The sequence below is a fragment of the Paenibacillus agaridevorans genome, from assembly GCF_018604145.1.
GTDB classification, from domain to species: Bacteria; Bacillota; Bacilli; order Paenibacillales; family Paenibacillaceae; genus Pristimantibacillus; species Pristimantibacillus agaridevorans.
In genome coordinates, this window is the sequence record NZ_CP075889.1 from 5808842 (window position 1) to 5866512 (window position 57671).

The window sequence follows — 57671 nt, forward strand, 5'->3', positions numbered from 1 at the left end:
ATGATATCTCCAACGACCTTTTTAATTGTCATTATTTCGATATCCAGTGCGTTCCAAGCTTTCGATCAGCATTTTACAATGGTGTTCAATCGCTATAACAAATATTCGGATACGCATCTGATGGTATATCTCTATGAAAAAGCATTTCGTTTTATGGATATGGGCTATGCATCGCTGATCGCATGGGTTTCGTTCTTGTGCATGATTATCGTAACTCTTATCGTCCTGTTTTTACAGAAACGATGGGTTCATTACGAAGAATAGGAGGCAGAACAATTGGCTAGTATCGCCGCAAACAAAAGAAATAGAACAAAGATCGGTGTAAGTACGATCATCTTTACGATCATTTTACTGCTTGGGGCAATAAGCATGCTATTGCCGTTTGTGTGGATGATTCTAGCATCCTTAAAAACAAATGGGGAGTTTTTGAATGCATTCAAATGGCTGCCCGCTGCTCCGCAATGGGAAAATTACACGAGGCTGCTGTTCCCTGAAAAAGGGCATCCGTTTATGCTGTACTTTTTCAATAGCGTGAAGGTGACAGGGCTAGCCATGATCGGCACCGTATTATCTTGTAGCCTGGTAGCATTTGCTCTCGCAAGAATTTCATTCCCAGGGAAAAATATCGTTTTTGGCTTTGCCGTTATCTCTATATTTCTGCCGTCACAGGTGACGATGATACCGCAGTTTTTAATTTTTAAAGAGCTGGGCTGGCTGGGCACCCATTATCCGCTGATCATACCTGCTTTTCTGGCTTCAGCCTTCGGCATTATTTTATTAAGGCAATTTTACCGTACCATTCCCAAGGAAATGGATGAAGCCGCAAAGGTTGATGGAGCCGGCTGGTTCACCATCTACTCTCGCATTCATCTGCCGCTGATGATTTCTCCATTGATCACTTTAGCTATTTTGACCTTTCAAGAAAAGTGGGCGGAAATATTGTATCCGATGATCTTTATTGGAAAAAAAAGCGATTTGTGGACGATGGTATTAAAAATACGCGATCTGTCCACTGGACAATATAACTCACGCCCGGAGCTAGAGATGGCGGGCAATGTATTGCTAGTGCTGCCGGTTATTATTTTATTTATTACAGCACAGCCCTATTTCGTAAAAAGCATCGCAACATCCGGTGTCAAAGGATAATAATCCTTGATGCATATACAACAAATTCAGGAGGGTTAAAATGAAACAAGCAATGAAGCCAGTCACCATTTTTATTTTACTTTTCACTATGATTTTGGCGGGCTGTTCCTCCAATAGCGGAGGAAATGCCGGGAGCTCTACCGTTCCGAGCAGCGGCAATAATGAGTCACCGGCGCCTAGCGAATCGACTAAGGAAGAGCCGGTTACGATTCAGGTTGCTTATTACGCTGACGAAACAGCAAGAGAAACATTTGGAAAAATTATTGATGCGTTTATGGAGAAAAACGAACATATTACGGTAGAAGATTTGGGCACAGACTGGGGAACGCATTATACAAACTTGAAAGTGGATTTAGCTTCGGGTGATGGCCCGACTGTATTTTTACTTGATGGCCCATATATTGCACAATACGCCGAAGAAGGCGCCATTGAAAATTTGACAGACCGCTTGAAGGAAATTTCGCTTCAGGACTATTACGGATTCGATGCCATTAAAAATGCAAAAGGCGAGTATTTCGCAGTTCCGCAAGCTATTCAGGTAAACGCCTTGTACTATAATAAAGATATGTTCGATGAGGCAAATGTTGCATACCCGACAGCTGACTGGACGACGGACGATGTGTACGCTGCTGCTCAGAAGCTGACGGATAAAGATAAAAAGCAATACGGTATTGGCCTTGCCAATCATTTCCGTTACGGCTGGTATACGACGATCCGTCAGTTTGGAGGAGACCTTCTGGACGAAACTCGTACAAAGAGCACATTTGCCAGCGATCCGAAAGTAAAAGAAGCTTTGATTTACATGAAAAAGTTTTGGGATGAAGGCTTAACGCCAAGCTTGCTGGAGCAAGAGGGCGAAGTTACGCCAAATCATGGCACATGGTTTCCGCGCGGCATTACAGCAATGTTCTATGATAATTTTGCCAGAAGACTTTCAAATGATCAGGAAGGCATAAATTACGATGTAGCGCTTATGCCAAAGGGTATTGGCGGTGTGAATTACAGCGCGCTCGTTGCTAACTCTTGGGTGCTGGATGCAAAAGCAAACGATTCTGAGAAAGAAGCAGGCTGGAAATTTATCCAGTATTTCCTTAGCGATGAAGCTCAAGAGCTGAACGCTTCATTGGCAGAAGGCATTACAGCCAATAAAGCGATGGCAGATGCGGCTTTATCCAAGCATCAAGGAAACCCATCCAATATCAAGGTATTTTTGGACAGCATGGAGCATGCCTCCAATGTTGGAGACAATCCGCTATGGGAAGAATGGATTGGCGCGATAGATCCTCTGTTTACGGAATATTTGGCGGGCAAGCTGGATATAGATGAGCTGCTGAAGAAAGGCGACACGGCTGCACAAGCTGTACTAGATAAAATCAAAAAATAATGAGTTGAGCTTTTAACGAAAGGAGTACACGGTCATGTTTAATCGGAAACGCGGACTAATTCTAGCCATCGTGCTGGCAGGGTTGGTTGCGGCTGGACTGTATCTGGCTGAAAAAAAAGATACGGCCGAAGAAACTGCACAAGTAGGCCCGTTTCCGAAATATGACCCTGCCATAACGCTTACTGCTGTGCGTAATTTAAATGACAGCACTGTATTCCGGGCGGGTGAATCTTTGACGAACAACGTGTGGAGCAGAGATTACATGGATACGCTCGGCATACAGATTAAGTATTTATGGACAACGACGAAAGGAACGGAAGACTATAATCAAAGGCTGAATGCCTCGATACTGACAGGCGAGATTCCCGATATTTTTGAGGTGGACAGCCTGCAGCTCAAGCAGTTGGTCAATGCTGGCTTGATCGAGGATTTGACCAATGTCTATGAGACGCATGCGTCTGCTGCCGCCCGCAGGATGCTTGAAGAAATTCCGAATGCGCTGGAAACCGCCGATTTTGATGGAAGGCTGATGGCGATACCGCAAGGGGCTTCAACTACGGATCAATCGCAGGTGCTTTGGATCCGATATGACTGGCTGAACCGCCTCGGTTTGCCGGAGCCGGAAACGATGCAGGATGTAATAAATATTTCGAAAGCTTTCACAAAGCTTGATCCAGATGGGAACGGCAAGCCTGATACGTTCGGCCTTGGACTTAACATGGGCTTGCATAATCGGATTAATGTGGCCTCCTTGAAAGGATTTTTAAATGGCTTTCACGCTTATCCTTCAAGCTGGATTAAGAAAGGCGACGGACAAATCGCCTTTGGCGGCATACAGCCTGAGGTAAAGACCGCTCTGGCTGCTTTACAGGAAATGTATAAGGAGGGGCAGCTGGACCCGGAATTTTCCGTGAAGGATCAGAATTTTATGGCGGAGGAAATTGTAGCCGGCAAGGTAGGGATGCAATATGGAGCCTGGTGGAACCCGACCTATCCCTTGCAGACAAGCAAGGATGCCGAGCCTGATGCGGATTGGCGAGCATATGGCATTCCTTCTATAAGTGATTTGCCTGCCAAGGTGGAATACAATTTTCCCGTTTATAGCTATTTTGTCGTTAGAAAAGGAATAAAGCATCCCGAAGCGCTCGTTCATTTGCTAAATTTAATGGTGCATCGCGGTTATGAGGAGCCGCAATGGGAGCGTTTTTTCATCGGCAAGGACGGTTTTTTATACAATAACTATCCATTAGTCTACACATGGCCGGAAAACGGCAGCTTTAAAAATTATCTCCATATACAGGAGGCTTTGAAGTCAGGCAACCCTGATGAACTGAACACTGTGGAAAAAGGCTACTACGACAATATCCAGGCTTATCGGCAAGGGGCAAATCAGTATTGGTTTGAAGAAGGCATGTACGGCGAGATTAGCGCATGGTCACATATTAAGGAAAAAATTGATCATCAGCTTATCCAGATGAATGAGTTTTATGGCCCGCCAACCAAGACGATGAGCCAGGTCACGCCCATCCTTGAAAAGCTCACGCTAGACACTTACACGATGATCATTATGGGCGAATTGCCGCTAGAAGCATTTGATGAATATGTTGCTCAGTGGAAAGAATTAGGCGGAAATATTATTACGAAAGAAGTGAATGAGTGGGTAAAAGCGAAAGGTGGATGACAAGCATGTACAAAAGGCTTTGTTTTCTTAGCTTGTTTATGGCAGCTGTAATATGTACGACCGCGCTATATGGCCTAAAAACGGCTACTTCAGCGCATGCGGCCTTTGATCTGCTTGTATACGAAACACCCTTTGAAAATAGCGGCGATACGGATTGGCTTTCAGCATCAACCAGCTATGATTCAAGCCAATATCTATCCTCTGGACAATCTTTAAAATATAGCCGCTCCTCAAGCTCCAGCTATGTGTATCCTTCCAAGTGGCTGCCTGCAAGCGCTGGCGAAAGCTATTACGCCACAGTATGGATAAAAACCTCTGGGCTTAGCAGCTCAGGCGGCGCAACAATGGCTATTGAAGCGCTCAGCTCAACGAATGCTTGGCTGGGAGGGAAATATGTGAACGGCATTCGAGCGGGACAGTGGACGAAGCTTACTGTTCCGATGTATACGCTGCCGGCAAATACAGCTAAAATAAGCCTCTCTCTCTATTTAGAGCAAGGCACAACAGGGACAGCTTGGTTTGATGACCTTAACGTGTATGAGGTTCAGCCAAGCCAATTGGTTTATGCCTACCTGGATTACCCCTCTTATCGAGGCAAGCTGATCGATATGGATCATACAGACATAAGAGTGAAGACGATCCCCCATGCCTGGTCGGCTGATTTTAGCGGGTATACGACAAAAATCAGTCTGTATAATCAGGCTGGTATAGTAATGAATTCCGCCACTTATACGGGCCAGCAGTCTACGGCTACGATATTTGACGGTTCTGCACTGGCGAATGGAAGCTACAAGCTTGTTATTCAATTGATTAAAACATCAACAGGGCAAGTAAAGGGCTATATCGAAAAGCCGATTACTAAAACAGTCTCAGCTCCAGCCAACTATGTAGATAAATACGGCAGGCTATGGAAGGATGGCAGTTTATTTTTTCCGATAGGCATTTATACTTCCGACATTACAGCAGCTGATATGCTGGATCTGAACAATAGTGCGATTAATACGATTTTGCCTTATGTGCATCCTGATGCAGGCAAGCTGGATTTAGCCAATAGCTACGGCTTAAAGGTCATCTATTCCTTTAAAGATTTTTACTACGGCTCTCTGCATGCCCCTTCATTTATTACGAGCGTGGCGGATGAGGCCCATTATATCGCCCAGCATGTAAATTGGTTCAAATCTCATCCAGCTCTACTCGCTTGGTATTTGAATGATGAAGCGCCTCTTGATGCGAGATTGCCCGATCATTATGAAGCCGTAATTACAAATGATGCCGATCATCCGGCATACATCGTAGATTATAATGTTCCAAGCCCGGACAATTTCATGCGGTCTTCTGACATATTTGGCATGGATCGTTATGTCGTAAAGGGGTTGTCATCCGATCCGATCAACGAGCCCGGCAGCTATCAAAGGAGTTCTATGAATGCGCTTCCTTTCCGTGGTCAATGGCCTGTCGTACAAGCGCATAATCTTGAGAATTACGGCCAAGGCGGCACTCGTCCGCCGACACTCGCAGAACTGCGCAATATGACATGGCAGTATTTAACCGAGGGCGCTACCGGTCTTATGTTCTACTCTCAGTTTGATTTGCAAAACGATGCCAGCGGGCAGCCTTATTCGACTTTGCTAGGAAACGTGAAGCAGGTTGCAGCAGAGGTGGAGGAGTTCGTGCCGCACCTCTTGTCCATCGAAGCGGCGCCGCTGACAACGACAACTGGCGGCAGCTGGTTGAACTGGACAGTCAAGCAGTACAACAACAAAACATTTATTTTTGCGGTGAATAACGGAAAAACGAATCAAACCGCATCCTTTCAAGTTGCCGGAGCCCAGCAAGTTAAGGTGCCTAAAGAAGGGCGTGTATTGCCGGTAACAACAAGCACGTTTACAGATTCGTTCGCACCATTGCAAGTACACATCTATGAGGTGGAAGGTTAGGTGGAAAAAATGAAAAGAAAGTGGCTCAGTTTATTTATTGCAGCAGCTCTCGTGCTTCAGCCAGGGCTCGTTCCAAGCGTGACAGATCGTTCGTCTTCGGTTGCTTACGCAGCCAGCGGCGATGAATTGGTGTTTGAAGAACACTTTGATGATGCAGAGATGCAGGATTGGATTACGACCGCAACTAGCTATGACGATTCGGAGGCTTATAGCGGTACGCATTCCTTGAAATATGAACGGACTGACCCAAAAGAGTACGAATATCCAAGGTATCAAATTAATTTGGAGCCCGGCTCTACTTATTATGCTACTGTGATGATTAAAACAAAAAATGTAGCCGGCGCCGATAAAGCAAGAATCGCTTTAGAGGCTTATGACGGTGACGATTGGAAAGGCGGGCAATACACAGAAGGAATAGTGGCAGCGGACTGGACATTGCTGAAGCTGCCGACATACACCATTCCAGAGGATGCGACAAAAACGCAGGTTTCGCTTTATTTGAGCAAGGATGGCACGGGCACGGTATGGTTTGACGATGTCAAGGTATACAAAAAAGCGTCAGGCAGCAGTACCATTACAGGATATGAAACCTCATTCGAGGAGGACGATGAACAGGATATATGGATAACAAGCTCGACGAGCTTTGATGACACCGTATTCCGTACAGGCACTCGCTCTTTGAAGTATGAGAACGGAGCTACGAATAACTCACCGCGCTTCGAGTTTGCGGTTACCCCAGGAATGGGATATTACGCAGAGGTGTGGGTAAAAACTGAAGGAATATCGGGCGAGGATGGAGCACTGCTTGCGCTGGATGTCGTGGATTCGGCAGGAGGTTGGATAACCGGCTCCTATGTAAATCCGATTAAGCCTGAACAATGGACACTGCTGCGCATACCGCTGCTTACAGCTCCTGCCAATGCGGCTAAAGCAGATTTGACTTTATATACAAGAGGATCGGCAGGCACGGTTTGGTTCGACGATTTGCAAATTTATTCGGTTATGCCTAAGCTGCTGCAAACACAGCTTGCGTATCCCAATTATAGAGGTTTTATTATGCCAGGGGATGAGTCCCCCATCCGGATAAAGGCAGAGCCAGCAATTGGAGCTGATTTGACAGCTTATATACTGCGCGCCAGTTTGTTAGGAAATGACGACTCTGTGCTGGAAGTACAAGAATACACTGGGGTTTCAAGTATAGAGCATACATTTGCTTCTGCACAATTGGCCCCGGGCACCTACAAAGCTCGAGTAGAAGCTCTTTCTGCCGATACGGTTGTTGATTCCAAGGAATGGACGATCAAGAAGGTTTCCAGTCGTGCTGAGCTGCCGAGAACCTATGTGGACAGCGAAGGAAGGTTTTGGAGAGACGACAAACTGTTTTTACCGATTGGCATATATGCAGACAAAATTATTGCCTCTGAGCTGGAGGAGCTGAAGGACAGCCCGATCAATACGCTGCTGCCTTATGATTATCCGTCCGAGCAGCAGCTTGACCTAGCTCAGCAATACGGCAAATCCGTTATCTTTTCGCTGAAGGATTTTTATTACGGGTCGACATGGGCGCCTGAAGGCATTGAAAGTGACGAGGATGCGGTAGAAATGATCAGTGATTTCGCAATCCGATACAAGAGCCATCCGGCTTTGCTGGCCTGGTATTTAAATGATGAGTCGCCCAATGATGACCGTCTGCCAAGTCATTATGAAGCGGTGAAAGAGAATGATCCTGATCATCCAGCCTATATCGTCGATTTTAATTTGCCGAATGCCAATACGCTGGACAAAACGACAGATATTTTCGGGTTGGACGTTTATCCGATTAAAGGGCTCGATACCGATCCGATCAGCGAGCCTGGCAAACTGCAGAAAGAGACAACAGCAATGCTAGGCAAAAAAGGTCAATGGGCAGTCGTGCAAGCACAAAATGTGGGCAACTACGCGCAAGGCGGGCTTCGTCCTCCAACCGAGCAGGAAATGCGCAATATGGCATGGCAATACATTACTGAAGGTGCCAGAGGGATACTGTTTTATTCTTTATTCGATTTGAAAAATGATGACAGCGGACAAGCCTATGAAAAATTGCTGGGTCATGTAAACACGGTAGCTCAAGAAATAGAAGATTTGCAGGCTTTTATTTTGTCAGATAAACTGGATTCAAATGTGAAAGTAATTGGCGACGACAGCGAACATCTGCACTGGATAAGCCGCCAAGTGAACGGAAAAACGTATCTTGCTGCAGTTAACAGCAGCAAAGAAGAGCTGGAAGCAGCCTTCAGTATACCTGCAGGCATGCAGGTGAAGGATTGGAAATCAGGGAGCAGCATCGCAGTCAGTCAGAATCGTTTGCAGCAGACGTATGGCCCATTAGAGGTGCGCATTTATGAGCTAAGCCCGCTACCGACCTATCCTGGGGGAGGACTGGTTATCGATCCGAAGCCATCCACTCCTATAGCGGAGCTGGAGGAATATTTGAAAGGTATTGAACAAAAGCTGGCAGGCGCAGCCCCGTCTGAACAAGCCGCGCTGATTGCTGCTGGAACGGAACGAATTAAAGCTTTGTTTGAACAAATAAGCACGTTAGACCTGAGCTCTGCCGTTTCAATTCATGCTGGCGCCGCCGCAGCTGAACTCGGCGGGCAAACGCTGCAGGAGCAAATTGCGAATGTTCAAGCATCTATCGAGCGTCTGAATGAGCTGTTAGGAAAGCTTAATCCTTCTGCTTCAGCCTTAAACGCGAAACTGATTATGGATTTAGGTTCGACTGAAGCAGGCCGACTATCATTGACGCTGGATGAGCAGCTCCTTCAAAAGCTGAAAGAAGCTGGCTTGCTGGATGTTTCTGCGAAATGGTCGGGTGTAACTGTAAGCTTTGATCCAGAACAATTTAATGGCAAGACAGAGCTTCAAATTACAGAAGTAGATTTGCAGGAAACAGGTTATTTGGAGCAAGCCCTTGCCTCGCTTGCCTATCATATTCATTTGAAAATAAACGGAATAGAGCAGCCTGTTTTCCAAAAACCGATCCGTTTGGAATTGCCAGTCGATGGGGACTTCGATCAGGAGCTGCTCGTAATGGCTGATCTTGGCCAAGGCGGTCCTGGATTGATTAGAGGAAATATGCTCAGTCGCAGCTATGCAGCATTCATTGGCGGTGCTTCAACATTCGCTATTTTGGAAAACAAGGTGGCATTTGATGATATTGACCATGTCTCGCATTGGGCGGGTCGCGCGATTGGAGTTATTGCCGCAAACGGCATTGTGAATGGAAAAGCGGAAGGTCGCTTTGATCCCGATGCGCCTGTGACAAGGGCACAATTTGCAGCGATGCTGGCCAGGCTTTATCAGTTGAATCTCAAAGACTTCTCACAGCCATTCCACGATATTAATGAGACAGACTGGTATGCGCCGTATGCAGCAGCAACTGCTGCGAGCGGTTTAATTGCTGGTCGTGCAAACGGAACATTTGGCCCCAATGACGCGATTACTCGCGCCGAAATGGCCGTATTGGCCGGGCGGGCAATCAGGCTATTTCATCAGAGAACGGACAGCCATCAGGCTGGCAATGAATTAAGTCAATACGTTGATATTTCCGGGCTGACAGAATCTATGGCGAATGATATTGCACTAGCTGTAAGCGAGCGAATTATTACGGGTGTTTCTTCTAATAAAATGCAGCCGAATGACACTGCAACACGAGCGCAGGCATCTGTTGTCATCTATCGCTTGCTAGCTGTAAAATAAGGAATCCTATATTAAACAGCAGTTCAAGATTATCACGCTTGAGCTGCTCTTCTTTATTTACTCCCGCAGTGCGGCAAGTGAGTCATTCAAAAAACAGGGGGATACAATGAAGGTGCTACCTATTAAATTGTCTAGCATTTTTTTCAAACTGGCTATAGCATTTTTATTGATTATACTGCCCTTGTCTATTCTCGGCTTGTATTTAAACTATTCGAGCTCGACAACCGTAAAGGAACAAATCGAACAATCGCTTAAGTCCAGGCTGCATAACTATGTCAGAGGAATGGATGCAGACTTTCAAAGAATGATGCGCCTTAGGAATGAGCTGCTCGCGGACAGCGACCTGCAAACGCTTAGCTACGCCAAGCATCATCTCTCCGATTATTTGTATGCACAGGCCGTTCTCCGCATTCAAGAGAAGCTGAGGCTGCTCCAAGCTTCCAGCTTATATATGGATGATATCAACGTTTATTTACCGCGCATTCAAAGAAATATTTCTTCAAGGGGATTTATAACTTTGCCAGTTGAAGACGAAATTGCTGCGCTCAAGCGGTCTACTCTTTCTTCCCCTATTGTTTTTTGGAACGATCAATATTTAATAGGCGGTTCGTTTCCGGGCACTTATGGGATTGAGGACAGCGAGGATGAGCCTTTTCTTATATTAAAGATATCCGTTTCAGAGGATTTTCTGCAGCAGTCTCTAAATGAGGTGCATAATACGAAGTTTGGAGGAGGCATGTTGCTGCAAGCCGACAAGCAGTGGAAAATTGTTAGCGGGAATGACCAAATGCATGCATTAGCCGAAAACTTAATTCCACATATCGCCGGCGAATCGATGGAGCAGTTCCAGAACGGCAGCTTTAGTGTAACGGCCGACCATGTGGCATATACGGTCATTTACGAAAAATCTTCAGTATTAAATACGGTTATGGCTGTTTTTTTGCCAGAGGAAGAGACGCTTGGGCCGCTTACGAAATACCGCTATTGGTATTGGATCATTACTTTAACGTCGGTTGTCATAGTCATTATATTTTCATATTGGATTTATCGTATCATTCATCAGCCGATACAAAGAATGGTGTTTGCATTTCGCAAGCTGGAAAAAGGCAATTTGAATGTTTCCTTAAAGCATAGCCAAGAAGATGAATTTGCTTATTTGTACGAGCAGTTCAATATTATGTCCAGTAAGCTTCAATTGCTTGTTCACGAGGTATACGAAGAGAAAATACGCTCGCAGCAATCCGAGCTGAAGCAGCTTCAGTCTCAAATTAACCCTCATTTTTTGTACAACAGCTATTTTGTACTGCATCGTGTTGCGCAGATGCATGATACCGATACAGTCATTCGGCTATCCCGTCATTTGGGAGAATATTTTCGTTATATTACGCGGAATGGTGCTGATGAAATAGCGCTCGCGCAAGAGATTCGCCATACTCATTCTTATATTGAAATTCAAATGCTGCGCTATTCGCGCAGAATACAAACAATTTGCGAAGAATTGCCAGACTGCTTCAAGGAGGTTCTGGTGCCTAGACTGGTTCTGCAGCCTATTTTGGAAAATGCATATGAGCACGGGTTGGAAAATAAAATGGCCGGCGGCATTGTAAAAATGTCTTTTTCGTCGACAGATGAGCTTTTGCAAATTACGGTGGAGGACAACGGGGATGATTTGTCGGATCGGCAAATTGAAAGGATTGCAATAGAGCTCAAATTAGAGGAGCATGTGGAAACAACCGGCATGTTAAATGTGCACCGCAGGCTGCAGTTGAAATTCGGCAAACAGTACGGATTGTCCGTTTCACGTTCTTCACTTGGCGGTTTATGTGTCGAAGTAGCTATTCCAATAACAAAGGGGACTTAGGCATGTATAGACTACTTATCGTTGATGATGAGGAATTGATCGTCCATGGCTTGGCACAGCTTATTGAAAGTTCGCTCGATTATGAAGTGGACATTCAGCTCGCATACTCTGCCTTCGAAGCTTTAAATATTTTTAACCGTATAAAAATCGACATTGTGCTTAGTGACATCCGTATGCCTGGCATGTCGGGTCTTGCTTTGCAGCAAGAGATCAATCGCGTATGGCCGCATGCTCTCGTTATTTTTTTGACGGGACATGATGATTTCAATTATTTGCACACAGCTAGCCGAAACAATAGCTTCAATTATATATTGAAAACAGAGGATGACAACATTATCGTTGAGACCATCCATAATGCTGTTCAAATGCTGGAAAATAAGTTTGAGCGGGAGCAACTTGTCATGCAAGCAAACGCTTATATGCTTGAAGCGCTGCCTATGCTGCAAAAAGAATGGCTTGGCGATTTGTTGCGCGGAGAAGATAAGGATGCCGGTAAACTTGATGAGCGCATGACTGAGCTGAAAATACCGCTTAATGCCGCTTTTCCCGTACTACTTATGCTAGGTAGAGTAGAGAATAGAGAGCTGAAGTCACAGGATCAGACGATGCTCGGCTTCTCGCTTCATGCGATTGTAAATGAACTGCTCAGTCCTTCGCTGCAGATGTTCTCCTGTATGTATGAACATGGCAATTGGATTTGGCTAATTCAGCCTAAGCTTGCCCCTGAGCACCATGATCCCCCATTTAATCTGGACAGCTCCTGGAAGCTTGCCACAATGCTAATCAGCCAGTCCCTGGAGCAGATTCAAGCGGCTTGCAAAAAGTATTTAGGTTTGAAGGTGTCGCTGCTCGCTGGAACTATACCGGTGCCTTTCCATGAAAGCAGCCAATCATTCAGTAGACTTAAACGAATTTTCAATTTTGAGTACGGCTTGCATAAAGAGGTTCTTTTGTTAGAAAGCCAACTATCGCTCAGTACGGAGCGAGAAAGCGATACTTCATTTCAATCGCTGACTGGAATGATTAGAAGGTTGGAGACCTATCTTGAAACTTCGCAGCGCGAGCCGTTTTTTTTGCTCTTTTCTGAGCTTGTCCGTAGTACGGAGGAGCATGCGAACGATCAAATCAAACTGCAAACGTATTATGCTATCGTTCCGATTTTCTTTACATTTTTGAATAAATCATTGGATAAAAGCAGCATTGGGCTCAATATTGAGTTAGGAAAACTTACGCAGCTAACAGCTCATAGCTCATGGGAAGATGCTATGGAATATTTGGCAAAGGTAGCCGAAGCGATATTCGAATATAGCCAATCGAATGTGGCGGAGATTGAGCTCAAGGTGATCGCAACCATTAAACGTTATATCGAGAACAATCTGGCAGGCGATCTGTCACTTGCCAAAATTGGAGAGGTTGTCGGATTTAACCCATCCTATTTGTCCCGTTTGTATAAGCAGTTGTCTGGCGAGGGGTTATTTGAGTATATAACTGAAGTTCGATTGAATAAAGCAAAACAATTGCTCAGAAATCCGCTGCTCAAGGTGCATGAAATTTCGATGGAGCTTGGCTTTGAATCATCGGCATATTTTACAAAGTTTTTTAAACGAGCGACGAACTTAACGCCTTCAGAATATAGAGAAGTGCATGATTAATACATGAAGAATTTATCATTATGTAGATTCTTCTTATACCCTTGTGGTTTCTTGATCGAACCTGGCAACGAGTGTGGAAGAGTCCCCGAACCATTTCGCCTTGGGTGGAGCTCCCATCACTCGTTTTTTCTTTGTTTACTTATGATCAAATAAGCGCCCTTGTACGTCGCCAGTTCTTCTACCTTGTCGTTCTTACAGCCCTCTTCTTCATTCTCTTTCAACAGGATTGCTGCAACCACAGCAATTGGAACATAGCGCTTCATGATATAAATGCCGGCGGCATGCTGCATATTAGCGATTAATTCATCGCCCAGGTTTTCCGTAATCAGCCTGACGTTAAGCTTCGTCGTCGACATCGATGAGATACACCCGCTCCTGGAAGCCCCCTCGTTTTTCGGTCTTTTGTTTACGAAGCTCTTCCCCCTCCTCCACGCTGTATCCGTGTGCGGCAGTCAGAGCTCTAATCACCTCGAGAACGTCGGCCAGTTCTTCCAGAGCTTCGTTAGCGTTTTTGGCGCCGAGATATTCGTTGACTTCTTCCATCAGCTTCGTATTTAGTTCTTGGAGATATTCCTCGTCGTTCAGAATACGAGTTCGGCATGTCTTGCCCGTCTCCTCGATGATTTGCGGAATATGATCTCGAACGAGTTTATTGTAAGTTGGCATTTGGCTCACCGCTTTCTGTATAAATTATATCGGTCTAGTTTGTCTGCAAGAAGGGAACTTCGAGCATCCCATGAACTCCGCGCCCTGCTTGCTCTTGCGTCTTACCATTGGGGCACCGCATGAACAGGTAGCAGCAGATGCAGTAGCTAATTCTTTTCTTGCTGTCGCTACCTCTCTCTTAGCCGTTGTGAGCTTCGATTGAACAGCTGCTTTTTTACCTGGTTGCCATTTCCCCCAAGTCTTCAGCTTCTGCTCAACAATAGCACCATGCCAATAGTCGACTTTAAATTTATCTGCTTCGTCTTTTGCAGGAGAAGTCAGATCAGACGTTGTCACAAGTAGAGAAAGGATGCAGTCATGGTTGCGTTTTGCCGCTACCAACTCACGTACTGTCTGTACGGGTACCTTATTTCGCTCAGAATAACATTTAGCTTGAACAGCCGTCTTCTCGCCGCGTCGATCCGTGATGACCAAGTCTACTCCACCATCATTGCCTCCAACGCCGACTTCCTTTACTGCATAGCCTTGATCGATGAAATACATGGCCAGTAACCTTTCAAACTCGGCGCCGGAGAGATCCTCCAACTTCGTAGCCAAAATCACTTCATCTGTCCTTATCTGTTTGGAAGTCCGATGGGCTACCGAGCTTGCCCTTTGTGTCTTCGACTGAGACTTTCGTATCGTTTTAGCAGCGCGTCTCTTTCTAATCCAAATAAGACCAACGATTTCAGACAAAATAACGGACCCCAACAAAATTCCAAAGAAAAATCCCAAATGCAGCCCTGGTATGTTGAAATAAAGAGCTAGCCCTCCAAGAATAAAGAGACCTCTTAATAGGTAAGCAATCTGGTTTCCCTCAGATTTATATGTTCTAGCCATGATTTCCTCCTATTGGCTCGTTAAAATAGTTTCGAATAGTTTGGGGACGTATACAAAGACTGCGATTCCCACGAATATTATTAACATAGCGATAATTGCAGTGAGAATTACCATCGAACCAGCTTGAGACTTTTTGAATGTCTGGACCTGATTCTGCGGCGGACTATAAGACCGATTAGCATATCTTCTTCTCTGATGGGAAGGTCTACGGTTTATTGGAGCAGGAGCTCCTAACATATCTACAAGATACCGTGCAGCTTTGGATGGCGTTGTCTCCGAACGATCAGCCGCTTTATCGGCGAATGTATTGTTATCCGTGTGCCCGATACCAACAATAACAGGAATTTGAGAATCATATATGGCTTTGACAACATTAGATTCGTTAAACACATTAAAATCGTTCTCATTGCCACCACCACGAACGATCATGATGACGTCATATCCTCCTTCAGCCACAGAAGTAATTCCTTCTGCAATTACACTGCTATCATTCAGCTTTCCCCAGCCGATCTTATATACTGGCAACCACCATATACTTTTGAATTTATATGACTAACCTCAGCTAGTATAGCGAATTCCCTATTCTTAATCTCAGAACTCGCAGTTCTTTTCACAACCTGAAGTATACCCTTATATGCTTCAGTTAACGACATCACCTTAATATGAGTACTCTGAACCATTACACTAGGCCTCCCGTGTGACTTTTGAATTAGTTATATACTTTTTCGACACAGGATTTCCTAATCCTTCCTATGAAATGGAATAGGTTGTCATTAACCAAAAACAGACTACTATAATCGAGCAGGCCCATGCGCAATTGCATGGGCCTCTTCCAGAACCAGGACGTTCGGGTCATCACATCCGTAATATATTTCTTTTCCTATTCCTATCAATCGATAAACGATAGGTAATCCAACATTCTGTTCAAAATAACTGCAGCCTCGGCACGAGTCGCGTTCTGCTGCGGTCTGAAGTTCTCGGATTGGGCCTCCTCCAATAAACCGGCTTCGACGCCCTGAAGGATTGCCTGCTTCGCCCATCCGGATATTTGTTTACCGTCCGCAAATGGAATTTCCTTCAAGTCGTTCACGTTTATTTCTCCATCGACGAACGCAACAGCTCTGACAATCATGACGACCATCTCTTCGCGCTTAATTGTAGCGTTCGGATCAAAGTGTGTGCTGCTCTTGCCGTTGATAATGCCGGCCTGTACGGCTGCATTGACGGAAGGGGCGAACCACAACGTTTCCTTAACGTCGTTAAATCGCGATACGCCGTCTTTGACCTCCAGCCCTAACGCTCTGGTCAGCAGTGCGGCAAACTCCGCTCGAGTAATGGATCTGTCCGGCGAGAAGGTGGTCGCGCTTGTTCCCTTGATCAACAGCGCGGACGCGAGCGTCTCTATCTCTCCTTGCGCCGCATGATTCTGAATATCCGCGAATGTAGTCTTCTTAGCTTGCACAACTCCGTATACGCTGGCATGAGGTGCGGCCATCACTATCGTAGTTACTCCACCCTCTACTCTCAGCGTGGCAGGTATAAACTGCGCTTCGCCGGTCTTCGGATCGATAATAACGCCAAGCAGCCTATGTTTGCCGCCCGCTTCGGAAACAACGATCGTTCTGGTTACATAGGTGCTGCCGAAGTTGGTTACATGAACCGTCTTGCCTCCCGCTTCCGCGGTTACGCTATAATCGACGATGCTTACAAATGTTAATCCCTGCGTTTTCCCCTGTGCTCTTATGACTTCCTCCTCGGCTTTGGAGGGGGCGGATATAGACACGGTGATCGTAACTTTATCGATGCTCTGGCCGATTTGCCGCACTAGACTCGCGTAGTCGAGAGCATTAAGCGGCAGATCGAAGCTCGCTTGCTCTGTTCGGAAGGAAAAAACGCCGTCCTTGTTTTTGTTTGAGGTTGTGTTTAAAGGTCCGGCAGGCAGTTGAAAGTTCAACGTACCGTCCGTGTCGCTCACCTTCAAAATAACCTTTTTGGAGCTTTCACCTGATATCGCTTTAAAGGCCTGCTCCAACTCCGTAGCATCTATCGTTATCGTCGTGTTCTTCGTTCCATCTGCAGTAGTCGACGTCTTTATATTATCCTCAGTAGGCTTCAGATGAACGCCCTCGTCGTCGATTACGAGATCCGTTTCTTCCTCCGGCACGCCTGCGCCTGCACCTGCGCCGCCGGCGCCTCCACCTCCGCCAGCACCGCCTCCAGATCCTCCGCCACCTGGGCCTCCGCCGGGATTGCCGCCAGGAGGATTGCTTCCTCCACCGCCTCCACTGCCTCCGCCGTTGCCAGGACCAGGCGGCATGCTTACTGTAATAACGAAAGCATCCGACACGGAACTGCCGGAGCTGTCCGTTGCGGTCACGGTCACAGTCGACGTTCCCGCGGCCAGCGGGTCGACGACGATTACGCCGCCGTTTATGATCGCGGACGCCACGCTCGGCACGCTTGAGCTAACGGAATAGGTCAGCGTGTCGCCTGCATCCGGATCCGAAAATACGGATGCGCCTTGTATGCTGATGGATGATCCGCCCATCGTTGCCGACTTGTCCGCAATCGGGTTCGTTACGACCGGCTTTCGGTTCGACGTCTCATGCGTGGTGACTAGGAAGATGTAGCTGACCGAATGACGATTGCCATCGTTCGCTGTTACACGAATGGAGGCCGTTCCGCCCGCCAACATCTTTACCGTCAACGTCTGGCCCGCGACCTTTACCGCGGCTACATCCCTGGCGTTCGAGCTCGCCGAGAATCTCAGCGGATCTCCGTCGGGATCTGCGAAAACTCCGGATAACGGAATTACGATTTCCTGATCCACGCTAGTCGCCGTTTGATTCGAGATCGGATTATTGACTGTCGCAGCCCGATTCTCGGGTCTAACCGTGACCGCGAAGCTAATATCCGTCTTGTGGCCTCGCCCGTCGTTCGCCGTTAATGTCACGACAGCGGTGCCCACAGACACTGGATTAATCATTAACGTGCTTCCGTTAACGCTTGCTTTAGCTATTCCCGGTGCATCCAATTGTGCCGAGTAGGTCAAAACATCCCCATCTGGATCCTTGAACGCATTCGCGATCGGTACACTAAGGTTGGCTCCCAAGTAGGCAATCTGCCCTGCCACTCCCTTCGCAATGATCGGAGCCTGATTAAGCGGCGGGGCTATCGTCACGTAGAAGCGGTCCTGCACGTAATGTCCCCATCCGTCATGCGCGTTCACCAGAATTTCCACCCTGCCGGCTTGCAACGGCTTGACGGTAAGCTGATCATCCACGTGCGAGACTGTGGCAAGCTTCGTATCCAGCGAATAAACTTCGTATACAAATCTATCGTTTACATCCTGGTCGGCAAATGTACCGGCCATCTGCACGACGATATCCGCTCCCCCAGCAATCGCGGTCTTGTCGGCAATCGGTCTGACAAGAGTCGGCGCATGCGTGTTCGAAGACAAGGTGTATGTGGGCAGTGCTATGGATTCTCCCGCATCCATTCCGCCGATGGTGACAAGCTGGAATTTATAGAATGTATTCGGCGACAAACCTGTAATGGAGGCATTTGTGCTGGTCCCATCAAGCGGAGAGACGACCGCCGACGGAACCCAGAATGACTCATTATGATCTGTTGTTTGGAAGAGCTGGAATCCGGTTGCATCGCTCAGAGCCGGCCACTCAAAGGAAGCCGTCGTCTCGGTGATATCCGTCATCCGCAATGCCGATTTCATATCGATGACCATATCGTTTTTGTAATAATTCGCAATTTGATACTCATAACTGTTTAAGAATGCGCTGTCGAGGAAACGAATCGAGAAGTCGCGCACATCATTGCGATTGGTGCTATGAACAGCCTCTCCCAAGAACCATAGCAGCAGCTTATTGCCTACGAGCATGGAATGCGGCGTTAAACCTTCCGGCACTGGAGCCACGACTGCCTTGCCTGTACGCAAGAAATCTTCTCCTTGCTCTCCCACGAACGAATCATTGTGGAGCTTAATTGCGACTTCTCCCCCAATCTGCCCGATATCCACGTCGACTTCGTAAAAGTTACGGCCGGGATAGTTCCACTCGTAGGTCAAATAAGGAGCATGATTATAAACGAACACATACCACTCCACGTTTGTCCCGCCGGAAGAAACGATGTAATGCAACTGACGGAATCCATTGGTGAATTCCGACTCCACGAATGTTAGCACAGCTCCCGGGGATACTTGGATGACCGGCGAGAATGCGTCCGGCGAGGAAGCGTTGACGTAAACTTCGTTCGAATTAGTGTCAATCCAGACCGACGAGGCTCCCTCTCCCTGCACGGATGTAATATCATGTTTCGTACCGTAGGGCAGGCCGACTGCACCCCAGGCATCTTTCACCTTTTGAACAATGCCTTGCGTGCCTGCATGAACAGAGGCATAATCTTCTGCCGCCGATACGAACGCGTCGCGCGCATCCTCGAAGTTCGAAGTCGGCATCAGGCGGTTCGTCAGCACATCATAACTTAATTGACCCAATATTTCTTTGCCGTTTAGTCCGATCGAATCGATGCCCGTCGCGGTTAAATAAGCTGCACGATTCGGGATACCGCTATTAATGTGGACGCCGCCTTCGTCGTACGATCGGCTAAGGTATTCAAAGTCGTTCATCGAGGCCGGCTGCTGGAAATGCCCGGGGTTCGCCATATTGCGGACAGGAGCTCCCGTATCCTCCCCGATGATCCAGTCGTTCGAAGAATTCTCGAAGTCCATCTGAATCAACGCGCCGAAAATATCCGAGAACGATTCATTTAACGCTCCCGACTGATGTCGATATTCCAGATCGGACGTATATTGCGTAATCCCGTGTACGAACTCGTGACCGATGACATCCAGCGCACAAGTATAGCAGCTGCCGTCCCCATAGATCATCATGGCCCCGTTCCATAATGCATTATCATAAGCTTCAGGAACTCCGTCGTCATCCGAATCTTCCGTGTAATGCACAAGTGAGAGGATGTCCATGCCTTGCCCGTCTATGCTGTTCCGATTATGTTTCTGCAGGAAATATTCGTAAACGACCCCGCTATAGAAGTGGGCATTCACTTCATCCGGATCGATAAAAGCAACGTCCGATTCCGGCGTTGTCACAAGAGGTCCCCAATCGCCCGCGTCGAATGTGACGATCGCCCCCCTATCAGTCTCCTCTTCGTACATCTCACGGGACCGATCTTCCAGTATGTAAATATCGTTGTCCGTGATTGTGTCGTCATGATCGTCCAACACGACATTTAACTGTTTTTCCGTATTGTTCTCATCTACTCCCGTTATCAAAGCCGGCACTGTAATTCCGGCCATTCGATCGTAGCTGTCGATGATCTCTCCGCTGAACGCGTCAACATAAGCAATCCAATGACCGGCCTTGGGAGCGACAAAGCTCAGCTCGGTTTCGTACGCCAGGTAGCTTTTGCCTTGAAAAGGATAGATCATCAGGGTTGACTCAGGCGAATTCGCCAGCGGTCGGCCGTCGATGGAATCATCCAACTGGAATTCAAAGCCAAGCGCGTTTTCCAAATGCGCTTGCAGCGAGGCAATCGCATCCTCGGATGAAAGCTTCGGTTTCAAGGTTTTGGGTATTTCCGGAATCGGTGCTTCCGCCAGCTCATTGCGGATTTCCGTCACTCTTTTGGACTTGTTCAGATGAATCCTGATGTATTTGCCGTACACGGGCACCCCGTCTACTTGAAGCTGATACAAGTAATGCGTCCGTCCCTCGGAATCTATCGACTTTTGTTTCATAGTCAACTCTTTCGCCGGATCGGAGACGCCTATCGATCTTTTATTCGAAGACAGGTATTGCAGAACGGATTGATCGTTCACCAGAGGAGCAGACAGCTCTCCCTTGATGTTTGTCTGAAGCTGATCGCCGTTCTCGTTAATCGACTGCGCGAATGACAATTCGTTAGCTGAAGCCAACTGCCCGACGCATAAGCCAATTATTAATTGCAGGGAAATCATAGTGCGCAATGCTTTTTTACCTCTGATCTTCGAACGCTTCAACAAGGTTGCCTCCCGCAAAATAGAGTGAATGCACGAAAGAAATAAATACCATTTTTGCAAATTTCATTTTATATTCTCTCATATTTCAGGGACCTTTGATATAGTCAATTAGAAGAAAATGACCAATTCTCAGAACCTTCTTCCCTATTAATTCTGAGCACGCTCACCGGGGCTACTGGCGAAACTGGCTACTATTTTTGATAAAAAATACAGTCAATTCCTAATAGAATTTGTTAAGCTAAGTTTAGGGATAGAAAAGGAGGATATGGATATGTCGGAACATGAGGAAAACAAAGAGGAACAAATGCTAGAAGACATCACCGGTATGACTTGTATTTACGTACCAGTAAATGATGTTTACGAGTCTATTAAATGGTACCAAAAGAATTTAGGGTACCAACCTTCTAACAACGAACTTGTTGAGCCTGGGATGGTGACGGCAGTTTTGAATATTCCCGATCGGAATGGAAATCTTCCCTTACCTGGTCTAAGGCAAGTTGTACCCGCATTGTTCCTTCACAAATCGGACGAGGAAGGCGGTAGATTACGGTTCTCCTGGTCATTGGACAGCGGAAAACCCCATGCAATAGCCTGTTTTATTACACCGCGAATCGAGGAGTTATATAACCGTTTCAGGGCAAACGGAGTGAATATTTTAGGAGAACGGGTGACATGCGGACCAAACATAACGTTCGCCGATCCTGACGGAAACGTATGGGAAGTTTGGCAACCATAATCGTATTTTTATAGGATCGAATCCTGGTACTTGTCGATATACAACGTCCCATCTAATTGGAGCTCTGCGTAAAATACTTGATCTAAAGAATGGATGTTGGCTTTCTTTAATTGCTGGTTGAGCCAGGCAACGGAGACTTCCAATTTTCCAAGATTTTTTTCTACGATTTTACCATCAACGATAAGCTCAGTCGGTATTCTGTGAATAGTCGTAATAGTTGCTTTTATATCTTTTTTTGTTGCAGGCAGCAGTTCTTCTTTTTTCAACACGCTGAGTTGACCATCGGGTTCCAAAATTGCAAATTCAACTTCTTCAGGTGAAAAGACATCCTTGTTCCGTAGCAACATGCTTAAATCGTCAATGTTGAGATGTTGCTTAGCCAATGCCTTTTCCAGAATCTTTCCCTGTTTGACGAGAATGGTAGGCTGACCGTCGAGAATCTCACGCGTTTTGACGGATCGCAGTCCGGCCCATGCAATGATGAATGCCAACAACGACCATAAGACCAAGCTGGATAGTCCTTGCAATAACGTGATTTGTTTGTTGACGATAATCTCGGCTGTAGTGGAGCCGAAGGTGATCCCCGTTACATAATTAAAAAACGTTAGATGTCCGACTTGTTTTTTACCGAGTAGACGCGTCAAAACGAGTAAGGCAATAAAAGATGTTACCGTACGAAACAGAATTTCTCCATACGTCATGTGTCAAACTCCTTAGCATAAAAGATAATTTTATATTGGCCTTTGTTTCCAGCAACTATACTTGTTCAGTGAAGAAACAGACAGCACGGAGATCCGTATTACAAATTGCGCAAAATACGGAACAAACAAAATTCGGCATGCGAGGAGTTCCCTCAGGGAACTCCTCACATGCCGAATTGGATATTAATCGGACTTCTATTTTGGTTTCGGTTCATCGTCAACAACTCATGACTGAATTCACGAGCTTGTAACTGCCCGGAAGTGAGAACGGCTATACAGCCTCCTTCCTTAGGGTGGCGTTACTTTAGGCAGGCTGACAACTGCCCAATTGCATAGGTTATACCTAAGCAACCACTTCAGCGATGTACTTCATTCCAATGCGCTGAAGATTCATTGCGGCGATTCGATCATCATTCGAGCGATAGCCGCATTCCTTGCAACAAAAGCTGTGCTTCTTCTTATCACGATTTGCCTTCTCCTTGTGACCACATTTCGAGCACCTCTGCGAGGTGTACCTGGGATCAACGGCAATCGTTTTTGAACCTTGAAGCAGTGCCTTGTACTCAATCATCAGCCTTAGCTGGTAGAATGACCACGATACCGTCTCATATCGATCTTTCAATCGGACGATTTCCGTGGCACCCCGAATCCCTGATAAGTCTTCAAGAACAAACAATGTACCCGGATCATAGCGGTGAACGAGTGCCTTCGATATCTGATGATTGGTATTCATCATCCAGCGGTTTTCTCGATCCCCGATCCGCTTCAGCTTCCTGCGTGCGGAAGGCGTGCCTGCTTGTTGCAACGCTCTGCGCAATTGTTTGAATCTCGATCGCTTATCCTTGATCGGTCTACCGTTGTAGAAGGTGCTTTGTCCATCGGTGTCATAGGTTGTAGCGGTAAAGTTCATCCCCAGGTCTACTCCAACGACTTGGCGAATCGATGCGGTAGGAATTTCTCCAATCTCTTTCGACATCGGGATATGTAAGTAGAACTTCCCGCGCTTTGTCACAAACTTTGCGGTCCCGAACGTCCAGGAACCATCGAAGTAGGCTTCCATCCCTTTCGTTTCAAATGGTACCTTTATTCGTCCAACTAAAGTATTCATGGAGAACAACCGACCTGCCATGGAGTAGTCCCGGTGCCAGACGAGATCGTATTCTGGCTTCTTGAACTGAATCCTTGTCCAAGAATGCTTGTTTCCCTTCAGTGATCGATAACGAGCGGCAACCGTCTTCAGAACCGATTGTGCCATCTGGGAACGAAGAGCATAGGATTCACGCAAATGACGATAGGCCTGCTTATGCAAGAAGGTTACCGACATCTTGCGTGACTCAAATACAAGCTCGGATACGCAGTTGCAAGCTTCCCCGTAAGCGCGGGTGGTTTGAAGGAGCATTTCAACCTGTTCAGACGTAGGAAATATCTTGATTCTAGCGGTTAGCGTGATGGTACACTTCTCATTATTCGCATTTCGAATGGATAATCACCTCACATTACTAAAAGAAACGACAACCACATATTCATTATACCAAACATGTGTTCCTATCGGGAGAATAATCCAACAAATTTGTAGAAATCTATCGAAGGGAGGGAGTAAGGACTCGTTTATGTTTCATAGAAAGGGAAGACCGCGTAAATTCCTCTCACGACTGAAGTCACGAGTGTCCTTTACGCTTTTATGAATGACGTCGTATTCTACGATATTCCCGTAATGATCCGCTTCGATCGTGCAGCAGCTTGTCATCATCTCTTTTACTAGCTCGCGGCCTCGCTGTACTCTGGATTTCGCTCCCGAATAGGAAATATTTAGATGTTCGCTTAACTGCTTCTGCGACATGCCCTGCAGCTCGGAAAGCTCAAGCGCCTCCCGATATTTATCCGGCATGCGAGTCAGGATGTTCATCATCCCTTCAGCGGCCTCTGAATTACAATCTTCGGCTGGTTCTTCCTCGACAATGTTCACGTTATCAAGGAGTGTCTCCGTTTTTTTTCCTTCCGGAAATGATCAACGATGCTGTTTCTTGCGATTTGAAAAATCCATGCGCGTCTCTTTTCCTCATCCTGCAGACGGGCCATCCCTTCGTAAGCTTTCATAAAGATCATCTGCACAATGTCTTCAGTGTCCGTGTGATGATTCGTTTTTTGCAAAACGAAATTCCTGACGTACTCATGGTATTCATCCCATAATTGCTCTAAATTCATCGGCACGGTCCCTCTCCACGAAAATGATTCAAAAAATACTTCTTTTATTTTGCGTCCATTCCGATTTGCCTCCGTCTCCATTAATGTAAACCAAAATATGGAGGGAGTAAAGACGATGAAATACAACTTGCTTGGCAATACGGGAGTGCTGGTATCGGAGATAGGACTAGGAACAATGACATTCGGCGGTGGCGAAAAGTGGGGGGTTTTCGGTGGTCTGGGCGAAAAGGAAGCGGGCATTCTGGTCGATCAAGCAATGGATGCCGGCGTGAATTTTTTCGATTCGGCTAACGTATACTCGAACGGACAATCGGAAGAATTTCTCGGCAAAGCCCTGAAGAACAAAAGGCATCAGGCGTTGATTGCAACAAAGGTTAGAGGACGTACGGGATCTGGTCCGAACGAGCTCGGGTTATCTCGATTGCATATCACCCAGCAAGTCGAAGCAAGCTTGAAGAGGCTCGGAACGGATTATATCGATCTGTATCAAGTTCATAACCCCGATCAATTAACGGACTGGGAAGAAACGCTTCGGGCTCTCGACGATCTGGTTCGGAGCGGGAAAGTTCGCTATATCGGCAATTCTAATATGACCGGGTGGAACATAATGAAAACTCGGGGTCTCTCGCAGCTTCACGGACTTCACGCTTTCAAGAGCAGCCAGTCTTATTACTCTCTCGCCGCGCGCGAGATCGAACGTGAAATCATTCCGGCGCTTCAGGATCAAAATATGGGCTTAATCGTCTGGAGTCCGCTTTCCGGGGGCTTCCTGTCCGGCAAATACACGCGGGATAATCCGGGCAATGACAATGACCGGCATGCAAAAGTTCCGTTCCCTCCGATCGACAAGGATAAAGCTTTTCCGATTCTCGACACGCTTCAGGATATTGCGGCAGCACGCAAGACGACGGTAGCCAGAATCGCTCTTGCTTGGGTGCTGAATCAGAAAGCCGTAACGAGTGTCGTTATTGGCGCAAAACGACCCGATCAATTACAGGATAACCTTGCGGCAAGCGGGATTATTCTAACAAGCGATGAATTGCTCAGACTGGATGAGGTCAGCCGCATACCGATCGAGTACCCGGCATGGCCATTCTTGGAGAGCGATGATTCTATCGTGAGGAAGCATTGATAAGTTACGATCTTATAGTGATCTAAGCTTAGAATACTATCAGACCCAAAGAGTATATCGTAAGATAAGCTCTTTGGGTCTGTTCAACTCAATTAGAGCCTTCCGGCTCAAGTTCCGATAAATCTGTTGTCGTAACCGCCAGTTTCTTTTTAACATAATGCGTGGAGTAGCCTCTCTCTATCGAGACTTCTCCCGACTTAGAGAATCGCAAGGGCTTCTTCGGCCCTTTCCCCCACCGTGTATAGTTTCTTATGACTGCCTGAAGCCCCATTTCACTTGCCGTCTTACGATAAACGCTCATAATAAAACTTAATTGCGACAAGCTGCCCTGCATCAATCGCTCCAGATAAGGAACCTTCCCGGCTCGCCATTCTTGTACAAGTTTTGGATTTAGCTTATCCATACGGATAAAGAGCTCAATCGGACTAGCTTCCTGCTTCTCGTGAATCATTGAATGAACGAGCTGCTTCACCTTTACTTGCAATTGCTGTCGGTTCATGTATTCTAGCAACCCTTTCACAGTCTTTCCTTGCAATTTACAACAGCTTCAAGTACCAATCCAACGTTTTTTCCATGATCCTCGTCGTCATCGCGATAAACGGCAAAGCATCGCCACTTGTATGCGCCAAGTCCAGGGTCGAATAATATTCGGCACGATCTTTTTTTTCAATGACAATAGGTGGGAAACCGCTTTTCATCAGTTCAAAGTTGAGGAGCAGCCTCGCCGTCCTTCCGTTACCATTGATAAACGGATGTATTTTCACAAATTCAATATGCAGCAACGAGGCGCGTTCAATCGCTTCTTTCTCCTGTTTCCACGTTTCGTAAAGTGTAATCAGTTGCTCCATTTCGTCCCGCACTTGAACATAGTCTGGAGGTATATGCGTGGCGCCGCCAATAATAACATTCTCTTGTCTATAAACGCCGGCATGCTCATCATCAATATGCTTAAGGATTAATCGATGTATATTCTTGATCTGCCACTCCGACAGTTGTTCCTCGCGACTCACGATCTCTTCAATATAGAGGATAGCCTCCTTATGGTTGATCGCCTCCAAATGCTCTTTGATGGTCTTGCCGCCCACCGTAATTCCCTCGAGCGCCACCTTCGTCTCCGAAAGGGTAAGCGTATTACCCTCAATCGCATTGGAATGGTAAGTCCAGTTAATAATTAGATGCTCTCTGATACTGCGTGCTGTATGTACGGGCCACGGTTCTTTTTGATCCAGCAGCAGCTTCTTCTCGTTAATGCCTGAGAACAACGCGACTCACTCCATTCCATTAGAGAAATTCACCTTATTATCCCATCTTGAATGGCTGTAATTCGCCCTCATATAATCTCTCGATAGTGTTCATACAACTTCGTGAATTCACTAGGTGTAGGGATGGATAATTCTTTCTGGTACAGATCCGTTACGTGCTCATAGTGCCGAGCAAGCGCTGCTGAGTCGCCCAGCTTCCCATAGGCTTCAAGCAGCAGCAGGTGCGTCTCCTCATCCCATTCGCTTCGGGACACGAGTTTTTTGATGAGGCGGGCTGCTTGCTCGCTTTCTTGGTGCTGAAGCAGCCATCGGCCGATCTGTTTAGCAAAACGTATGTATAATTCGTGCAAACGGATTTGCTCGGGAGCCGCCCATACGTAGGAACGCTCATCGAATAACTCTCCTGTATACAAACGCTCGCATGCTAATGCCGCTTCAATATTTTCGGCACTCAGCGTGCTAAATTGAGACACTTGATCTTCGAACATCACGAAGTCCGCTTCGATCGGGTCAAAGAGCAGCCAGTATTGTTCAAGCGAGTTGGCAATAATGTGTTTATGCCCGGACGCATGCAAAGATTTGCGAAGTTGATAGACGGTCGTATTGATATAGATTGCAGCATTTTTTATTGGCATGTCCGGGTATATGTACTCGATGATGCGGCTTTTGGAAACAGGACTGCCTCTATGCATCAGCAGATAAGCAAACAGTTCCATGCTTTTTCTGGAGATCCATTTTACAGGTTCGCCCTGCTCGGTCTTGACCTCTAACCCTCCCAGGGCTCGCACCGTCAATTTGCCGATAGGGACATCGGCAACGGAGGACCTTTCCCCGATTCTCGCTGCCGCCCGGGCGATCGTCTGTTCCAGACGGGACTGGGAAACCGGCTTGATCATGTAATCCAGAGGGTAACTGTCGAACGAATCGATAGCGTACTCCTTATGCGAGGTTACGAATACAATGTCCAGCTCGCGATGCGCGGAACGCAGTCCGCGGGCAATCTCCAGGCCGTTATCCTGGCCGAGGTTGATGTCGATAAATACAAGATCAATGGCCTCGTTCCGAATCTGTTCCATGGCATCCGCAGGGTGCTGATAGCAGCCGGCCACTTCCACGTCATGAATCCGGGATAACATTCCATTCATCACGAGATGCATGGCCTTCTCGTCATCTATGACAATAACTCTCATCGCAAATCCCCATCCTCGAGAACAATTGTAAATTTGCTTCCAACGCCTGGTTGACTGTGCACCTTAAGCTGGCCGCCGCTCATTCGCAGGAAATGCTGGCTTACGAGCAATCCCATCCCGGTTCCTTTCTCGCCGGCGGTTCCTTTGGTGGACGAGAACCGGGTTTCATCGAAGAGTTGACGAATTTGCTCCTCGTTCATCCCTACGCCGTCATCTTGCACCGAGATTTCCATCTTGCCCCCGAAGGATGCTGCGCTTACAGAAATAACTCCACCCGGCTTAGAAAATTTAATCGCGTTAGAAAGCAGGTTGCGAATGACCAGAACAAGCGCTTCGCGATCGGCGCTGACCCGCATGTCCTCATTCACGTCGACGCGCAGTAGCAATTGTTTGGCTTCGCAGTTCGGCACAAGCAACCGACATGCTTCCTCGACGACCCCATGAATGATCAGCGATTCAGGTTGAAGGACGATGCCCTCCTTCTGGCCGCGAAACCATTCCAGAAGATTTTCGACCATCGCATACGTGTTGCGAACTTGTTCGCTTAATGTACGAATAATTTCGGTTTCTGACGGATGCAAGCTTTGTTTGTTTGTATCCAGCAATTCTACCAGATTGACCTGTAAGGCCAACGGATCGCGAATGTCGTGGGATACGGCCGTCAAGAGCTGGTCCTTCATCTGGTTAAGGCGGGCGACTTGCTCCAGCGCCTGCTGCTTCTCCGTAATGTCGATGATGATGGAGATCGTTCCCAGCTTGCGCCGCCGATGGGAGAAGAACGGGTAAACATTCACGATGTACGATTTGGGCTCGCAATCCGCAGGGCTGCTGATTTCAATGCGACTTTCTTCCATGCGCGAGCAAGCGGACAGCCAGTCCGGCCAAGCCGCCAACACTTCCCCCATATGACGTCCCAATATGGGACGGTCCGTCTTCCCTATGACCAGTTCAGAGGCGAATCTATTGCTATCGATAACGTTGCCGTTTGTATTGATAATAAGCATTCCCTCATGCATCGTTTCGACCACGATATTTCTGGCCATCGGAACACTCGAAAAAAGCTTGTATCGCATAATAATCCAGAACATGACGATGCCGCAAATCCCGCTATAAACGGAAACGGGAAGAAGCCACGGCAGCAGGTTCGGCCTAACGAGCTTCAGGATTTCCACCAATAACGGAATACTCCCGAACATAAGAAGCCACATGCCCGATTTGCGTATTTCGGGACGGGCGCCAAGTATATAGCGCACCAATGCGAATATACAACCCGCTATAATCGCATAGCACAATAGATTGAACGCTAGAGAATAAGGGGTTTTGGTCGTGACCAAATGTCCGTTAACCAATTCTTGCGTGCTGTTGATCACATGCCAATAGGAATCGGTCCATATCACGAACGGCCAGCAGGCAAATAAGGCAATAAGGAGCCACTTCCAGCGCAGCCACTTGTCCATACCGACCAGATCCAGAACAAAAAGAACCATCAGAGGGACCATAAACACAAGCGCCGTTTGCTCCAAATTTCTGAAAACAATCTTGGAGGCCAGATCGGCGGAGCTTACTTCCAGAATAACGCCTCCGGCATAAACCACTCGGCACCCCAGCACCCAAACAAAAAATCGAACGCCGCGTTCACGGCGATAAACGATGGCATACATAAACAGGATGCATATCAGCATCGCCGAAAAAATGATAGTAATGGTAGATGGCTGCCCTATCACGTCCATAATCGGTAAAGATACTCCTTCGCCATAGCATACTTCGATTATACTGCATCAAGGCTGTCTTTCATAATTTTGTCATAGGGTAAATGGTATGATGCAGGATGACAATCGAAGTGAGAAAGATTACAAAGGAGAAGCAGGAGGTACATAATGATTAATTGGCAAAAACGAAGCGTGATGGTTTTTCTTGTGTTCATGCTAATGGTTGGAGCTTATCCAGGGCTGCTAGTAACCGGAGGCACAGCCCACGCGGCGCCAGAGGACTTTGCAGGAGGAGACGGAACGTCGGAAGACCCTTTTCGGATTGCGTCTGCGGAACAGCTGAGCGGGATAAGGAACCATCTGGACAGCCACTTTGTGTTGATGAACGATATCGACATGAGTGCATACCTTGCAAGCTCTGCCTGGGTGCCAATCGGGGATACTACGACTCCCTTTACAGGGGAACTGGACGGGCAAAATTTTAAAATCACGTATTTTATAATGGATCGTCGCGCAGTTCTTGCGCCTGCAGGATTGTTCGGCGTTATCAGTACGAACGGTCATATCCGGAATCTGATTATCGAAGCTGCGGTAGTAGCAGCAAGAAACCAAACAGGCATTTTGGCTGGAACAGCGGCTGGGGCTGTTATCGATCGCGTCGGCGTTGTAGGGACTGTATCTGGCGAGGATTCGATAGGCGGCCTGGTTGGTTATTTGGGCGTCGGTAGCGTTGTATCCAACAGTTACGCTTCGGGCTATGTGGAAGGCATAAGAGGAGTAGGCGGTCTGGTCGGCACGAACTCCGCAAGCTCGGTGACGGATAGCCATGCCAGCAGCACTGTCAAAGGTACGAGAGAGGTCGGCGGTCTGGTTGGATGGAATACGTCAATTGTCGTCGACAGCTACTCGACCGGAGATGTCACCGGCGTGAGAGAAGTAGGCGGCTTGGTCGGAGCTAATGAGGATAACGGAACGATAATGAACAGCAGCGCCTCCGGCGATGTCGTCGGCGAAAGAGATTTGGGCGGTTTGGCCGGCATTAATCAAGATGGAGCGGATATAGCCGTTAGCCACGCCACTGGCAACGTGGTTGGCCATGTTGCCGGCGACGTCGCTGGCACTAGATATGCAGGCGGTCTGGTAGGCGCCAATGTTGACGCGACTCTATCCACCAGCTATGCTTCCGGCAATGTGAATGGCGATGAATACACCGGCGGGTTAGTCGGGTTGATACAAGGCTCCACGATTACGAACAGCTATGCTACAGGCACGATCACGGGATCGTTATATACCGGCGGCTTCGCGGGAGCGGCCCTGGACTCGGAGCTCACCAATAATCATGCTACGGGCAATGTCATTGGAACCCAGATTGCAGGCGGTCTGGTCGGTTTAAACGATAATGGGGATATATCCTTCAGTTATGCTACAGGCCATGCTTCCGGTCAGCTTGATGTCGGCGGCTTGGTTGGCGAACTGGAAGACGCGGTCGTCTCCGCCAGCTTTGCCGTCGGGAATGTGGAAGGCTGCAATGATATAGGCGGTTTAGTAGGAGATAGCGACGATGCGCTTGTCACCAATAGCTATGCAACAGGCGCGGTAACGGGCATTGCCGACCCGACCGTATGCATTTACGGCGCGTACGGCGATTCCATCGGGGGATTGGTTGGAGATAATAAAAACGCGACCATCGAAAACAGCTTTGCGATCGGGCGCGTAACAGGCCTTGTATCCGTCGGCGGGTTGGCCGGCATTAATGAAGACGGGGTCATTACCCGTAGTTACTATGACATGGAAACTTCGGGACAATCGGATACGAATGGGCAAGGACTGACCTCCGAGGAAATGAAGGATGGATCGAACTACGAGGGCTGGAACTTCGATAATACCCTTTGGACCATTCAGTCGCCCCATCATAACGGCTACCCCTATTTGAGCACCATTCAAGCCTTTATAACCTATGTTGGGAACGGCACGGATCACGGCAGCGAACAGTATCGGAGCTACTCCTACCATTTCGAATCGCAAGTGGACATTCTGGAGAAGAGCGCGGACTGGACGAAAAGCGGGTACCTCTTTCAGGGATGGAATACGGCTGCGGATGGCAGCGGCGAAACTTTTCAAGCCCAAGATACCGTCACATTGACTCGCGATATGGTCTTGTACGCCATTTGGAGACAATCCGCCCCTCCTCAGCCCCAGCCTCAGCTATCGGATAACGCGAATCTCTCGGTGCTGACCGTTACAAGCGCCAAGGAAGAACTGGCATTAACGCCGACATTCGCGGCTGGCACGACCAGCTATCAAACGGAAACGAAGGCTGACGAGGTCACGATCAAGGCGATTCCTTCGGATGCCAATGCCTCTGTTGCCATCAATAAAGTTAATCTTGCCGGAAGCAAGACGATCGCTCTTGACGAGGGAAGCAACGAGTTTGAAATTGCGGTTAGAGCCGAGAGCGGCACGGTCAAGACCTATAAACTGTCAATTCAACGTCTACCAGAGATTGAGGAATTGCCGCCGGAGGTGCCGGCTTGTACATTCCGTGATATCAAGGGTCATTGGGCAGAATCTCTCATTTGCGAGGCCTTGCATATTGGAATTGTAGAAGGCCCATCGGAGACAATATTCCAGCCTCAAAAAAATATTACCCGCGTCGAGTTTGCGGCTATGCTGCTTCGTACGCTGGAAATCGATTCCGCGCCTGCGGGAAGCGAGCCGACCTTTATCGATCGGGATCAAGTTCCCGCCTGGGCGACAGATGTAATTGGCGCAGCGCTCAAGAACGGCATCTTGCAGGGATATCCGGATCAGACGCTTCGACCGATGCAGGGGGTGAACCGATCGGAAATGGTTGTCATGATGGCGAGGGCATTAAAGTGGGATTTGGAGCCGGGAGACACCTCTTTTGCAGATGATGCGGAAATTCCTGCTTGGGCCAAAGGTTACGTCCAAGGCGCCGCAGAGAGGGAACTGGTGACCGGACGCGACGGCAACCGGTTCAGCCCCATGCATCCCGCCACAAGGGCGGAAGCGACTACGTTGTTATTGCGTCTGTGGCATTTTCTCGAAACCGATACAAACTGATATCTGAAACCTGATTATTATCTCTTCGCGTCCTAAAAGATAGCAAAAACCCGACCTCATCTGGTCGGGTTTTGTTGCTATTTCACTCCAAAAGAAACCCTGCCATCCTCCACCGTAGCCAATCCGCGATCCACCGTAACTTGAATGCCGTTCCTAACCGCCTTGTCCAGCGCGGCTCCGGTTCTGGCATAGCCCAGCAGCTTTACCGTTTCTCGGACAAGATCATCCGTAGAGAGGCTACCATGGGTAAAAAGAATTTCATGGACGGCGTTCGCGACCTCCTCGGGAGGCAGATCCTCCGCGCTCCTCCGGTCGGAGTCGTTCTCGCTAATCCGGTAGACGCCATATTGCGAGGGATCGATATCCTTCGGCCAATAGTAGACGCTGTCCTCCCAAGCTGTAGATTGGAAAGGCAGTGAAGACAGCAAGCTCTCCAGATGGCGCTCAATCCGCGCTCCGGACCTTGTCATTCCCCAAGCTTGGATGACTCGGCGAGTCAGCAGCGATCGGCTGATGGGGCCCTCTCCTTCGATGACACTCGCGAGCTGTTGTTTCACAAGCCTGCTGGAGGAGATGATATAGAACTCTTCGGATGACTTGGAGGCGATCTGCTCCAGATTTACGGGCTGATACGAGGTGCGCCATCTGCTGGCCGGCGGCGAATCAAGCGCTTGTTGCGCTACCTCCACTCTCTCTACTGAACCCGCTGACTCTGGAGAAGAGGACTGAGCAGTCTCGTCGTCCCAATTGCCCGGAGGGTTCCCGGCGTTCGCCGAAGTCAACAACTGATTCGCTGTCGTTGCCGCCGAAGCTGCAACGACATTCTCCATAGCCGTACTTCCTGCAGCCTTACGCTCCTTCGCCGCTTCCACCGAAGCGATGATGCGCTGAATTTCCTTCTCCGGATTATCCAACCAATCCATGGCCCATACCCGGTGGATGCTCCAACCTAGCTGGCGCAGCACTTGTCCGCGCAAAACTTCCCTGTCCCGCGCCGTCTTGCCCGTCCTATAGCCGTTGCCATCGCATAATACCGCGAGCAGATACGTTTCCGGCTGAGCCGGATCGACGACTGCCAGATCCATCCGGTAGCCGGAGGTGCCGACGTGGAGATCGACCTTGTAGCCTTCCTTCTTTAGCGCTTCCGCAATTTCCGTCTCTATGCCTTGTATCCGGCGATTGACCTCTTCCAGGCCAACGCCCAGCGCCGCCGTTCCCTTTTCCGCATACTCCAGGAAAGAACGAAGCGCCGCGACTCCCTCGGCACGGGTGCGGGATACATCGAGATGATCCGCGCGCAGCGTGGAAAACACATGCATCTCGTGGCGCGCCCGGGAGACGGCAACGTTCAGCCTGCGCCAGCCGCCGTCGCGGTTCAGCGGTCCGAAGTTCAGGACGACCTTTCCGGTGGCGTCCGGGCCGTATCCGATGGAGAAAAGGATGACATCGCGTTCGTCTCCCTGCACGTTCTCCAAATTTTTAATAAAAATCGGCTCGTACAGCCTGGCTGCCGCAGTCTCCAGCTCGGGATCGCGCCGGTACGCTTCGTCCAGCATATCCTCGATCAGCGTCTGCTGGATGGAGTTGAAGGTGACGACTCCGATGCTGCGATTGCTTAACACGGGATCCTTTAGGCGGCGAGCAATCTCTTGCACGACGGCCTCCGCTTCGGCGCGGTTCTGCTTCGTCTTCCCTCTGTCGTAGAACCCCCCAACGGGATGCCACTTCACGCTGGATTGTCTCTCCATTGGAGACGGGAAGGTCAATAATTTATTCTCGTAGAAATGTCGATTGCTAAACGCGATCAAGCTCTCATGCCGGCTTCGATAATGCCATAGCAGATGGTCCTGCGGCATGCCAAGCGCCAAACAGTCCTCCAGGATGCTCTCCAGATCCTCCGGTACGATGACTTCGTCGCTCTCTTCGCCGCTGGTGCTGGAGAAGAAGCTGGTCGGAGGCAGCTGCTTGGGATCGCCGACGACAATGACATTTTTGCCTCTCGCCATCGCCCCGACGGCCTCGCTGGTAGGCAACTGCGACGCTTCGTCGAAGACGACAAGATCGAACGGCGCGTACTTCGGATCCAGATATTGCGCGACGGACATCGGACTCATGAGTACGCACGGACATAGCCGATTCAGCAGATTCGGAATTTGCTCGAACAGCTTGCGCAGGGATAAGCCTCTGCCCCCGCTGCGAATAGCCCTGAGCAGAATGCCCGCCTCCGAGCTGGATGCGGTCTGATTGCCGATCGCCGGGATATTCGCAGCCAGACGGGCCGCGATCTCTTCTCTCGTCAATTGCTCGAACGTCTCCATCGTTTCCTGGAACGACTTGATCTTCTCCTCGAACAATCGCCCGGAAAACGAAGCCAGCCCCGGATCATTCTCCAGAATATACGCGATGGCTGCTTTGTTCCAAGCTTGCTCAAAGGCCGCTTGCAGCTCATCGTGGCGCAATTGTCCGCTCTCATAGGCCGTTACAACCGCTGACAAGCCTGCCGATAAGGCACGATCGCGCAATTGCCTCCATGTGCACCAATCCCTCAGCGATCCTACATGCTCTTGCCATGTTTGAGCTTTCGAAGCCCGGTACTCGAACCACGGCTGCTCTCCCCGTTTGCCGTCCATGGCCTCCAGATCCAGCTGCAGCAAGGCGGCGAGCCTCTTTTCCTGCTGCTGGAACTCCTCATAGCTGGCCGTATACTTTGCTAAAACATGCCCGTGCTTCCCGTCGAACACGCTCTTGCCCGCAGCATAAGCATCCGCAAGCCGTTCTCTCGCCATCTTCGCCGCGGGCGCTTCCTGGTACAGCTGCAGCAGCTTCTCGTTCAGCGCCAGTATCCAGACATGGACCGCTTGAACGGCCTCCCAATCCGAGTCGCCGCCATTCCAAAGCGGACCAAGCAGAGATGCGACGGCGGGTTCCATCGCGGTCAACGCTGCCGATTCCGTCTGATACGCGATAATCTGCCCCAGAAGCCCCTCCGTCTCGTTTTTCTGAAGCGCTGCGCCGGCATTTGCTTTGCCCCTAAGCAGCTTGAATATCCGATTCTGTTTCAGCAGTCTTGGCAAGAACCAGCTGAGCTGGGCTTTCTTCCACTCCTGCAGAGCGGTGCCGGCGTCGAAGGTCAACACTTCCGCCGCAAATAGCGCCAATAGCTTCCGCTTCGCTTCATCCCTGGCCCTGCCATGCCGGATCGCCCGAAGCACTACAGTGCCGGCGGCTTCGAGATCGGTCTCGCGAAGCAGGCCGACAGAAATAACCGGAGGCGCAGCCATTATTTCGCGGAAGACATGCCAGGTGCGCAGCAGCACCGGAGAAGAAGGTCCTCCAGCAGGAGGGGCAAGAAATACGCCTACTTCTTCATAAGCCGACCTCACACCTGTAATAGCAGCCTTGTAGGCTGCAAGAAGCTCTTCCATCCCCGTGCGCAGCTGAGGATGATAGGTCGACACTCCTGCATCCGACCAGGCATGGCCATGGGGGCGACCTGTCGCTTCGCCGGCAACGGCAAGCTCTCGAACGAGGTCGCTCCACGCCATATACGAATCCTTGTCCATGCTGCCAACAACACCAGGCTCCAAGGTAATCACGGACGGGGCAGTCTTAACCAAACCATAACGAGTAATGGCTTCATACAACGAAGAGCCGAAGCCGTATTGCTTATGCAAGGACTCGACATGGCTATTCAGCTCCCGCCTCGATGCCCCGAGCCGATCCGCCAGTCTTCGCCAGTCTTCGGGAGACGAAGTCCGCGCCGTCTCCAGCGTTCGGCGCAGCTGCTCAAGCACTGCTTTCTTGGTGCTCTTGTTGGAGTGAAGCTCCAGACAGAACGGGCCGAGCCCGATGCTCTCGAGCCTGCTCTGCACGACGCTGAGCGCCGCCATCTTCTCCGCCACGAACAAGACCGTCTTGCCGCCGGCCAACGCCGATGCGATCATATTCGTAATCGTCTGCGACTTGCCCGTGCCCGGCGGACCGTGGAGCACGAAGCTTCGGCCGCTGCCTGCCGCGCTAACCGCGGAGATCTGCGAAGAATCCGCGCTGATGGGGAGCAGCAATTGATCCGGCGGGAACAACTCATCCAGCTTCGAAGGCTCGGGAAACGTATCCGTCTGCTCCCATTCCATGCGGCCCGCCATGAGACTGGCGACGACTTTGTTTTTGGCGAGCTCGTCCGAACGGCTGCGTATATCGTTCCACATGACGAAGCGGCTGAACGAGAACAAACCAAGGATCGCGGACTCCACAATGTCCCACCGGGGCATATTCATAATGACATGCCGGATCGTCGTAAAGATACCGCCCAGATCGATGCCCTTCTCATCCCTTGGAAGAGGATCCAGACCGCCGATGTGGCTGCCGAAATCCTGTCTGAGCATCTCCAGCAGCGTAATATTGATCTGTGGCTCCTCGTCTCGCGCCCGGAGAATAAATCCGGCTCTCGAGGATTTGCGGATGATCTCGACCGGCACGAGCACAATCGGAGCGTACCTGGGCAGCTCGCTGGCCGTAGACTCGTACCATTGCAACAGCCCCAGGGCCAGATAAAGCGTGTTCGCCCCATTCTCCTCGATCGAGAGCTTGGCCGAACGGTAGAGGTGAACGGTTTTGTCCGCGAGCTCACGTTCATTTACATCCCCGCGTAGGCGCTTATGCTGAAATTCTTCGTAGATCAACGCGCCGAGTGGATGATCCTGGCTAACGCTGCGGAACAACTCCGCGCTTCTTATCGAATTGTCCCAATCCGACGGTCTGGGCAGCAATTGGAACTCCTGCCCTTCCGCCAACGCGTCTTCCAGCTCACCCAGTCGCGTATGAAGAAGCGGCAGCGCGGACTTGGTGAAACGGAAGTTAAGCAGCGTATTGCGCAGCGTCAGGTCGAGCAGCTTGCGCTCCCACTGCTTCTGCTTCGTTACCGCTATGGCGGAGACCTCGACCGGCCGTTCGAGAATGGCTAATTCCGACGGCGCTTCCACAGTCACTCGATAATTAGCGTCCTTTTTCTCCTCTACGATCTCGAACCCGGTCGCCGTCTGAATTCGGATCGGAAGCGGCCGGATCGAGCTGGCGCGAGCACGCTTTACGTCAACGAAGCCGAAGAACAGCTCCGGGGCATTAAGATGATTGGCTGCCGTCTTTTCCGCCTCTTGATAGGAAGCTCGGCTGCCCTCGCACATCATGGTGCACTCCGCCAAGCTGATCTCATGCACGCCGGCCGCAAGCCGTTTCGTAAGCAGCGAGCTGTCATCCTGTACGCTCTCCGAGAAGGATTCCTGGATGAGCCAAACGCCCGCAAACGCATGTCCCTCGGTAAACACGACCAGCGGATGCAGACCGATCGCCTCCAGACAAGCGGCAAACAGCAAGGTCAGATCCAGGCAACTGCCCATTCCGTTACCCGCAACGGCATCCGGCAGTCTGACGCGCTGGCCAACCTCCTCGAAGCTTGCCGGAGGGACGACATAAGTGGCTTGCATGTCTTGAATCGCCGAATAAACCGCGGCTGCCTGATGGCGAACCCGATTGGGATTGTTGCTCTGATACGCGTCGAATGCGGAGCTCCCCGTCCACTTCTCCAGATAAGGCGCCGCTTCTCGTATCACCCGCGCCGTGATCGGATGATTGGGCATAACGAACGCAGCAATCATCTCCGGCATGACAGCAAGTCCGGCCCATTGATCGTAGGCCAGCACCGACAGAGGCGAACTGTCCCTGTAGACGACATCCTCCCCGCATGTTACCTCCAGCGTAAGAGTACCTGCGAGTCTCTCCGTTAAACTCGCCAGGAAAACGTCCGATACCTCGATAGACACCGTGCTGATATCTATCGTCTGCCCGGGCAGAATGACATCAATCGATTTTGTCCATACGCTTGCGAATTCAGGCTCGCTTGCAACGGTCAACCGTACGGCATGCAAGCTGCTGTCCGAATGATTGCCGAGCGAGATCCGCTGTACGATTGGTACGTAATTTTGTTGCATGGCATAGTTCACTACATCGTGTCGCATCCACTCGCATGTCAGCCCTCTGTCGACAACAATCTCCATTTTGCAGCCCCTGCCTCTCCGTAATAACGCTCTTCCTGTCATTATAGCGCAGGCGGTATTCTATTCCCACAAAATATGACCGTATGATAGAGTCAAACATGGTATGGACATAGCGCCATTCTCTCAGACGCTCTATTTACATCATTGGCCAATGGCGTGTCCAGCATACACAACTCTTGCACAGCCGATCCTGCGTTAATACCGAAGTGCTTGCGAACCCCCCCGAAAAAAAAACACCCCGCAAGGACTCGTCGTCCCGCTGGGGTGTGCTTCTGCATCTATAATCAGCCAGCCGTAAGACGATTAAAAAAATCAGGAATGAACAGGCTGACCTCCGGTACATAAGTAATTAATACTTGAATCACTAACAAAATAATCAACTTGGGCCAAATAAACGGAAGCATCTGCGGTACCTTAATCTTGGCAATAGAAGAAGTAACAAACAAACATACACCTACAGGCGGAGTAATCTGCCCGATCGATACGTTAACCGCCATCACGACGCCTAAATGCACGGGATCAATACCTGCTGCCAAAGCTAATGGCAAAAACAATGGCGTAAAGATCATTAGCGCACTAATCGCATCGATGAAGGTTCCGGCTATAAGCAAAATAACATTCATAAGAAGCAATAGCATAAAAGGATTTTCGGCAAACGGTCCCAGCAGCTCGATCAGTTGCTCCGGAACACGATGATAGGATAACAACCATGTAAACAAAGAAGCAGATCCAATTAATAAAATGATGGCCGCAGATATTTTGGAGGTTGTAAGCAAAATATCAAGGATATCCTTAAGTTTAAGCTCCTTATATACAAAGATGGCAATAATAAGAGAATATACGATCGCTATAACCCCGGACTCCGTCGCCGTAAACAAACCGGATAAAATGCCTCCAACCATAATGGTTGGCATTAACAAGGCCAAAAACGCATCCTTTAACCCCGTCGCGACTTCCTTGCCCGTAGCGCGTGTTTCTCTTCCTTTATAGTTCATTTTTTTGCCGATATAATAACAATACCCCAGCAGCCCGAGCCCAATTAACACTCCCGGCGCCACTCCCGCCATAAATAAATCGGCGATGGATGCATTGGCCATTACGCCATACAGCACCATAAAGATGCTGGGCGGAATGATGGGGCCTAATATAGCAGAGGTCGCTACTAAACTCGATGAAAAACCTAAATCGTAGCCTTCTTTTTTCATGACCGGAATTAACATGCCGCCGATTGCCGCCGCAGTTGCGATTGCACTGCCGGTAACGGCGGAAAAAAACATGCTCGCCAGAACGACAACCATGGCCAACCCTGCCGGGAAATGCCCGACCAACGTTTGGGCAAACCGAATTAATCTCGCTGAAATTCCGCCTTTGGACATAATTTCGCCCGCCATAATAAACAGGGGAATCGCAATTAACGAGAAGCTGTCTATCCCTCGAAAAATTCTGCGCGGCACATTAATGAGCAACTCAGGATCGGTAAACAAAATCGCTAATATAGAAGTAAAACCTAATGCATACGCAATCGGAACTCCGATGAAAAACAAAAGAAACATTATCAGGATTATATAGATCATTTTCTCATCAAGTCCTTCACAGTGTAATAAAGCATACACAGACCGCTAATGGGAATAGCCATATATACATAAGCCACTTGCAACGGGAGAAATCCTACCGTTTGGCCCGATTGGAAATTATCGCGGATCAGCAGAATACCGTAATAAATAAAAACGAATAGAAACGCAAATATCACAATAAACTCAATCATTTTAAATAACTTTCGAATGGAAGAAGGAAAGTTTTCTACCAAATCAATTTTTAAATGCTCTTTATGTTTAACCGCCAAGGCTGCGCCGAATAAAACAAACCATACAAAGCTGATCATCAATACTTCCTGCGACCATGAAAAGGAAAAGTCGAACAGGAATCTGCAAATGACTTGGATCGCTGTTATCAAAACTGCGATCAACAGAAATGAACAGGTTAGAAACTCCAGCGTATAGCTTAAGAAATGCAGTTTATTTTTCACTGTAAACTTCCTTTCTTAGGAAACGATTGGGCAGAGCAAGCAGCAAGGCTCACTCTGCCCAAAATCAGCGGTTATTGAATATTGCCGATACGCTCGACCAGCTCTGCCGGAACTTGATCGGAAAGCACGTCCTTGACTTCTTTGGTTAGTTCACGGAACGCATCGATATTAGGCTCGGTAACAATGACGCCTTTCGCTTTAATCTCTTCAATAATATTTTTGTCAATCTCGGCAAGCTGCTCCCGCTGGAACAACTGCGCTTCTTTAAATGCATCCTCTACTACTTTTTGTTGTTCGGCCGACAAGCTTTTCCATGCCTTGTTGCTCATCGCGACCGCTGCCGGAGAATAGGTGTGACCCGTTAAGGATAAATATTTTTGTACTTCATAGAACTTCATGGAGTAGATCGTATTCAAAGGATTTTCCTGGCCATCTACGACACCTTGGTCCATCGCGGAATATAATTCGTTAAACCCGAGCGGAGTGCCGTTGGCTTTTAAAACGGCCATGTGGGCATCCCATACTTTGGACGGTTGAACTCTAATCTTGAGGCCTGCCATATCTTCGGGGTTGCTGATCTCTACTTTATTATTGGTAAAATGGCGGAAACCGATTTCCCAAAATCCAAGGAACTTCATCCCTTTATCGTTTGCTTTTCCGATCAACTCTTGTCCAATTTCTCCGTCCAGCGTTTTATACACATGATCCAGGTTGCGGAACAAATACGGGATACCGAATACATTCATCTCGGGGACAATGTTGGCAAAGGAGCTATCCGCGACAACTGCCGTAATATCCAACGTCCCGTCCATGACTTGTTCAACCGTTTCATTTTCGTTGCCCAGCACGCCATTGTTGTAGATATCCACCTTTACCGCTCCGGCCGTTTTCGCTTCAACGATTTCTTTAAATTTATCCGCCGCAATTTGGTATTGATGCGTTGTAGAACCTACGTGGGCAATTTTTAAAGTAATGGCCTCTGCTTCCGAAGAATTGCCGCCTTTGTCATTGCTGCCGCATGCCGCTAAAAACACGGCCATCACTAGCATAATTAAGGTAAGTCGGTTTGTATTTTTCATTCCTCTACCACTCCTTATTTTTTAATCAATAGATGTAACCAGATCCTTAATCCAAGGCAAACCTGATACTGGCGAAATTAGAACCTCCGAATCCGCAATTGCGCGGATGCTGCATAAGTACCCGGCTTTGTTATCCACTACGGCCATACATTCCCTGCACGCATTTGCAGAGCGGCACGAATATCTAACGGCGATCGAAGGATCTTTAAATTCCCTTAGCCACAAGATCGCATCCAATAAACTCATGCCCTCTTTGTAAGGAACTTCAAACCTTTCCGTACGCATACCGGTCTGAGTATCGCCGCGTACCACATTTAAAGTGATCAGCGCCACTTCACTTCACTCCTTTTACTTTAGATTACACGCTGGATAAGCGATGAGATTGGAGTTCCCAGGCGCCATCTCTGTGCCATTTATATTGAATACTAACGGGCTGCTTATACGACTGCTCGTAATCCAGTCGAACATGAGCTCCACGCGTTTCTTTTCTCAAAAGCGCTCCCTCAACAATGGCTTCGCCAAGCATAATCATATGAAGCAGCTCTACCTTTTCAACTAGGTTGAGTACATAAGCCGAAGATTTCGCAAGGGCCGTGCGGATAACCCTGTCCCGCAGCGCGGCCAGCTGTTGGCCGGCAGCGACAAGCTTTTCTTCTGTTCGCAGCGGGCCGGCACCCTCCCACATCACCTTTTGAAGCTCGTGCTTAATGGCAAGCATGGAACCTTCATCCTGAGCAACTTGACGTGGATGCCACAAATCCTCTAATCTTGCGAATTCCTCTTCTACTCTCTCATCGCTCCAGGTCACCGAGGTTTGGAGCCTTGCTGCCTGCTCCCCGGCAATACGCCCCGATACAAAAGCTTCCGTAAGCGCATTTCCGGACAAGCGATTGGCTCCGTGCATACCATTAATCAACTCGCCGCACGCATACAGCCCCTCAATTGTCGTTTCCATTTGCGTATTTATTTTAATGCCGCCCATCGTAAAGTGAGCCATTGGAGCAACTTCCACCAAATCTTTTGTCAGATCAATGCCCTGCCTGCTTAATAGATCAATCGTTGATCCAAAAGCCTCCTTTAGCTTGGGCTCCGGAACCATCCTGAAATCCAGATAAGCTCCGCCATGCGGCGTACCCCTGCCCTCTTTTACCTCGCTAAATATAGCAAAGGAAGTTTGGTCGCGTGCCGCCGTGTACACACCGGAAGTCTCGTTATTGTAACGATCCATAAATTCTTCTTGCAGACCGTTTAACAAACGACCGCCGAGTTTATACCGAAAGGGGTCCCACATAATAGGGTCAATCCCGACAAGCGGGGGATGCAAATGGGCGATAGGGAAAAATTGCACCATCTCCATATCGCGCAGCTCGGCGCCCGCTTCTGCCGCAAGCACGAAACCGTCTCCCGTCATATTGGCCGAGGCGCTATTGCGCTCGTAGATCTCGGTAAGGCCGCCCGTTGCCAAAATAATCGCTTTAGCATCAATTTTGACGGGCTGCAGCTGCTCGATGGAGAAGCCGATCGCGCCAACGGCTCGTCCATCTTCTACGACGATTTTTGTGATCATAATATTTTTAATGCGCTCGATCGCTTTATCCTTCCAGATGGCTCTTCGCAGTCCGGCGGAAGTTGCTCCGCCCGTATTTAGTATATCTACATAAACACAGCGTCTTCGCGAGTGACCGGGCGCCACTACTTGAGATCGGATACCTTCGGCTGTACGAGCCCACTTTACGCCATAACCTTCCAGTTCATTAATTAATTCCGGTCCGCGATCGACAATCGTTCTAACAATATCAGGATCGGCCATGCCCCGACTGCCTTTTATCGTATCCTCGAAGTGAATATCGGGATGGTCCTCCTCAGCCTCTCCCAATGCGACGGCTACAGTCATTTGGGCAAGCACAGTCGCACCGCCGCGCCCAATAATGCTTTTATCCGCCAGCACAACCCTTGATCCTTTGTCTGCCGCCGCTTTCGCCGCCACCATGCCGGCCGCGCCAGAGCCAATGACTAACACATCCGTCTGCACGTATAAGGGTTTCATCGTACAACCTTCCTTTCTGCTATGTAGCGACTCTTATTTTTGTAATGCTTGTACAGTTATGCCGGCCGCGGTTAATGCCTGATTAATGGTCCTTGCAAACTCCAGCGCACGGATACCGTCCCCGTGAATACAGATCGTCTCGGCTTCAATATCGATATCAACCTGCTGCCTTGTAAGAACCTTTCCTTCCTTAACCATGCGAATTACTTGCGCCAGCGCTTGTTGTTCGTCCGTAATCATGGCGTCAGGTTCCCTCCTGGACGTCAGCGTTCCGTCGGATTGATAGGTACGATCCGAAAATACTTCGCTTCCCGTACGCAGACCGATACGCTTGCCCGCTTTCAGCAGCTCTCCTCCGGCCAAACCAAACAAAATCAATTCGGGATTCACTTTATACACGGCTTCTGCAACAGCCTCGGCCAATTTGGCATTGGTGGCTGCCATATTGTATAGCTCGCCATGAGTCTTTACGTGCCGGAGCTTCCCGCCTTCCGATTGAACAAAACCTCCAAGAGCGCCAATTTGATAGACAACAATGTCATAGGCTTCTTGCGGAGATATATCCATCTTTCTACGTCCAAATCCGATCAAATCCTGCAGTCCGGGATGAGCTCCAATCGAGACGTTGTTTGCTATAGCCAGCTTGACCGTTTTCCTCATCGTCCCCGCATCTCCGGCATGGAAGCCGCAAGCAATATTGGCCGAAGTGATATATGGCAATATTTCTTCGTCATAACCCAGCCGGTAGGCCCCAAAGCTTTCGCCCATATCGCAGTTTAAATCAATAACCTTCATATCCATCCTCCTATAAGCTGTACATTTTAATCGTTAATTGCAGTTGAAGCAGGCTCAAGTCCATAATCATTTTTAATCTTTGCGCTTCCTTTATATCGATAAGCTCAAACCTGATTGGATTGCCGATTTGAGCCTGTGCCAGCAGCGGCAAGTCTGCCGAAATGACCTGAGCGATTTTAGGATATCCACCCGTTGTTTGACGATCGGCCATGAGCACAATGGGATTGCCGTCCGATGGAACCTGCACCGTCCCCATTACAACCGGTTCGGAAAGAAGTTCTCTTGCTTCCTTTAATTGCAGAGCGGCTCCTTTTAACCGGTATCCCATACGGTCAGACTGGGGCTCAACTACAAATGGCTCTTGAAACAAGCGTTGAAGGCTCTCTGGCTTAAAAAACTCAAACTGGCTCCCCGGCAAAACCCTTAACACGGGCTGTAAGGAATAACGAGGAAGCAGCTCATCCGACACTTTCCATGAAACGGATGCGAAGGATTCGCTTTTCTTGTTCTCTCGCTTTAATTTGTCGATTATGTTTGCGGATCGTTCGTTCGGGGGACGGATTTGCAATACATCGTCTGCTTTCAGCATTCTTCCTTCTAATCCGCCTATTTGCGCCCTCAAATAAGTAGAATAGGAATTCATCGGCTTAGGAAGCTTAAATCCGCCTGCAACCGCGATATAAGCGCGCATCCCTTGCTTCGCGGATCCCAGGTGTAACGTTTGTCCAGCTTCTATCCATACTGGCCTCCATAGCGGAAGCTCCTCCCCGTCAATCATTGGTTTGAATGCAGCTCCGCAAATCGCAATGAGAGCGGCATGCTCAAAATATAAAGTTGGACCGACAACGGTCATTTCCAGGCTTGCTTCGGCTTCCTCGTTCCCAACTAATATATTTGCGACCCGATACGCTAATGGATCCATCGCTCCGCCAGCAACAACGCCAAATTTTTGGTATCCGATTCTTCCTATATCCTGTATCGTCGTCTGGACGCCAGGTTTAATCACATAAATGCCCATTCTATATTCGACTCCATTGGTCATACTCTATTGGTGAAATTGGATAGAAACGAATCCTGTTGCCGGCCTTCAATAATGTAGGAGGTTTTTTATCCGGCAAGAACAACGAAATTGGCGTTCGTCCGATTAATTGCCAGCCACCCGGCGTTGAAATGGGATAAATGCCCGTCTGTTCGCCCGCAATCCCCACCGTCCCGCTTGGGATGACTAGACGAGGCGTTTGTTTCCGCGGTGCGGAAATCCGTTTATCCATCCCGCCCAAATAAGGAAATCCCGGCGCAAAACCAAGCATGTATACCAGATAATCGCGGCTGCAATGAATCTGGATAACCTCTGTTGTACTCATTCCGTTTTGCGCAGCTACAAATTCCAAATCGGGACCGAACTCTCCCCCGTAGCAAACCGGAATTTCCACCAGCGCAGGTTCCGCTGCCGCCGTATGCTGCACTTGCCGCAAAACATTCTCCAGCCACTTGCTTACAATCTCATGAGGAGAAAGGTCAAGCTCGGGATCGGCTCCCGGATCAGCCTTCGCCCTCTGCAGCATCCCCATATACACCTGTAAGGGCTCATAAACGATCGTTACCGAAGTATAGGCTGGAATATATTCGATCATGCCGTCAAACGAGTGCTGTTCCAGATAATGCGACAGCATCATGACCCGTTGATGAGTGCCCTCATCCACCTGGTTTCCCAAACTAACCATTATCGCGCTATCTCCAAGCGAAGCCATTTCGTAATTCGTAATCTTCGCGACCATAACATCCCCTATTTCCATTCATGATAAATCGATTATCCTTGTTGTTCCGAATTTCGGAATCATTGTTCCGTAAAACAATCACATATATATCGATAATTATAGTCGGATTTAAACGGAAAGCAATCATTTTTTTCCTCCCGTTATACGGTTAGCCATTTTCCGTGTATACTGGTAATCGACACATTCGCCCATCACTGCTTGAAGCAGCTTAAAATATGGAGGATTTTATGAGTATTCCTACCGTTTCGAACCATAAAAACAAAACAGTCGTACGTTCTATGGATCTGCTCCATTTATTTTTGCATCACGAACAATTGACGATCAGCGATATGGTTAAATTGTCCAACATGCCTAAAACAACCGTACATCGCATGATCGGCTCTTTGGAGGATATGGGTTTATTAGAAAAAGACCATGAAGGAAAATACAAACTGGGATTGTTGTTTTTACAATTTGGCCATCTAGTGAGCGAGCGGCTGGACATTCGAAAAAGCGCCTTGCCAATCATGCATAAACTGAGCAGCGACGTTAAAGAAGCAATCCATTTAGCTATAAGAAACGGCAATGAAGCCATCTATATCGAAAAGCTGGATACCGACCACCCTGTAAGATTATTCACGAAAATTGGAAGAAGGGCTCCTTTGTATGCGGGGGCTTCGTCGCGGATTATTCTTGCTCATTTAGAGACCGAGGAAAGAGAGCACTATTTAAATACAATAGAGCTTAAGCCAGTCGGCGAGGGAACGATTACAAATAAGGAGCAGCTTCGAGATATTCTAAATCACTCCAGAGAAGTCGGCTATAGCTTCAGTCGGTCCGAACTGGAAAACTATACGGCCGAGTTAAGCGCTCCAATCTTCGATTATTCCGGTAAAATAATCGCAGCTATAAGCATCGCAGGCCTTGAGATCAAATTCGAGGAGCAGCACTTGCCAGGGCTTATCCAAAAGCTTAAACAAGCGGCACTGGAAATATCGCTTCAGCTAGGTTTTCAGCTTTCGCATAACGGCAATAGATGAGGAAATCTGTACATGGCATAGCTCAAAATCGGCCTCTCTGCACATTTGTGCATTTTTCCCCAATTTCTTAAACAAATGGAGCTCCTGCACAGCAAATTGTACGAAAATACACAAATTCTCGCTTCATTTCGTCGTTCGGGGCCTCTTTGAACCAAAATTTGTGTATGTATGTACAAATGTTCGAATAGATTGCTCTTACCTCATCTTAATGTAAGCGTCAAACTGTCCCCACCTTCGAATCGAGCGATCGTTATGAGATAATCCTCCTCAATAGCCATTCTGAGGAGGATTTTTCTATGAGCAGAGAAGAGATTCGAATGAAATGGGAAGCTCGTGTCGAGGCATTTCGTGCAAGTGGCGAAAAGACAACACATTGGTGCAAAGCCAATCAAATCGACCGCCGTCAACTTTACACATGGATGAAGAAGCTGGATGAGTCACCCCCATCTTCTTCCGTTAAACAGACGACCTTCATTCCTGTTCAGGTGACTCCTGAAGTGAAACCGGCGCCGTGCCGTTCACTTCGCATTCAGATCGGTGCAGTCGTCATCGAAGTCGATGCGGGATTTGAGCCCGCCTTGCTCCGCGAAGTTGTTCGAGCACTGGGGGCCGATCCAGTATGTTAAACGAAATCACGTCAAAGCCCGTCTATCTAGCTTGTGGCAGCACGGATCTACGTAAATCCATCGACGGCCTTGCCGCACTCGTCCAAGAAGGACTCGGGATGAGTCCCTTTTCTCCGGCGCTGTTCGTTTTCTGCAACCGTGAACGTAACAAACTTAAAATATTGTACTGGGAGCATAACGGATTCTGGTTGTACTACCGCAGGCTCGAACGCGGTACGTTCCAGTGGCCGCAGGCAAATGGGGAGCCTGTTGCGATCACAAACCGCGAGCTTCGCTGGCTGCTTGACGGGCTATCGCTAAGTCAACGGCAGGCGCATCCGAAAGTACGGGCCGAAGTAGTCATTTAACAAATCATTTCTTACGCAAATTGTCATACCTGGCAGCAGGTACTTGCCTGCGCGTTATCGAAATCATACGGTATGGAAAAGCGAACGGAAACCCCTAACCCCGAAATACTCCAGCAGCAAATTTCAAAGCAGGAACAGCAAATTGCCGAGCTCTCTGCGAAGCTCAAATGGTATGAAGAGCAGTTTCGCTTGGCTCAGCAGAAGCGCTTCGGCGCTTCCAGCGAGAAGACGCATCCCGACCAACTGGAGATGAATCTGTTTAACGAAGCTGAAGTGCTTGCTGCGTCCGCTCCTCAAGAGCCAGACGTCGAGACGGTCACGTACAGCCGGAAGAAGACCTCTGGCAACCGGGAAGCCAAGCTGGATCAGTTCCCTGTCGAGACGATCCACTATGCCTTGCCGGAGTCTGAGCAATTCTGCTCGTGCTGTGGCGGTGGACTCCATGAGATGAGCACCGAAACGCGTAATGAGATTGCTGTTATCCCGGCGGAGGTGAAGGTCATCCGTCATGTGCGGCAGGTCTATGCGTGCCGCCACTGTGAGCGGAAAGAGATTCGCACGCCCGTCGTTACGGCGCCCATGCCTAAACCGATTCAGCCGGGCAGTCTGGCGTCCCCGTCCATTGTGGCGCATGTCATGAGCCAGAAGTATGTGGACAGCCAGCCGCTCTATCGTCAAGAGCAGCAATTCGCAAGGCTCGGACTTACGCTATCGCGCCAAACACTGGCAAACTGGATGATCTACGGATCGGAGCAGTGGCTGTCGCTTCTCACGGACCGCATGCGTGCGCACTTGCTGAGCAAGGACATTCTGCATGCCGACGAGACGACACTGCAAGTTCTGCAGGAGCCCGGCAAGTCCGCGTCATCCAGTTCGTACATGTGGCTGTATCGTACGGGCCGTACCGATGCGCCAATCGTCCTCTACGACTACCGGTCGACGCGCGGCGGCGAGCACCCGAGGAACTTCCTCGAAGGTTTCAGCGGCTACCTGCATGTGGACGGCTATTCCGGCTATCACAAGGTCAAGGACGTGACACTTGTTGGATGCTGGGCCCATGCACGCCGGAAGTTCGACGAGGCATTAAAAGCGTTGCCGCCTACGCAAGATAAGACAACGACCGCAGCCCAGCAAGGACTTGCCTTCTGTAACCAGCTATTTGCGATCGAGCGCGAGCTGGTCAAGGCGGCAGCCGAAGAACGCTACACCATCCGTCAGGAGTGGAGTCTCCCCCTTTTGGATGCTTATTTGGTGTGGCTGAAGCAGCAGCGCTCGCGGGCATTGCCAAAGAGCAAGCTCGGAGAGGCGATCACCTACAGTATCAATCAGTGGGAGAAGCTGACGGTGTTCTTGAAAGACGGACGGCTGGAGATCGACAACAATCGGAGTGAACGCGCGATTAAACCATTCGTCATTGGACGGAAGAATTGGTTGTTTGCCAATACACCGCGAGGTGCAAAGGCAAGTGCGACGATCTACAGCGTTATCGAAACAGCGAAGGAGAATGGATTAAATCCGTTCAAGTACCTTCAGTATCTTTTTGAACAGCTACCTCAGTTAGCCGATCCTAAAGATCCGTATGCACTGGACAGGCTTCTTCCGTGGTCATCATCGCTACCGCTAACTTGCCGCATATTTAAACAAGAGTAAACTTGCCAAAACAATAGCCCTCATCTTGATTTCAAGGTGGGGGCTATTTGACGCTTACATCTTAATTGTGTATTTTCGCTCAATTATTATCCCGTTTGTGAAAATATCCAAGGGCGCACACTAGCACCCACACTCCAGCACCACCATCCGCCTCCAATTCACCCAGCACACAGCCGTTAGAGGACGTTAACGGCCCAAACTAATTTGCATCTGAGAGTGCCATAAACAAGCCGTCTCTTTCCTATCATCAAAAAAACACCCCGCAAGGACGTCGTCGTCCCGCTTGGGTGTTCTACCGCACCTATTTAGCTAATTCCTTCAGCTCTCTGTTTCTTCCTGTAATGCTTGATCTCTTGATCCGTCGTGACCAGGATCGGCAGCAATTTCTCGCTCCGGATCATCGCCGACTTGCACATCGGACATGTGGGCTGCTCCTTGAACGAGAAGCTGTCCCTGATCCAGCCGTTGCAGTCGTCTCTGCCGCATGACCAGATGGTGGTCAATTCCTCAGGCAAATTATCCAGCGGTTTATTCCATGAATAAGCCATCGAACCTTCCCCCTTCGCATCACTCGAAAAAAAAGAAAATCCCCAAACGCTAAGTCTGGGGACAATGTCTCACTTACAGCTTGACAACATTTTCGGCTTGTTGGCCGCGGTTGCCTTGAACAACGTTGAATTCCACTCGTTGTCCTTCGTCCAGCGATTTGAAGCCATCGCCAACGATTGCGCTGAAGTGTACGAATACGTCGTCTCCACCTTCAACCTCGATGAAACCAAAGCCTTTTTCTGCGTTAAACCATTTAACTGTTCCTGTTTGCATAGAAACACCTCCATATTTTTATATGACCTCTTATTTTATCGAAATTAAAATAAAAATTCACATATTGCACAAGATTATTAATTAAAATAATAACCCTCTGCAATATGCGAATTGCGGTCAAAATTCCAATAAACTCATTGTACCATATCGGCAAGATAATAACAAACTGTATTTGTCCCATTGTAATTGTCCCATCTTTCCCTTCCTTAAGCCAGCCCATCATAACGCCCGCGAATTTCCTCCAGCTCGTCGATCAAGGTTTTTCTAAGCTCACGCGGTTCCATCACCACAACCTTCGCTCCGTAGCTCAGCACAACGGACAAGGCATACTCCTCCTTATAGAATACCGTCCTCACGTCGATATAGTCGACCTCATGACTGCACTCGCCGGGGAACTGCTCCGAAACTCTCGGGTCGGCGCTTTTGTCGAAGCGCAGGTGTGCATGAATGCCAAGCGGCTGCTCCTCGGAACCTGCCGATTCCGTCTCTTCACGCGGCTCGAACATCTCGTTCGCGATCACCAGGCCGCTCATTCGGGATACGCGGAACAACCGCCTGGCCGAGCGGGTGAGACAATGGCCTTCGACGTACCACGCGCCGCGCTCCCAAAACAGTCGGGTCGGCTCCACTCTTCGCTCGCTCATCGTGCCGGATGCGCTTTGGTAAGCAAATACGATGACGTTCTTGCGCCCGATAGCGCCATAGATGCCGCGAACCGTCTCCCTCTCGGGCTCCGAGGTGCTCAGATCGAAGAAGATATCGTCGGCATGCTCCCCGCTCTCCAGCTTGGGATGCAGACTGCGGAGCTTATCCTTCATCCTTGTATACCTGTCTCCGACTGCGCCCTCCACACTCTGCAGCAGCCGGTAGATGACGGAAAAGTCCTGCACCGTGAAGTGCTGCTTGGTCAGGAGGAAGCCGTCCATCAGCTCGAACCCTCCGTCCGCGCCCGTATAGGAGACTACCGGAATGCCAGCTTGGTTGATCAACTCGATCTCCCGATAGATGGTCCGCGTAGATACCTCGAATCGGGCAGCCAGATCGGCCGCTCTTACGCGTTTCTTTGACATCAGCTCCAGCGTAATCGCGAGCATCCGATCCAGCTTCATCCCCACACCCCGTTCTCTACATTATCCCTATGCCATCGTGCGGAAAAACTGACGAACATCCTCCACGAACCGGGCAGGTTGCTCCATCGCGAAGAAATGACCGCCTTCCAAAGACTCCGTCCAATGAGTGATGTTGTGAGCTTTCTCTGCCAGAGCCCGTACAGTCGCGTCATGCGATTCGGATACAAGCACCCCGGTCGCGACGCTTCCTCGTCCCTTGGGTACCCACGCCATAGGATCGTTCATGGATTCGTAGTAGATCTGGGCCGACGAGCCGGCGGTGCCGCTGAACCAATAAATACTGACGTTCATCAGCATGCGGTCGCGGTCGACAGAAACCTCCGGCAGCTCCTCGGCGGGAGCAGTAAGCGATTTAAACATCTCGACGATCCAGGCCAGTTGCCCCACAGGAGAATCAGTAAGCCCGTATGCCAGCGTGTACGGACTTTTGGACTGGATCTGCAAATAGCCGTCGTTAAAGCTCTCCATGCTCGCCAGCCGCTGCCGTTCCTCCTCCGTCAAAGCCTCCAGCTCGCCCTCCTCGCCCGACGGGAACGTGAGCAGCGCGTTCATATGGATGCCGATAAGACGCTCCGGCGCCAGATGGCCCAGCTCAGGGGCGATGAAAGCGCCCGTGTCCCCGCCTTGTACGCAGAAGCGGTCATAACCGATACGCTCCATTAATTGAAGCAACGCCTCTGCGATTCTGCCAGGCGTCCAGCCGGTCTCAGCGAGCGGAGCGGAGAAGCCAAAGCCCGGGATAGACGGAATGACGAGATGATAAGCGTCGCTCGGATCTCCTCCATGAGCGGAAGGATTGCTGAGCGGGCCGATGACGTCAAGGAACTCCACGAACGATCCCGGCCAGCCATGCAGCAGCAAAAGCGGCTTGGCATCCGGCTCCGGGGATTGAATATGCAGAAAATGAACATTTTGCCCGTCGATCGTCGTCATGTAATGGGGAAGGTCGTTCAGCGCGCTCTCCTGAGCACGCCAGTCAAATTCATGCTGCCAGTAGCTTGCCAGCTCTCTCAAGTACGAGACCGGCACGCCGCGCTCCCAGCCTGTTTCCGGCAACTCCGGGTAACGGCTGCGAGCCAGCCGTTCCTTCAAGTCGGCAAGTTCAGCCTGAGAAACCTCGATGCGGTATGGGCGGATTGCTTCATTATTGTTCGTAGTGTTCATGGATCATTCTCCTCTCGATTGGCGGATACAAGAGAAGAATACCAAACTAATTATGACATTAAGGCTGTCATAATTAAAACACAACGATTTATCCGTTTGCTGTCGCTTCCGCTCCACAACGCCTTAAGCTGTTACCAAGCGCTAAAGGCTTTGATCAAGATTTATTAACGATTGCGCCAAGAGACCGCAGGGCTGGTGCGCAAGGAAGAGGCCGAACAAGCCGCGATCGCATATCTCGACTCGGTTTACGATAACATTCGCCAGTGATGTCTTGTTCTTATAAAGCTCCACAATTTTCGCATATCCGATCCGCTCCGAGCGCGGCCTTGCAGGAAGGACAGGTTTCGCTTGCCGCAGCCGCAACTGCTTCATCATCTCCAATGTGAGTGTCAGCTTTGCCCGTTTCTTCGAGAGCCATGACTTCTCCCGATTCCGCTGCGTTGACCACAATTACTTCCGGTGCTGACTCTCCAAGCGTATGCTCGAATTTATGACCGCAGGTGGAGCAGTATTTCGCTTCGAACGGCAATACTTCCCCGCAAACGCAATCCTTCTCAGCCTTAATGATTTTTATTTTATTCTCCAGCTCCACAATTTCGAGTTGAATAACATTGATCGTATGGCTAGCTGTCTGAACCAATTCCAGAGCGGATGCCGACTGACCGGTTGTATGTGCCTGATATACCGCTTTGCCAATTTGTGCATAAAGCTTTTCGATCTCGCCGCGTTTGCTTGAAATTTGCGCGTGCAATCGTATAACCTCGACGGAATCCTTGGCCTTATCCGCTGCTTTCGACGCACCTTCTTTTAGTTTGTCAAAAAAACCCATTGCAATCCTCCTCTTGTTCCCTAAGACATTGTATAATTCTATATTACATCATATTTTCGGCAATTATCTATGATTATTGCTTATCAGTAATCTTGACCAAAAAAAGGCCCGGTCCACTCGACATCGAGCGAACCGGGACGGAGATTTCCCTGTATTTGGAATGATTGCTGAATACGCATTATGGGGTTATACTATGTGCATACTCTTAAAGAGTATCCACATCATCATTCCACATAATCATCACGCCTACCCATTTGTGAATATAAATAATTACCAAATATATCAAGGAGGTCGTTAATGCATGAACACCGATCATCCAAAGGCGATAGACGTTATCCATCTATTAATGAGATCAACCTATTTCATTCAAAGAGAGTTTCAATCCCAGTTAACAGCGTTTGACACGCCTTTTCCACTCACAGGTCCCAGGCTGCGTCTACTTTCCGTCGTTGCGGAAACCGGAAAAATTCGCATGAATGAATTAGCTGCTAAATTAGGTATCAAAGCACGAACCGTTACCGATTTTGTTGATGCTCTCGAACAGGATAAGCTCCTCGTCCGTATTCCGGATCCAACCGACCGGCGAGCTACGCTGATCCAGCTTACGGAGCTCGCTCAGTCCAATATTGAGCAAGCCCTTATTTACCAAGATAAAATCGCAAACAAGGTGCTGGAAAATCTTTCGGTAGAGCAGCAAAAGCAATTTTTCGAGCTTCTATTGCAACTAATCAAAGATAAGGATATTTCTGATCCATGTGAAGAGGCAAAGAAATAATCCTGTTCACGTTATCCATTCATATTGAAAATTATAGAAGCCCGATTCCAATTCCAGAATAATGCGATAATCGTAGAGTGCGATGATCCGTACCCCTTCTGCTTCATCAAGCCGTACGCCTTGCTCCGTCACCCGGTCCTGAAGCGCGTTCGGCAATTCAAGCGTAGCCGTCGTATTCGGGGGAATCGTTACTTCTATGTTCACCGCCCCGTCCGCGACTTTCCAACCGGAAACAATTTCCCCATACATGGATTGATAGGTCGCTTTGGCGTAACTAAGCCCATCGTTAGGAAGCGGCTTGATTTGAATATGCTTGAAACCCGGTCTGTCTTGGGCCGTGTCAATGCCTGCCACGAAGCGATATAACCACTCCCCGATCGCTCCAAATGCATAATGATTAAAGGAGTTCATATCCTTGCTCCAAAACGAACCATCCGATTTCCGTCCATCCCAATGTTCCCAGATCGTAGTGGCGCCATTTTGTACGGAATAAAGCCAGGACGGGTAGTCGCGGGATAATACCAACCGATAAGCCAGATCGTTTCTCCCGATTTCCGAAAGCGTCGGGCAAATATAAGGCGTCCCGAGAAATCCCGTAGTCAACTTATACTCCGATTCTTCAATTAACCGAATAAAGTCCTTCTCCACTCTTTTGCGTATCGAACCTTCCACCAAGCCGAAGTGAAGAGCTAATACGTGTGCCGTTTGAGTAGCGGATACCAATCTTCCCGTACTCGTAACAAACTCTTTATTAAAGCTGACTCGAATGTTGGCGAATAACTCCTCGTACATGGCCGCATCCTCGTGTTTACCTAACGCCAAGGCGGATCTGGAGAGCAATTTTGCGGAATAAGCGTAAAACGCAGTCGCGATGAAGTCCTTTGGCGTCGAACCTGTATAGCTTCCCGCCGGAGCATCCAACGCCAGCCAATCCCCGAATTGAAAACCGTCATTTCGAAGATATTCCTGTTCCCCCGAACTCCGCAAAAATTCGACCCATGCTTTCATGCTATCGTATTGTTCTTCTAACAGGCGCAGATCTCCATAACATAGATAAATCGTCCATGGACAAATAACCGCGGCATCCCCCCATCCGGAGGCGGAATGCATCTCCCACCCCGGCAACGTGTCGGGAATCGTGTTGGGTACGCCGCCGGCAGGCAATTGGTCCGCTTTCAAATCCCTCAGCCACTTTGCAAAAAAAACGGCAACATTCATGTTATGGACAGCTGTACGAACGAAAACCTGAGCATCGCCCGTGTATCCCAATCTCTCATCTCGTTGCGGGCAATCCGTAGGCACGTCAAGGAAGTTTCCTCTCTGTCCCCATACAATGTTGCCCTGCAATCTATTGACAAGCGGGTCCGAACATTCGAAAGTACCCGTCTCTTCCAAGTCTGAACTGATGACATGCGCTGTAAAACATTCGGAGATCACGTCCCCCGGATAACCATTCACTTTCACATAACGAAAGCCCTGAAACGAAAATCTCGGTTCATACCGTTCATTTCCCGTTCCTTTACATATATATCTGGTTATCTGCTTGGCCGAACGCAAATTTTCAACGTACAAGTTACCGTCCGAATCCAACTCCTCGGCATGTATCAGCTCAATGACCGCTCCTGCATCACCTGATGCTGAATAGGAAACCCAACCGGTCATATTTTGGCCGAAATCCAAAATGGTCTCGCCATTAGGCGAATGCAAAACCCGCTCAGGTTTAAGTTCTCTTACGATTACTGTCGGAACGTTTTCCTGTGGGATCAGCATATGCTTGGAGCGCTCCGTCGTTTCAACGAACAACCAATTTCGATCGTCGTATTCCGGCAGACTCCACCCCTCCTTCTCGAGCCTGGCGTCATAGGTTTCTCCATCATAAATGGAAGCCATTAAGATCGGCCCCGTCTCCGCACGCCAGGAACCGTCTGTAACGACTGCCTGCTCGCTGCCGTCTTTGTAGACGAGATGCAATTCAAGCAATCCGGCCCGACGATCCCCGTAAAAATCGCAGGGGTGTCCTCCTATCCTGCCTTTGTACCAGCCATCAGCGAGAGTCATTCCAATCGAATTATCGCCTTTGCGGATATACTCCGTCACATTAAAGGTTTGGGTCTGAAGCCGTTTGTGATAACTTGTCCACCCAGGGGTAAACAATTGATCGTTTAAACGTTTGCCGTTAATCTCCAATTCATACAACCCGAGAGCCGTCGCGTAAACTCTTGCGGAACGCAAGGGAGAATGCACTTTAAAGGCTTTCCGCAATAAGGGTGAGGCTTCGCATGGGCGATTATGTTTCCCTGGATCAAAGGTAATCCATTGAGCCTTCCATTCTCTAAAATCCAAAATACCCGTTTCAAAGAAAGAGGACTCCCAGTCGCTTACCCGTCCTTTCGCGTCCCAAACACGAACTCTCCAATGGTAGACTTGACGGGACCTTAGCGGGTGTCCATCGTATACGATGTGCACCGACTGGTCCGAGCCTGTCTCTCCGGTATCCCAGATCGGATTTTCGAAATACGGATCGTTCTCAGAGA

Annotated in this window: 44 protein-coding genes (2 of these 44 running past the window's edge); 16 read left to right on the forward strand and 28 right to left on the reverse strand. The window is 49.0% G+C overall.

The window, feature by feature from the left end; genetic code table 11:
* From KJW29_RS23260 to KJW29_RS23295, 8 genes are all read left to right on the forward strand, one after another.
* Positions 1–264, forward strand: partial view of a carbohydrate ABC transporter permease gene (locus KJW29_RS23260; protein ID WP_214626406.1) — the final stretch only. Its footprint begins 639 nt before the window's first position; the window shows 264 of its 903 coding nt (coding positions 640–903); the start codon falls outside the window, past its left edge; the stop codon is at positions 262–264.
* Between the two features lie 12 nt (positions 265–276).
* Positions 277–1146: a carbohydrate ABC transporter permease gene (locus KJW29_RS23265; protein WP_214626407.1), complete on the forward strand. Its 870-nt coding sequence runs from the start codon at positions 277–279 to the stop codon at positions 1144–1146.
* Between the two features lie 40 nt (positions 1147–1186).
* The gene (locus KJW29_RS23270) at positions 1187–2530 is read left to right on the forward strand and encodes an ABC transporter substrate-binding protein (protein WP_214626408.1); all 1344 of its coding nucleotides are present in this window, start codon (positions 1187–1189) and stop codon (positions 2528–2530) included.
* A gap of 34 nt (positions 2531–2564) precedes the next feature.
* Positions 2565–4211 (forward strand): extracellular solute-binding protein, encoded by a 1647-nt coding sequence (locus KJW29_RS23275; protein WP_214626409.1) that lies wholly within the window; start codon positions 2565–2567, stop codon positions 4209–4211.
* Between the two features lie 5 nt (positions 4212–4216).
* On the forward strand, positions 4217–6148 hold the full coding sequence (locus KJW29_RS23280) for a hypothetical protein (RefSeq protein ID WP_214626410.1): 1932 nt from the start codon (positions 4217–4219) through the stop codon (positions 6146–6148).
* A gap of 9 nt (positions 6149–6157) precedes the next feature.
* Positions 6158–9889, forward strand: a complete 3732-nt coding sequence (locus KJW29_RS23285; protein ID WP_246608887.1) for an S-layer homology domain-containing protein — start codon at positions 6158–6160, stop codon at positions 9887–9889.
* A 106-nt stretch (positions 9890–9995) separates the two neighbouring features.
* Positions 9996–11750 carry a sensor histidine kinase gene (locus tag KJW29_RS23290; protein ID WP_214626412.1) on the forward strand — a complete coding sequence of 585 codons (1755 nt, stop codon included), beginning with the start codon at positions 9996–9998 and terminating at the stop codon, positions 11748–11750.
* A 2-nt stretch (positions 11751–11752) separates the two neighbouring features.
* Entirely contained in the window at positions 11753–13402 is a 1650-nt protein-coding gene (locus tag KJW29_RS23295; protein WP_281426384.1) for a response regulator, read from the forward strand.
* A 116-nt stretch (positions 13403–13518) separates the two neighbouring features.
* On the opposite strand, the gene KJW29_RS23300 is transcribed toward KJW29_RS23295, so the two are convergent.
* The 5 genes from KJW29_RS23300 to KJW29_RS23320 form a co-directional block, all read right to left on the reverse strand.
* The gene (locus KJW29_RS23300; RefSeq protein WP_214626414.1) at positions 13519–13758 is read right to left on the reverse strand and encodes a hypothetical protein; all 240 of its coding nucleotides are present in this window, start codon (positions 13756–13758) and stop codon (positions 13519–13521) included.
* Complete coding sequence (locus tag KJW29_RS23305; RefSeq protein ID WP_214626415.1) at positions 13739–14068, reverse strand: nucleoside triphosphate pyrophosphohydrolase; 330 nt, start codon at positions 14066–14068, stop codon at positions 13739–13741. The genes KJW29_RS23300 and KJW29_RS23305 overlap by 20 nt, the downstream gene beginning before the upstream one ends.
* A 24-nt stretch (positions 14069–14092) precedes the next feature.
* A complete protein-coding gene (locus KJW29_RS23310; RefSeq protein WP_214626416.1) occupies positions 14093–14947 on the reverse strand; it encodes a restriction endonuclease in 855 nt (284 codons plus the stop codon).
* A gap of 9 nt (positions 14948–14956) precedes the next feature.
* Positions 14957–15472, reverse strand: coding sequence for an exodeoxyribonuclease VII large subunit (locus tag KJW29_RS23315; protein WP_214626417.1), 516 nt, complete (start codon positions 15470–15472; stop codon positions 14957–14959).
* Between the two features lie 364 nt (positions 15473–15836).
* Entirely contained in the window at positions 15837–20978 is a 5142-nt protein-coding gene (locus KJW29_RS23320; RefSeq protein ID WP_214626418.1) for a M4 family metallopeptidase, read from the reverse strand.
* A 271-nt stretch (positions 20979–21249) separates the two neighbouring features.
* Here KJW29_RS23320 and KJW29_RS23325 point away from each other — a divergent pair, with 271 nt between their 5' ends.
* A complete protein-coding gene (locus KJW29_RS23325; protein ID WP_214626419.1) occupies positions 21250–21714 on the forward strand; it encodes a VOC family protein in 465 nt (154 codons plus the stop codon).
* Positions 21715–21722: 8 nt separating this feature from the next.
* Here KJW29_RS23325 and KJW29_RS23330 read toward each other — a convergent pair whose 3' ends face one another.
* The 4 genes from KJW29_RS23330 to KJW29_RS23345 form a co-directional block, all read right to left on the reverse strand.
* On the reverse strand, positions 21723–22415 hold the full coding sequence (locus tag KJW29_RS23330; protein WP_214626420.1) for a YetF domain-containing protein: 693 nt from the start codon (positions 22413–22415) through the stop codon (positions 21723–21725).
* A gap of 343 nt (positions 22416–22758) precedes the next feature.
* Positions 22759–23865, reverse strand: coding sequence for an RNA-guided endonuclease InsQ/TnpB family protein (locus tag KJW29_RS23335; protein WP_425517573.1), 1107 nt, complete (start codon positions 23863–23865; stop codon positions 22759–22761).
* A 165-nt stretch (positions 23866–24030) separates the two neighbouring features.
* Positions 24031–24324: a sigma factor-like helix-turn-helix DNA-binding protein gene (locus KJW29_RS23340; RefSeq protein ID WP_214626422.1), complete on the reverse strand. Its 294-nt coding sequence runs from the start codon at positions 24322–24324 to the stop codon at positions 24031–24033.
* Between the two features lie 53 nt (positions 24325–24377).
* Positions 24378–24620 carry a sigma-70 family RNA polymerase sigma factor gene (locus tag KJW29_RS23345; RefSeq protein ID WP_214626423.1) on the reverse strand — a complete coding sequence of 81 codons (243 nt, stop codon included), beginning with the start codon at positions 24618–24620 and terminating at the stop codon, positions 24378–24380.
* A 115-nt stretch (positions 24621–24735) separates the two neighbouring features.
* Here KJW29_RS23345 and KJW29_RS23350 point away from each other — a divergent pair, with 115 nt between their 5' ends.
* Positions 24736–25752: an aldo/keto reductase gene (locus KJW29_RS23350; protein ID WP_214626424.1), complete on the forward strand. Its 1017-nt coding sequence runs from the start codon at positions 24736–24738 to the stop codon at positions 25750–25752.
* Between the two features lie 88 nt (positions 25753–25840).
* On the opposite strand, the gene KJW29_RS23355 is transcribed toward KJW29_RS23350, so the two are convergent.
* The 4 genes from KJW29_RS23355 to KJW29_RS23370 all read right to left on the reverse strand — a co-directional run bounded on the left by KJW29_RS23355 (position 25841) and on the right by KJW29_RS23370 (position 29934).
* Positions 25841–26251, reverse strand: a complete 411-nt coding sequence (locus tag KJW29_RS23355) for a hypothetical protein (protein WP_214626425.1) — start codon at positions 26249–26251, stop codon at positions 25841–25843.
* A 37-nt stretch (positions 26252–26288) separates the two neighbouring features.
* Entirely contained in the window at positions 26289–27014 is a 726-nt protein-coding gene (locus KJW29_RS23360) for a Fic family protein (protein ID WP_214626426.1), read from the reverse strand.
* A gap of 68 nt (positions 27015–27082) precedes the next feature.
* Positions 27083–28204, reverse strand: coding sequence for a response regulator (locus KJW29_RS23365; protein WP_214626427.1), 1122 nt, complete (start codon positions 28202–28204; stop codon positions 27083–27085).
* The gene (locus KJW29_RS23370) at positions 28201–29934 is read right to left on the reverse strand and encodes a sensor histidine kinase (protein ID WP_214626428.1); all 1734 of its coding nucleotides are present in this window, start codon (positions 29932–29934) and stop codon (positions 28201–28203) included. The genes KJW29_RS23365 and KJW29_RS23370 overlap by 4 nt, the downstream gene beginning before the upstream one ends.
* A 147-nt stretch (positions 29935–30081) precedes the next feature.
* On the opposite strand from KJW29_RS23370, the gene KJW29_RS23375 reads away from it, so the two are divergent.
* Positions 30082–32997, forward strand: coding sequence for a GLUG motif-containing protein (locus tag KJW29_RS23375; RefSeq protein ID WP_214626429.1), 2916 nt, complete (start codon positions 30082–30084; stop codon positions 32995–32997).
* A 77-nt stretch (positions 32998–33074) separates the two neighbouring features.
* Here KJW29_RS23375 and KJW29_RS23380 read toward each other — a convergent pair whose 3' ends face one another.
* From KJW29_RS23380 to pxpB, 9 genes are all read right to left on the reverse strand, one after another.
* Entirely contained in the window at positions 33075–39050 is a 5976-nt protein-coding gene (locus KJW29_RS23380; protein ID WP_214626430.1) for an anti-phage protein ProA, read from the reverse strand.
* A gap of 284 nt (positions 39051–39334) precedes the next feature.
* Positions 39335–40624, reverse strand: a complete 1290-nt coding sequence (locus KJW29_RS23385) for a TRAP transporter large permease (protein ID WP_214626431.1) — start codon at positions 40622–40624, stop codon at positions 39335–39337.
* Positions 40621–41076 carry a TRAP transporter small permease gene (locus KJW29_RS23390; protein WP_214626432.1) on the reverse strand — a complete coding sequence of 152 codons (456 nt, stop codon included), beginning with the start codon at positions 41074–41076 and terminating at the stop codon, positions 40621–40623. Before KJW29_RS23390 ends, KJW29_RS23385 begins: the two co-directional genes overlap by 4 nt.
* 71 nt (positions 41077–41147) lie before the next feature.
* Positions 41148–42155 carry a TRAP transporter substrate-binding protein gene (locus tag KJW29_RS23395; protein WP_214626433.1) on the reverse strand — a complete coding sequence of 336 codons (1008 nt, stop codon included), beginning with the start codon at positions 42153–42155 and terminating at the stop codon, positions 41148–41150.
* 21 nt (positions 42156–42176) lie between these two features.
* Positions 42177–42488, reverse strand: coding sequence for a 2Fe-2S iron-sulfur cluster-binding protein (locus tag KJW29_RS23400; RefSeq protein WP_187102404.1), 312 nt, complete (start codon positions 42486–42488; stop codon positions 42177–42179).
* A gap of 25 nt (positions 42489–42513) precedes the next feature.
* Complete coding sequence (locus KJW29_RS23405; RefSeq protein WP_214626434.1) at positions 42514–44202, reverse strand: FAD-binding protein; 1689 nt, start codon at positions 44200–44202, stop codon at positions 42514–42516.
* Positions 44203–44235: 33 nt separating this feature from the next.
* A complete protein-coding gene (locus tag KJW29_RS23410) occupies positions 44236–44997 on the reverse strand; it encodes a LamB/YcsF family protein (RefSeq protein ID WP_214626435.1) in 762 nt (253 codons plus the stop codon).
* Between the two features lie 10 nt (positions 44998–45007).
* Positions 45008–46015, reverse strand: coding sequence for a 5-oxoprolinase subunit C family protein (locus tag KJW29_RS23415; protein ID WP_281426285.1), 1008 nt, complete (start codon positions 46013–46015; stop codon positions 45008–45010).
* A gap of 1 nt (position 46016) precedes the next feature.
* Entirely contained in the window at positions 46017–46775 is a 759-nt protein-coding gene (pxpB, locus tag KJW29_RS23420; RefSeq protein ID WP_214626436.1) for a 5-oxoprolinase subunit PxpB, read from the reverse strand.
* 215 nt (positions 46776–46990) lie between these two features.
* On the opposite strand from pxpB, the gene KJW29_RS23425 reads away from it, so the two are divergent.
* From KJW29_RS23425 to tnpC, 4 genes are all read left to right on the forward strand, one after another.
* The gene (locus KJW29_RS23425; protein ID WP_246608348.1) at positions 46991–47794 is read left to right on the forward strand and encodes an IclR family transcriptional regulator; all 804 of its coding nucleotides are present in this window, start codon (positions 46991–46993) and stop codon (positions 47792–47794) included.
* Positions 47795–48090: 296 nt separating this feature from the next.
* Positions 48091–48420, forward strand: coding sequence for an IS66 family insertion sequence element accessory protein TnpA (gene tnpA / locus KJW29_RS23430; RefSeq protein WP_214626437.1), 330 nt, complete (start codon positions 48091–48093; stop codon positions 48418–48420).
* Entirely contained in the window at positions 48414–48767 is a 354-nt protein-coding gene (gene tnpB / locus KJW29_RS23435) for an IS66 family insertion sequence element accessory protein TnpB (protein ID WP_087567547.1), read from the forward strand. Before tnpA ends, tnpB begins: the two co-directional genes overlap by 7 nt.
* Before the next feature lie 72 nt (positions 48768–48839).
* A complete protein-coding gene (tnpC, locus tag KJW29_RS23440) occupies positions 48840–50417 on the forward strand; it encodes an IS66 family transposase (RefSeq protein WP_214626438.1) in 1578 nt (525 codons plus the stop codon).
* 305 nt (positions 50418–50722) lie between these two features.
* Here tnpC and KJW29_RS23445 read toward each other — a convergent pair whose 3' ends face one another.
* From KJW29_RS23445 to KJW29_RS23465, 5 genes are all read right to left on the reverse strand, one after another.
* Positions 50723–50965: a cold-shock protein gene (locus KJW29_RS23445; protein WP_087567459.1), complete on the reverse strand. Its 243-nt coding sequence runs from the start codon at positions 50963–50965 to the stop codon at positions 50723–50725.
* Positions 50966–51038: 73 nt separating this feature from the next.
* Positions 51039–51239 carry a cold-shock protein gene (locus KJW29_RS23450; protein ID WP_087567460.1) on the reverse strand — a complete coding sequence of 67 codons (201 nt, stop codon included), beginning with the start codon at positions 51237–51239 and terminating at the stop codon, positions 51039–51041.
* 206 nt (positions 51240–51445) lie between these two features.
* A complete protein-coding gene (locus tag KJW29_RS23455; RefSeq protein WP_214626439.1) occupies positions 51446–52348 on the reverse strand; it encodes a helix-turn-helix transcriptional regulator in 903 nt (300 codons plus the stop codon).
* Positions 52349–52375: 27 nt separating this feature from the next.
* Complete coding sequence (locus tag KJW29_RS23460) at positions 52376–53533, reverse strand: epoxide hydrolase family protein (protein WP_214626440.1); 1158 nt, start codon at positions 53531–53533, stop codon at positions 52376–52378.
* Between the two features lie 277 nt (positions 53534–53810).
* Positions 53811–54362, reverse strand: coding sequence for a double zinc ribbon domain-containing protein (locus KJW29_RS23465; protein WP_214626441.1), 552 nt, complete (start codon positions 54360–54362; stop codon positions 53811–53813).
* Positions 54363–54663: 301 nt separating this feature from the next.
* On the opposite strand from KJW29_RS23465, the gene KJW29_RS23470 reads away from it, so the two are divergent.
* Complete coding sequence (locus KJW29_RS23470; RefSeq protein WP_214626442.1) at positions 54664–55137, forward strand: MarR family winged helix-turn-helix transcriptional regulator; 474 nt, start codon at positions 54664–54666, stop codon at positions 55135–55137.
* A 6-nt stretch (positions 55138–55143) separates the two neighbouring features.
* Here the strand turns inward: KJW29_RS23470 and KJW29_RS23475 are convergent, their stop codons facing one another.
* On the reverse strand, positions 55144–57671 hold the 3' portion of the coding sequence (locus KJW29_RS23475) for a glycoside hydrolase family 78 protein (protein WP_214626443.1). It continues 139 nt past the right edge of the window; only the last 2528 of its 2667 coding nucleotides appear in the window; the start codon falls outside the window, past its right edge; its stop codon occupies positions 55144–55146.

Excerpts from the sequence above, each read along its gene's own strand:
- KJW29_RS23280 (WP_214626410.1), top strand. The coding sequence starts at position 4,217 with ATGTACAAAAGGCTTTGTTTTCTTAGCTTGTTTATGGCAGCTGTAATA.
- KJW29_RS23380 (WP_214626430.1), bottom strand. The coding sequence starts at position 39,050 with ATGGAGATTGTTGTCGACAGAGGGCTGACATGCGAGTGGATGCGACAC.
- KJW29_RS23355 (WP_214626425.1), bottom strand. The coding sequence starts at position 26,251 with ATGAACCGACAGCAATTGCAAGTAAAGGTGAAGCAGCTCGTTCATTCA.
- KJW29_RS23270 (WP_214626408.1), top strand. The coding sequence starts at position 1,187 with ATGAAACAAGCAATGAAGCCAGTCACCATTTTTATTTTACTTTTCACT.
- KJW29_RS23470 (WP_214626442.1), top strand. The coding sequence starts at position 54,664 with ATGAACACCGATCATCCAAAGGCGATAGACGTTATCCATCTATTAATG.
- KJW29_RS23375 (WP_214626429.1), top strand. The coding sequence starts at position 30,082 with ATGATTAATTGGCAAAAACGAAGCGTGATGGTTTTTCTTGTGTTCATG.
- KJW29_RS23445 (WP_087567459.1), bottom strand. The coding sequence starts at position 50,965 with ATGGCTTATTCATGGAATAAACCGCTGGATAATTTGCCTGAGGAATTG.
- KJW29_RS23425 (WP_246608348.1), top strand. The coding sequence starts at position 46,991 with ATGGAGGATTTTATGAGTATTCCTACCGTTTCGAACCATAAAAACAAA.
- KJW29_RS23295 (WP_281426384.1), top strand. The coding sequence starts at position 11,753 with ATGTATAGACTACTTATCGTTGATGATGAGGAATTGATCGTCCATGGC.
- KJW29_RS23450 (WP_087567460.1), bottom strand. The coding sequence starts at position 51,239 with ATGCAAACAGGAACAGTTAAATGGTTTAACGCAGAAAAAGGCTTTGGT.
- KJW29_RS23305 (WP_214626415.1), bottom strand. The coding sequence starts at position 14,068 with ATGCCAACTTACAATAAACTCGTTCGAGATCATATTCCGCAAATCATC.
- KJW29_RS23345 (WP_214626423.1), bottom strand. The coding sequence starts at position 24,620 with ATGAATTTAGAGCAATTATGGGATGAATACCATGAGTACGTCAGGAAT.
- KJW29_RS23290 (WP_214626412.1), top strand. The coding sequence starts at position 9,996 with ATGAAGGTGCTACCTATTAAATTGTCTAGCATTTTTTTCAAACTGGCT.
- KJW29_RS23325 (WP_214626419.1), top strand. The coding sequence starts at position 21,250 with ATGTCGGAACATGAGGAAAACAAAGAGGAACAAATGCTAGAAGACATC.
- KJW29_RS23330 (WP_214626420.1), bottom strand. The coding sequence starts at position 22,415 with ATGACGTATGGAGAAATTCTGTTTCGTACGGTAACATCTTTTATTGCC.
- KJW29_RS23465 (WP_214626441.1), bottom strand. The coding sequence starts at position 54,362 with ATGGGTTTTTTTGACAAACTAAAAGAAGGTGCGTCGAAAGCAGCGGAT.
- KJW29_RS23455 (WP_214626439.1), bottom strand. The coding sequence starts at position 52,348 with ATGAAGCTGGATCGGATGCTCGCGATTACGCTGGAGCTGATGTCAAAG.
- KJW29_RS23385 (WP_214626431.1), bottom strand. The coding sequence starts at position 40,624 with ATGATCTATATAATCCTGATAATGTTTCTTTTGTTTTTCATCGGAGTT.
- KJW29_RS23370 (WP_214626428.1), bottom strand. The coding sequence starts at position 29,934 with ATGGACGTGATAGGGCAGCCATCTACCATTACTATCATTTTTTCGGCG.
- KJW29_RS23405 (WP_214626434.1), bottom strand. The coding sequence starts at position 44,202 with ATGAAACCCTTATACGTGCAGACGGATGTGTTAGTCATTGGCTCTGGC.
- KJW29_RS23365 (WP_214626427.1), bottom strand. The coding sequence starts at position 28,204 with ATGAGAGTTATTGTCATAGATGACGAGAAGGCCATGCATCTCGTGATG.
- KJW29_RS23340 (WP_214626422.1), bottom strand. The coding sequence starts at position 24,324 with ATGATGAACATCCTGACTCGCATGCCGGATAAATATCGGGAGGCGCTT.
- KJW29_RS23285 (WP_246608887.1), top strand. The coding sequence starts at position 6,158 with ATGAAAAGAAAGTGGCTCAGTTTATTTATTGCAGCAGCTCTCGTGCTT.
- KJW29_RS23310 (WP_214626416.1), bottom strand. The coding sequence starts at position 14,947 with ATGGCTAGAACATATAAATCTGAGGGAAACCAGATTGCTTACCTATTA.
- pxpB (WP_214626436.1), bottom strand. The coding sequence starts at position 46,775 with ATGGTCGCGAAGATTACGAATTACGAAATGGCTTCGCTTGGAGATAGC.
- KJW29_RS23415 (WP_281426285.1), bottom strand. The coding sequence starts at position 46,015 with ATGGGCATTTATGTGATTAAACCTGGCGTCCAGACGACGATACAGGAT.
- KJW29_RS23275 (WP_214626409.1), top strand. The coding sequence starts at position 2,565 with ATGTTTAATCGGAAACGCGGACTAATTCTAGCCATCGTGCTGGCAGGG.
- tnpA (WP_214626437.1), top strand. The coding sequence starts at position 48,091 with ATGAGCAGAGAAGAGATTCGAATGAAATGGGAAGCTCGTGTCGAGGCA.
- tnpC (WP_214626438.1), top strand. The coding sequence starts at position 48,840 with ATGGAAAAGCGAACGGAAACCCCTAACCCCGAAATACTCCAGCAGCAA.
- KJW29_RS23300 (WP_214626414.1), bottom strand. The coding sequence starts at position 13,758 with ATGTCGACGACGAAGCTTAACGTCAGGCTGATTACGGAAAACCTGGGC.
- KJW29_RS23410 (WP_214626435.1), bottom strand. The coding sequence starts at position 44,997 with ATGAAGGTTATTGATTTAAACTGCGATATGGGCGAAAGCTTTGGGGCC.
- KJW29_RS23395 (WP_214626433.1), bottom strand. The coding sequence starts at position 42,155 with ATGAAAAATACAAACCGACTTACCTTAATTATGCTAGTGATGGCCGTG.
- KJW29_RS23350 (WP_214626424.1), top strand. The coding sequence starts at position 24,736 with ATGAAATACAACTTGCTTGGCAATACGGGAGTGCTGGTATCGGAGATA.
- KJW29_RS23460 (WP_214626440.1), bottom strand. The coding sequence starts at position 53,533 with ATGAACACTACGAACAATAATGAAGCAATCCGCCCATACCGCATCGAG.
- tnpB (WP_087567547.1), top strand. The coding sequence starts at position 48,414 with ATGTTAAACGAAATCACGTCAAAGCCCGTCTATCTAGCTTGTGGCAGC.